The 54713-nt window shown below is 59.2% G+C and carries 50 protein-coding genes, 2 pseudogenes and 1 riboswitch; of the genes and pseudogenes, 24 read left to right on the top strand and 28 right to left on the bottom strand.

The annotated features are described in order from the left end of the window. Nucleotides 1–145: 145 nt before the first annotated feature. Complete coding sequence (locus tag ACIPLA_RS23675; RefSeq protein WP_008072121.1) at nt 146–1186, top strand: NADP(H)-dependent aldo-keto reductase; 1041 nt, start codon at nt 146–148, stop codon at nt 1184–1186. A gap of 133 nt (nt 1187–1319) precedes the next feature. On the opposite strand, the gene ACIPLA_RS23670 is transcribed toward ACIPLA_RS23675, so the two are convergent. Beyond that, nucleotides 1320–2456, bottom strand: coding sequence for an acyl-CoA dehydrogenase family protein (locus tag ACIPLA_RS23670; protein WP_008004989.1), 1137 nt, complete (start codon nt 2454–2456; stop codon nt 1320–1322). Between the two features lie 244 nt (nt 2457–2700). Between ACIPLA_RS23670 and ACIPLA_RS23665 the strand changes: the two genes are divergently transcribed. After that, complete coding sequence (locus ACIPLA_RS23665) at nt 2701–3597, top strand: GlxA family transcriptional regulator (RefSeq protein WP_218399024.1); 897 nt, start codon at nt 2701–2703, stop codon at nt 3595–3597. A gap of 174 nt (nt 3598–3771) precedes the next feature. Here the strand turns inward: ACIPLA_RS23665 and zapE are convergent, their stop codons facing one another. From zapE to ACIPLA_RS23650, 3 genes are all read right to left on the bottom strand, one after another. Then, on the bottom strand, nt 3772–4866 hold the full coding sequence (gene zapE / locus ACIPLA_RS23660; RefSeq protein WP_192345497.1) for a cell division protein ZapE: 1095 nt from the start codon (nt 4864–4866) through the stop codon (nt 3772–3774). 90 nt (nt 4867–4956) lie between these two features. Continuing rightward, nucleotides 4957–6312, bottom strand: a complete 1356-nt coding sequence (locus ACIPLA_RS23655) for a tryptophan--tRNA ligase (RefSeq protein ID WP_192345496.1) — start codon at nt 6310–6312, stop codon at nt 4957–4959. Between the two features lie 24 nt (nt 6313–6336). Beyond that, the gene (locus ACIPLA_RS23650; protein ID WP_218398915.1) at nt 6337–6969 is read right to left on the bottom strand and encodes an alpha/beta hydrolase; all 633 of its coding nucleotides are present in this window, start codon (nt 6967–6969) and stop codon (nt 6337–6339) included. 145 nt (nt 6970–7114) lie between these two features. Between ACIPLA_RS23650 and ACIPLA_RS23645 the strand changes: the two genes are divergently transcribed. After that, complete coding sequence (locus tag ACIPLA_RS23645) at nt 7115–7549, top strand: YhcB family protein (protein WP_192345494.1); 435 nt, start codon at nt 7115–7117, stop codon at nt 7547–7549. 263 nt (nt 7550–7812) lie between these two features. Here ACIPLA_RS23645 and ACIPLA_RS23640 read toward each other — a convergent pair whose 3' ends face one another. The 7 genes from ACIPLA_RS23640 to ACIPLA_RS23610 form a co-directional block, all read right to left on the bottom strand. Then, nucleotides 7813–8538 carry an OmpA family protein gene (locus tag ACIPLA_RS23640; RefSeq protein WP_218398914.1) on the bottom strand — a complete coding sequence of 242 codons (726 nt, stop codon included), beginning with the start codon at nt 8536–8538 and terminating at the stop codon, nt 7813–7815. Between the two features lie 118 nt (nt 8539–8656). Continuing rightward, a complete protein-coding gene (locus tag ACIPLA_RS23635) occupies nt 8657–9298 on the bottom strand; it encodes an MBL fold metallo-hydrolase (protein WP_007905270.1) in 642 nt (213 codons plus the stop codon). Between the two features lie 85 nt (nt 9299–9383). Next, on the bottom strand, nt 9384–12122 hold the full coding sequence (locus ACIPLA_RS23630; RefSeq protein WP_401176407.1) for a LuxR C-terminal-related transcriptional regulator: 2739 nt from the start codon (nt 12120–12122) through the stop codon (nt 9384–9386). Nucleotides 12123–12515: 393 nt separating this feature from the next. After that, nucleotides 12516–13880 carry a DUF1329 domain-containing protein gene (locus ACIPLA_RS23625; protein ID WP_218399368.1) on the bottom strand — a complete coding sequence of 455 codons (1365 nt, stop codon included), beginning with the start codon at nt 13878–13880 and terminating at the stop codon, nt 12516–12518. Nucleotides 13881–13908: 28 nt separating this feature from the next. Then, nucleotides 13909–15798 (bottom strand): DUF1302 domain-containing protein, encoded by a 1890-nt coding sequence (locus ACIPLA_RS23620; protein WP_008072128.1) that lies wholly within the window; start codon nt 15796–15798, stop codon nt 13909–13911. A 334-nt stretch (nt 15799–16132) separates the two neighbouring features. Further along, nucleotides 16133–17815 carry a fatty acid--CoA ligase gene (locus ACIPLA_RS23615; RefSeq protein WP_218399367.1) on the bottom strand — a complete coding sequence of 561 codons (1683 nt, stop codon included), beginning with the start codon at nt 17813–17815 and terminating at the stop codon, nt 16133–16135. A gap of 296 nt (nt 17816–18111) precedes the next feature. Further along, nucleotides 18112–18741: a LysE family translocator gene (locus ACIPLA_RS23610; protein WP_218399366.1), complete on the bottom strand. Its 630-nt coding sequence runs from the start codon at nt 18739–18741 to the stop codon at nt 18112–18114. A gap of 284 nt (nt 18742–19025) precedes the next feature. Here ACIPLA_RS23610 and ACIPLA_RS23605 point away from each other — a divergent pair, with 284 nt between their 5' ends. The 3 genes from ACIPLA_RS23605 to ACIPLA_RS23595 all read left to right on the top strand — a co-directional run bounded on the left by ACIPLA_RS23605 (nt 19026) and on the right by ACIPLA_RS23595 (nt 21969). Further along, the gene (locus tag ACIPLA_RS23605) at nt 19026–19991 is read left to right on the top strand and encodes a 2-hydroxyacid dehydrogenase (protein WP_401176401.1); all 966 of its coding nucleotides are present in this window, start codon (nt 19026–19028) and stop codon (nt 19989–19991) included. Between the two features lie 33 nt (nt 19992–20024). Further along, entirely contained in the window at nt 20025–21023 is a 999-nt protein-coding gene (locus tag ACIPLA_RS23600; protein ID WP_218399364.1) for a class I SAM-dependent methyltransferase, read from the top strand. 146 nt (nt 21024–21169) lie between these two features. Then, nucleotides 21170–21292: riboswitch (yybP-ykoY riboswitch) on the top strand. Between the two features lie 92 nt (nt 21293–21384). Then, entirely contained in the window at nt 21385–21969 is a 585-nt protein-coding gene (locus ACIPLA_RS23595) for a TMEM165/GDT1 family protein (RefSeq protein WP_192345615.1), read from the top strand. Nucleotides 21970–22118: 149 nt separating this feature from the next. Here ACIPLA_RS23595 and ACIPLA_RS23590 read toward each other — a convergent pair whose 3' ends face one another. Beyond that, nucleotides 22119–22937 carry a M48 family metallopeptidase gene (locus ACIPLA_RS23590; protein ID WP_218399363.1) on the bottom strand — a complete coding sequence of 273 codons (819 nt, stop codon included), beginning with the start codon at nt 22935–22937 and terminating at the stop codon, nt 22119–22121. A gap of 274 nt (nt 22938–23211) precedes the next feature. Between ACIPLA_RS23590 and ACIPLA_RS23585 the strand changes: the two are divergent. Continuing rightward, nucleotides 23212–24498 (top strand): annotated as a pseudogene (locus ACIPLA_RS23585) (HAMP domain-containing protein); the annotation flags it as partial. Nucleotides 24499–24510: 12 nt separating this feature from the next. Continuing rightward, the gene (locus ACIPLA_RS23580; protein ID WP_371317181.1) at nt 24511–25353 is read left to right on the top strand and encodes a methyl-accepting chemotaxis protein; all 843 of its coding nucleotides are present in this window, start codon (nt 24511–24513) and stop codon (nt 25351–25353) included. Nucleotides 25354–25450: 97 nt separating this feature from the next. Here the strand turns inward: ACIPLA_RS23580 and ACIPLA_RS23575 are convergent, their stop codons facing one another. From ACIPLA_RS23575 to ACIPLA_RS23565, 3 genes are read right to left on the bottom strand one after another with little or no spacing between them, the layout of a single operon-like run. After that, entirely contained in the window at nt 25451–26074 is a 624-nt protein-coding gene (locus tag ACIPLA_RS23575; protein ID WP_401176397.1) for an SOS response-associated peptidase, read from the bottom strand. Between the two features lie 35 nt (nt 26075–26109). After that, entirely contained in the window at nt 26110–26370 is a 261-nt protein-coding gene (locus ACIPLA_RS23570) for a putative signal transducing protein (protein WP_123501271.1), read from the bottom strand. Between the two features lie 8 nt (nt 26371–26378). After that, on the bottom strand, nt 26379–26561 hold the full coding sequence (locus ACIPLA_RS23565; RefSeq protein WP_401176393.1) for a CPXCG motif-containing cysteine-rich protein: 183 nt from the start codon (nt 26559–26561) through the stop codon (nt 26379–26381). A gap of 139 nt (nt 26562–26700) precedes the next feature. On the opposite strand from ACIPLA_RS23565, the gene ACIPLA_RS23560 reads away from it, so the two are divergent. Beyond that, nucleotides 26701–27867 carry a 1-acyl-sn-glycerol-3-phosphate acyltransferase gene (locus ACIPLA_RS23560; protein ID WP_123501275.1) on the top strand — a complete coding sequence of 389 codons (1167 nt, stop codon included), beginning with the start codon at nt 26701–26703 and terminating at the stop codon, nt 27865–27867. 235 nt (nt 27868–28102) lie between these two features. Here the strand turns inward: ACIPLA_RS23560 and ACIPLA_RS23555 are convergent, their stop codons facing one another. After that, nucleotides 28103–28381 carry a hypothetical protein gene (locus ACIPLA_RS23555; protein WP_401176388.1) on the bottom strand — a complete coding sequence of 93 codons (279 nt, stop codon included), beginning with the start codon at nt 28379–28381 and terminating at the stop codon, nt 28103–28105. Between the two features lie 192 nt (nt 28382–28573). On the opposite strand from ACIPLA_RS23555, the gene ACIPLA_RS23550 reads away from it, so the two are divergent. After that, nucleotides 28574–28780 carry a hypothetical protein gene (locus ACIPLA_RS23550; RefSeq protein ID WP_018929592.1) on the top strand — a complete coding sequence of 69 codons (207 nt, stop codon included), beginning with the start codon at nt 28574–28576 and terminating at the stop codon, nt 28778–28780. A 271-nt stretch (nt 28781–29051) separates the two neighbouring features. Here the strand turns inward: ACIPLA_RS23550 and ACIPLA_RS23545 are convergent, their stop codons facing one another. Further along, entirely contained in the window at nt 29052–29636 is a 585-nt protein-coding gene (locus tag ACIPLA_RS23545) for a YajG family lipoprotein (RefSeq protein WP_007905851.1), read from the bottom strand. Between the two features lie 205 nt (nt 29637–29841). On the opposite strand from ACIPLA_RS23545, the gene ACIPLA_RS23540 reads away from it, so the two are divergent. Both ACIPLA_RS23540 and mqo read left to right on the top strand, forming a co-directional pair. Then, on the top strand, nt 29842–30075 hold the full coding sequence (locus ACIPLA_RS23540) for a hypothetical protein (RefSeq protein ID WP_008012002.1): 234 nt from the start codon (nt 29842–29844) through the stop codon (nt 30073–30075). 741 nt (nt 30076–30816) lie between these two features. Next, nucleotides 30817–32325 (top strand): malate dehydrogenase (quinone), encoded by a 1509-nt coding sequence (gene mqo, locus ACIPLA_RS23535; protein ID WP_218399358.1) that lies wholly within the window; start codon nt 30817–30819, stop codon nt 32323–32325. A 135-nt stretch (nt 32326–32460) separates the two neighbouring features. On the opposite strand, the gene ACIPLA_RS23530 is transcribed toward mqo, so the two are convergent. Together ACIPLA_RS23530 and ACIPLA_RS23525 are read right to left on the bottom strand one after the other, a co-directional pair. After that, on the bottom strand, nt 32461–32748 hold the full coding sequence (locus ACIPLA_RS23530; protein ID WP_218399357.1) for a PA4642 family protein: 288 nt from the start codon (nt 32746–32748) through the stop codon (nt 32461–32463). A gap of 63 nt (nt 32749–32811) precedes the next feature. After that, nucleotides 32812–33297, bottom strand: coding sequence for a hypothetical protein (locus ACIPLA_RS23525; RefSeq protein WP_401176382.1), 486 nt, complete (start codon nt 33295–33297; stop codon nt 32812–32814). A gap of 151 nt (nt 33298–33448) precedes the next feature. Here ACIPLA_RS23525 and dauA point away from each other — a divergent pair, with 151 nt between their 5' ends. Further along, the gene (gene dauA, locus ACIPLA_RS23520) at nt 33449–35170 is read left to right on the top strand and encodes a C4-dicarboxylic acid transporter DauA (protein ID WP_218399355.1); all 1722 of its coding nucleotides are present in this window, start codon (nt 33449–33451) and stop codon (nt 35168–35170) included. A gap of 101 nt (nt 35171–35271) precedes the next feature. On the opposite strand, the gene ACIPLA_RS23515 is transcribed toward dauA, so the two are convergent. Then, nucleotides 35272–35829, bottom strand: coding sequence for a hypoxanthine-guanine phosphoribosyltransferase (locus ACIPLA_RS23515; RefSeq protein ID WP_052965782.1), 558 nt, complete (start codon nt 35827–35829; stop codon nt 35272–35274). A 176-nt stretch (nt 35830–36005) separates the two neighbouring features. On the opposite strand from ACIPLA_RS23515, the gene upp reads away from it, so the two are divergent. Continuing rightward, entirely contained in the window at nt 36006–36644 is a 639-nt protein-coding gene (gene upp / locus ACIPLA_RS23510; RefSeq protein ID WP_218399354.1) for a uracil phosphoribosyltransferase, read from the top strand. 2 nt (nt 36645–36646) lie between these two features. After that, the gene (locus tag ACIPLA_RS23505) at nt 36647–37921 is read left to right on the top strand and encodes a uracil-xanthine permease family protein (RefSeq protein ID WP_218399353.1); all 1275 of its coding nucleotides are present in this window, start codon (nt 36647–36649) and stop codon (nt 37919–37921) included. Nucleotides 37922–38026: 105 nt separating this feature from the next. Here the strand turns inward: ACIPLA_RS23505 and hemH are convergent, their stop codons facing one another. Both hemH and ACIPLA_RS23495 read right to left on the bottom strand, forming a co-directional pair. Then, nucleotides 38027–39052 (bottom strand): ferrochelatase, encoded by a 1026-nt coding sequence (hemH, locus tag ACIPLA_RS23500; protein WP_218399352.1) that lies wholly within the window; start codon nt 39050–39052, stop codon nt 38027–38029. Nucleotides 39053–39060: 8 nt separating this feature from the next. Continuing rightward, on the bottom strand, nt 39061–39969 hold the full coding sequence (locus ACIPLA_RS23495; RefSeq protein WP_218399351.1) for a TIGR01777 family oxidoreductase: 909 nt from the start codon (nt 39967–39969) through the stop codon (nt 39061–39063). A gap of 196 nt (nt 39970–40165) precedes the next feature. On the opposite strand from ACIPLA_RS23495, the gene ACIPLA_RS23490 reads away from it, so the two are divergent. From ACIPLA_RS23490 to ACIPLA_RS23465, 6 genes are all read left to right on the top strand, one after another. Next, nucleotides 40166–41152, top strand: a complete 987-nt coding sequence (locus tag ACIPLA_RS23490; protein WP_218399350.1) for an NAD(P)/FAD-dependent oxidoreductase — start codon at nt 40166–40168, stop codon at nt 41150–41152. A 141-nt stretch (nt 41153–41293) separates the two neighbouring features. Then, the gene (locus ACIPLA_RS23485) at nt 41294–42253 is read left to right on the top strand and encodes a DUF523 and DUF1722 domain-containing protein (protein ID WP_218399349.1); all 960 of its coding nucleotides are present in this window, start codon (nt 41294–41296) and stop codon (nt 42251–42253) included. Further along, complete coding sequence (locus ACIPLA_RS23480) at nt 42253–43194, top strand: MerR family transcriptional regulator (RefSeq protein WP_401176374.1); 942 nt, start codon at nt 42253–42255, stop codon at nt 43192–43194. Before ACIPLA_RS23485 ends, ACIPLA_RS23480 begins: the two co-directional genes overlap by 1 nt. 34 nt (nt 43195–43228) lie before the next feature. Continuing rightward, nucleotides 43229–44677 carry a deoxyribodipyrimidine photo-lyase gene (gene phrB, locus ACIPLA_RS23475; protein ID WP_401176372.1) on the top strand — a complete coding sequence of 483 codons (1449 nt, stop codon included), beginning with the start codon at nt 43229–43231 and terminating at the stop codon, nt 44675–44677. Nucleotides 44678–44732: 55 nt separating this feature from the next. After that, nucleotides 44733–45509, top strand: a complete 777-nt coding sequence (locus tag ACIPLA_RS23470; RefSeq protein WP_401176369.1) for an SDR family NAD(P)-dependent oxidoreductase — start codon at nt 44733–44735, stop codon at nt 45507–45509. Nucleotides 45510–45569: 60 nt separating this feature from the next. Further along, a complete protein-coding gene (locus ACIPLA_RS23465) occupies nt 45570–45875 on the top strand; it encodes a YkgJ family cysteine cluster protein (RefSeq protein WP_063342543.1) in 306 nt (101 codons plus the stop codon). 136 nt (nt 45876–46011) lie between these two features. Here the strand turns inward: ACIPLA_RS23465 and ACIPLA_RS23460 are convergent, their stop codons facing one another. From ACIPLA_RS23460 to hemA, 6 genes are all read right to left on the bottom strand, one after another. Next, nucleotides 46012–46530, bottom strand: a complete 519-nt coding sequence (locus ACIPLA_RS23460) for an acyloxyacyl hydrolase (RefSeq protein ID WP_218399345.1) — start codon at nt 46528–46530, stop codon at nt 46012–46014. Nucleotides 46531–46650: 120 nt separating this feature from the next. Next, on the bottom strand, nt 46651–47442 hold the full coding sequence (gene murI / locus ACIPLA_RS23455; protein ID WP_401176365.1) for a glutamate racemase: 792 nt from the start codon (nt 47440–47442) through the stop codon (nt 46651–46653). Next, the gene (locus ACIPLA_RS23450; RefSeq protein WP_218399343.1) at nt 47435–48190 is read right to left on the bottom strand and encodes a molybdopterin-synthase adenylyltransferase MoeB; all 756 of its coding nucleotides are present in this window, start codon (nt 48188–48190) and stop codon (nt 47435–47437) included. Before ACIPLA_RS23450 ends, murI begins: the two co-directional genes overlap by 8 nt. Then, nucleotides 48184–49014 (bottom strand): peptide chain release factor N(5)-glutamine methyltransferase, encoded by an 831-nt coding sequence (gene prmC, locus ACIPLA_RS23445; RefSeq protein WP_123501314.1) that lies wholly within the window; start codon nt 49012–49014, stop codon nt 48184–48186. The genes ACIPLA_RS23450 and prmC overlap by 7 nt, the downstream gene beginning before the upstream one ends. Continuing rightward, nucleotides 49015–50097, bottom strand: coding sequence for a peptide chain release factor 1 (prfA, locus tag ACIPLA_RS23440; RefSeq protein WP_030129716.1), 1083 nt, complete (start codon nt 50095–50097; stop codon nt 49015–49017). After that, nucleotides 50094–51383 carry a glutamyl-tRNA reductase gene (hemA, locus tag ACIPLA_RS23435; protein ID WP_401176360.1) on the bottom strand — a complete coding sequence of 430 codons (1290 nt, stop codon included), beginning with the start codon at nt 51381–51383 and terminating at the stop codon, nt 50094–50096. The genes prfA and hemA overlap by 4 nt, the downstream gene beginning before the upstream one ends. Nucleotides 51384–51618: 235 nt before the next feature. Here hemA and ACIPLA_RS23430 point away from each other — a divergent pair, with 235 nt between their 5' ends. From ACIPLA_RS23430 to ispE, 3 genes and pseudogenes are all read left to right on the top strand, one after another. Further along, nucleotides 51619–53343 (top strand): tetratricopeptide repeat protein, encoded by a 1725-nt coding sequence (locus ACIPLA_RS23430; protein WP_192345465.1) that lies wholly within the window; start codon nt 51619–51621, stop codon nt 53341–53343. Between the two features lie 4 nt (nt 53344–53347). Next, complete coding sequence (gene lolB, locus ACIPLA_RS23425) at nt 53348–53965, top strand: lipoprotein insertase outer membrane protein LolB (RefSeq protein ID WP_008074188.1); 618 nt, start codon at nt 53348–53350, stop codon at nt 53963–53965. Nucleotides 53966–53967: 2 nt separating this feature from the next. Then, a pseudogene (gene ispE, locus ACIPLA_RS23420) lies at nt 53968–54713 on the top strand (4-(cytidine 5'-diphospho)-2-C-methyl-D-erythritol kinase); the annotation flags it as partial.

The raw sequence follows: 54713 nt of genomic DNA, 5'->3' as shown, positions 1-54713 counted from the left end.
CGTGGCCGTCGGCCTGACCCGGGAAACCCGTGGCAAGTCGTTGCACCTGGTGGATACTTCCACTGCAGAAAGAGGTGCGCAATTATGCAGATTGCGAAAAATATTTCAACCTGCTTTTATGATTGTTTTGCCCAAGGAGCACCCGATGGACTATCGCCAGCTAGGCCGAACCAATCTGAACGTGAGTGCAATCTGCCTCGGCACCATGACCTGGGGCGAGCAAAACAGCGAGGCTGAAGCCTTCGCACAGATCGAACGAGCCAAGAGCGCGGGCATCAATTTCATCGACACCGCCGAAATGTACCCGGTGCCACCCAAGGCCGAAACCTACGCCACCACCGAGCGCTACATCGGCAACTACTTCAAAAGTCGCGGCGATCGCGCCGACTGGATCCTGGCGAGCAAGATCGCCGGCCCCGGCAACACCATCGACTACATCCGCGACAAAAACCTCAAGCACAACCGCGAGAACATCGTCCAGGCCGTGGATGCAAGCCTCAAGCGCTTGCAGACCGACTACATCGATCTCTATCAGCTGCACTGGCCTGAACGCAGTACCAATTTCTTCGGACAACTGGGCTACAAGCACACGAGCGAAGTCAACCTCACCCCGCTGGAAGACACCCTCGAAGCACTGGACGAACAGGTCAAGGCCGGCAAGATCCGCCACATCGGCCTGTCCAACGAAACGCCGTGGGGCACCATGCGTTTCCTCGCCCTCGCCGAAGCCCGTGGCTGGCCGCGCGCCGTATCGATCCAGAACCCCTACAACCTGCTCAATCGCAGCTTCGAAGTCGGCCTGGCGGAAATCGCCATCCGCGAACAGTGCGGCCTGCTCGCCTACTCGCCGCTGGCGTTCGGTTTCCTGTCGGGCAAGTACGAAGGTGGCGCGCGTCCGCCCAAAGGTCGCCTGAGCCTCTACAGCCGCTTCAGCCGCTACTTCAATCCTCAGTCAGAGGCAGCGTGCAGCCGTTATGTGGCATTGGCTCGTGAACACGGTCTGGATCCGGCACAAATGGCACTGGCCTTCGTCACACAGCAACCGTTCGTCACCAGCAACATCATTGGTGCCACCACGCTTGAGCAACTGGACAGCAACATTGCCAGCTTCGAGCTGAAACTTTCCGACGAAGTGTTGGCGGGGATCGAGGCGATTCACCAGGACCATCCGAATCCTGCACCTTGATAGCCAGGTGAAAAGCCTTCGCGAGCAAGCCCGCTCCCACAGTTGATCAGTGTTGATGCACATATTTGTGCATCGACACAGACCCCATGTGGGAGCGGGCTTGCGCGAAGGCGATCTCGAATTCACCACACCATCAAAGCGACCGCGCAATAATCTCCTTCATGATCTCATTGGTCCCGGCATAGATCCGCTGCACCCGCGCATCCGCCCACGCCCGGGCGATCGGGTATTCCCACATGAACCCGTAACCACCATGCAACTGTACGCACTCATCGAGCACCTTGCATTGCAGGTCAGTGCCCCAGTACTTGGCCATCGCCGCCGTCGGCACGTCGAGTTTGCCTTGCAGATGCAGTTCCAGGCAGCGATCGACAAAAACCCGGCCGATCTGGATTTCGGTCGCCATTTCAGCGAGTTTGAAGCGAGTGTTCTGGAAGTCGGCGATGGCCTTGCCGAAAGCCTTGCGCTCACGGGTGTAATCCAGCGTCCATTGCAACGCCGCTTCAGCTGACGCCAAGCCACCTACCGCGACCGTCAGACGCTCCTGCGGCAGTTCCTGCATCAAGTAAGCGAAGCCCATCCCGGCCTGGCCCAGCAGGTTTTCCTTCGGTACCCGAACGTCCTGGAAGAATAGCTCCGAGGTGTCCTGAGCCTTCATGCCGACCTTTTCCAGACGCTTGCCCTTGGCGAAGCCTGGCGTGTTGGCCTCGACCAGAAACAGACTGGTGCCCTTCGCTCCTGCCTTTGGATCGGTCTTGGCCACGACGATCACCAAATCCGCCAGAAAGCCATTGGTGATGAAGGTCTTCGAACCGTTGATCACGTATTCGTCGCCATCCAGCACAGCGGTGGTTTTCACCCCTTGCAGGTCGGAACCGGCACCCGGCTCGGTCATGGCAATCGCGGTGACCATCTCGCCAGACACCAGTTTGGGCAGGTATTTGTGTTTCAGCGCTTCACTGCCGTAATGCAGTATGTAAGGCGCAACAATGTCCGAATGAAGTGAAAAACCGATGCCGGTCAGCCCCAGGCGGCCGACCTCCTCGATCACCACCGCGCTGTAGAGAAAGTCTGCCCCCAGCCCGCCGTATTCTTCCGGCAGATGCGAACAAAGCATCCCCGCCTCCCCTGCCTTGTTCCAGAGTTGGCGGTCTATATAGCCTTGTTTTTCCCATTGCCCATGGAACGGCACGGCCTCTTTTTCGAGGAACGTTCGCACGCTGTCGCGAAAAAGTTCGTGCTCGGAACTGAACAAGGTTCTGGGGATCATGCGGCACCTATGGTTATTGTTAGCCGGAATTGACCTTTAGAGACTAAGCCTCGCTTCCGATACAGGACACTGGACACATCCGACAAAAAATAAGACGATCCAGCCGTCTGGTGACCACTTTCCCCTATAAGAATAAAGTTGAATTATGTCTAACCAAGTCTCCACGCCCTTGCGGCGCGTCAGCATCCTGGCTATCGACCGGGTTTTCGCTTCCACCCTCATGCAAGCCAAGGATTTCTTCCATCTGGCCAGCCTGCGCTATGGCAAACAACTGGGCCACGGCCTGACACCGGCGTTCGAAACCCGGCTGGTCAGCCCCGACGGCAAACCGGTGAACAGCTTCAGCGACGTGATCATGCCGGTGGACGGCGGCCTGGAAAATGCCGACATCATCATCCTTCCCGCGTTCTGGGACGATTTCGACACGCTCTGCAAACGTTATCCACAGGTCCTGCCATGGCTGCGTCAGCAGCATGCACGCGGCGCCGTGTTGTGTGGCGAAGCTACCGGCGTGTTTTGGCTGGCCGAGGCCGGGTTGCTCGATGGCAAGGAAGCGACAACCTACTGGCGCTTCTTCAATGCGTTTGCCGAGCGCTTCCCCCAGGTCCAGCTCAATCAGGACAAACACCTGACCGACGCCGACAACCTGTATTGCGCCGGCGGCACCACCTCGGCCTGCGATCTCTACATTTATTTGATCGAGCGTTTTTGCGGCGCCAACGTGGCCCAGGCCGTGGCCCGTGACATTCTTTACGAAGTGCAGCGCAGCTATGCGCCGGGGCGGATCGGTTTCGGCGGGCAGAAGCTGCACCAGGACGTGATCATCCTGCAGATCCAGCATTGGCTCGAAGAACACTTCGCCGACAAGTTTCGCTTCGAAGACGTGGCCCGCGAACACGGCATGAGCATCCGCAACTTCATGCGTCGTTTCCAGACCGCTACCGGCGACAAACCGCTGCATTACCTGCAGCGACTGCGCATCGAGACGGCCAAGGGTTTGTTGTCCGGCAGCCGCAAGAGCATCAAGACCATCAGTTATGAGGTCGGTTACGATGACGCGAGTTTCTTTGCGCGACTGTTCCGCCAACACACAGAGTTGTCGCCGAACCAGTATCGGCAGCAGTTTCAGCAAGCGGCTTAAGGACTGAACACAAATCCAATGTGGGAGCGGGCTTGCTCGCGAAGGCGGTGGTTCAGTCGACATCAATGTTGAATGTCAGACCGCTTTCGCGAGCAAGCCCGCTCCCACATGGGTTCTTCGGTGCGCACAAAAAAGGGCCTGCATTGCAGGCCCTTTTTTATTTTCCGAACCATCCTACGGCTTATGCGCCCGGGACAGGAATTCGTGTGACTGCATTTCCAGCAGACGGCTAAGCGTGCGCTGGAATTCGAAGTTCAGGCGACCGCCGGTGTAGAGGTCTTTGAGCTCGACTTCGGCAGAAATGATCAGCTTCACGTTACGGTCGTAGAACTCGTCGACCATGTTGATGAAGCGTCGCGCGATGTCGTCGGTGGTGACGCTCATCTGCTCGACATCGCTGAGCAACACGGCGTGGAAGATTTTCCCCAGTTCGATGTAATCGTTCTGGCTGCGTGGGCCGTCACAGAGTTCGCGGAAGTCGAACCAGGCCACGTCATCGCAGGTGCGCACGGCACGGATTTCACGGTTCTCGATCACCAGTACATCGTTCTCGATGGCTGCCGTGCATTCCGGCGTCAAGGCCCGGAAGCTCTTGCGCAGGCTTTCCTGGGCAGCGTCATCCAGTGGAAAGTGGAACAGTTCCGCTTGCTCGAGGTGACGCAGACGGTAATCGACGCCACTGTCGACGTTGACGATCTCGGTGTTCTGCTTGATCAGCGCAATGGCCGGCAGGAAACGCGCACGCTGCAGGCCGTCCTTGTACAGGCCGTCGGGCACGATGTTCGAGGTCGCGACCAGGGTCACGCCGTTCTTGAACAACTCTTCCATCAACGTGCCAAGGATCATTGCGTCGGTGATATCGGAGACGAAAAACTCATCGAAACAGATCACTCGCGACTCGTCGGAGAAACGCTTGGCGATGATGGTCAGCGGGTTCTTCTCGCCGCCCAGGGTCTTCATCTCTTCATGCACACGCTTCATGAAGCGGTGGAAGTGAGTGCGGGTCTTTTCCTTGAACGGCAGCGCTTCGAAGAAAGTGTCGACCAGGTAAGTCTTGCCGCGACCAACGCCGCCCCAGAAGTACAGGCCCTTGACCGGCACCTGGTCTTTCTTGCCAAACAGTTTGCCGAGCAGGCCTGGCTTGTTCTGCGAGGCCGCGACCAGATCGTCGTACAGGCGCTGCAAATGGCGCACGGCAGTTTCCTGCGCGGCGTCATGGAAGAATTCCGGGCGTTTCAGATCAGCTTGATATCGTTCTAGGGGCGTCATAATTCGTTAGCAAGGCAACAAAAACGGGCCGTCACTGTAGCGACGGCCCGTGGGAATGGCAATCGGCCCTTGGTCGGACCGAGCCGTTGATTATTCCTGAACCGGTGTCAGGGCAACGCGCAAAGCACCGATGGCAGCGTCGCGAGCAGCGCTGTCGGCGAAGGCCGGGCTGTCGGCAACGCACTCGCCTTCCAGCCAGACGCTGAAGCTCAGGTCTTCACTGCGCACGTCCAAGGCTTGACCGGATTGCAGTTGCTTGGTCACTTGCCCTGCGGTTTTACCGTCGGCGAAATTGCGCGACAGCAACAGTTGCTCGCCATCGGCCGCCAGCAGACGGAAGCGGAAACTGCCGTCATCTTCACGGAAGCTGACGAAGCGCGCGGCTTTCGCGGCTTTCTTCTTGGTGGTCGCTGCGACTTGGGTCTGAGCGACGAAAGAACGCAGGCCGACCGCTTCACGCAGTTCGTGGAGGAACGGCGTCGCAACCGAGCGGGCCTTTTTGGCGCCGAGCTGCAACATGTCTTCCAGATCCGCCGGGCGTTCGATCAGCTGGTGATAACGCTCGCGGGATTCGCCCAATTCGCTGTCGAGCAGTTGGAACAGACGATTCTTCGCCTCGCCCCAACCCAGGCCCTGGAGCAATTCGCTGCGGAATTCGTCGGATTGTGCCGGCGTAGCGAAAGCCTGGAACAAGGTGAACAGGTGCGAATTGTCCGGATCCTTGGCTTCGCCCGGGGCACGGGAGTCGGTGACAATCCGCGAAATCGCGTCTTTCATCTCTTTGGCGCTGCTGAACAACGGAATGGTGTTGTCGTAGCTCTTCGACATCTTGCGACCGTCGAGGCCCGGCAAGGTGGCGACGCTTTCCTCGATCAGCGCTTCAGGCATGGTGAAGAACTCTTTGCCCTGGCCGAACAAGTGATTGAAGCGCTGGCCGATGTCCCGGGCCATTTCCACGTGCTGGATCTGGTCACGACCGACCGGCACCTTGTGGGCGTTGAACATCAGAATGTCCGCAGCCATCAACACCGGGTAACTGTACAAGCCCATGGTGATGCCGGCATCCGGGTCTTCGCCGGTTTCGACGTTCTTGTCCACCGAGGCCTTGTAGGCATGCGCGCGATTGAGCAGGCCCTTGGCGGCCACGCAGGTCAGCAGCCAGGTCAGTTCTGGGATTTCCGGGATGTCGGACTGGCGATAGAACGTCACGCGGTCCACGTCCAGGCCGCCGGCCAGCCAGGTCGCGGCGATTTCCAGACGCGAGCGCTGGATGCGCAGCGGGTCATCGCATTTGATCAGGGCGTGGTAGTCGGCCAGGAAGTAGAACGAATCGGCATTGCTGTCACGGCTGGCGATGATCGCCGGACGGATAGCGCCAGCGTAGTTGCCCAGGTGCGGCGTGCCGGTGGTGGTGATGCCGGTGAGGATACGGGTACGAGTCGTCATGGGTAATCGCTTGTCAGACTGCAATCAATTCGAAAGACGCGGCAGGATCAGATCCTTGAGATCGGTCAGCTTGCCATGAAAAAAGTGTCCGCATTCTGCCACTTTCAGCAGCTCATGGGGGCGCTCGAGTGCGTCGGACCAGTCGTAAACGAGCTGCGGATCGATGACTTCGTCGGTTTCCGGCTGGATCAGAGTCAATGTACCTTGTTGCGGCAGTTGATCCTGATCGCCCAAGCGCATGACGGCGGGCGCCACCATGAACAAGTGCTTGAGCTGCTCGCCCTTGGCTTCCAGGCGTCCGCCGAGACTTGCTGCAACAAATCCGCCAAAGGAAAAACCGAACAGAGTCAAAGGTATTTCAGGATGCCTGGCCCGCAGCCACTCGGCCGCCGCCTGGGCATCGTCGACTTCGCCAGTGCCCATGTCGTGCATGCCTTCACTGGCACCGACGCCACGGTAATTGAACCGCAAGGTAATCAAACCGGCGTCGCGCGCGGTGCGTTGCAAGGTCGAGACGACTTTGTTGAGCATGGTGCCGCCCTGCACCGGGTTCGGGTGGCAGATCAGCGCCAGGCCACGTGGCTGCTGCTCGCTATCTAAATACAGGGCTTCCAGTTGGCCGACCGGGCCATCAATCACTACAGGGGTTTCGCGCATAAGCAAGGAAGGAACTCCGTGACCTCGAATCGGGTCGACTCGTCTAGCCAATTGTCTGTGCCAATTCTATTGCGAGTGAATCGCGGTATACAGCGCAGGTTTGAGCCGTTAACGTAAAGCAAAGCCGTTTATAGAGGAAGGACTCGTGGAACACTCGCTCTTAGTTTGGTTGTTGCCGACTCTTGCCCTGGTTGTGGGTGTCGCCATTGGATTCCTGATCGCTCGCCTGGTGCCAAATGCCGCGCCTAGCAGCACGCAACGTCAGCTGGATGACATTCAGGAACGTTTTGACAGTTATCAGAACGAAGTGGTCACCCACTTCAACAGCACTGCAAACCTGGTCAAGAAACTGACTGCGAGCTATCAGGAAGTGCAGGATCATCTCGCCGAGGGCGCCAACCGTCTGGCCCTGGACGAGCAGACTCGCCAACGCTTGCTGGCTGCCTTGCACGCCGACGCGGTGCAGTCTCCACGGGAACGCCTGACGCCACCGCGCGATCAGGAACCGCCTCGCGACTACGCCCCCAAAGCCCCGAACGCGCCGGGCATGCTCGATGAGCATTACGGCCTGAAGAAGTAATCAGGTTTCGCGCGACACAAAAAGCCCTCGGACAAGCGATTGTTCGAGGGCTTTTTTGTTTCTGTTGCTATTTTGCGTTGCCTGTCCGGGCCTCTTCGCGAGCAAGCCCGCTCCCACATTTTGACCGCATACCCCTGAGAGAACTCGGTCGAATGTGGGAGCGGGCTTGCTCGCGAAGAGGCCCTAACTGACAAAAACAAAAAACCGCCCGATCTGTAGAGGATCGAGCGTTTTTTTTGTAAGCCTGGGATTCAGTCAGGCTGTTACTGATATTGCTGAACAGGTTGACCCTGCTGCTGATACTCCTGACCAGGAATCGGCTTCAGGTTGACCTCGACGCGACGGTTCTGAGCCCGGCCATTCACATCACCATTGCTGGCAATCGGGTTATCCGGCCCGGCACCGCGTGCTGTCAGGTTGGCACCGCTGACACCCTGGGAGGTCAGGTAAGTCGCCACACTCTGGGCACGACGCTGGGACAAGTCCATGTTGTGCTGACGGCTGCCAGTGCTGTCGGTGTAGCCGACGATCTCGATCTGGTTCTGGTTGAACTCCTTGAGCGAGCCCGCCAGGTTGTTCAGCGGCTGGTAGAAGCCCGACGCGATGTTCGCCGAATCGGTGGCGAATGTGATGTTGCCCGGCATGATCAGCTTGATCTGATCGCCTTGACGCTGCACTTCAACCCCAGTGTTGGCCATGCTGGCCCGCAATTTTTTCTCCTGCTGGTCGGCGTAGTAACCGTAACCGGCGGCAGAAGCCCCCACCACGGCGGCGCCAATCAGCGCGCCCTTGCCACGGTTATCGTGACTGATGGCAGCACCGGCCAGCGCACCGGCCAAGGCACCGAGGCCACCGTATTTGGCGGTTTTGCTCATGCCCGTAGAGCCGCCATCAGCCTGACCCTGGCTGTCATAAGGGTTCTGCGATGCGCAACCGGACAACAAAGCCACGGCAGTAGCGACAATAATCAAACGACGCGAGGTGAACATGGAGAGCTCCTACTTTTTTTTGCATTCTGTGGTGCAGCGGACTTAAGCAATGAACCTTTGCGGGCGTTGGATCATGGCCAACGCCAAAAATTCCGTCGTGCCTTTCACAACTGCATCTTCAGGCTCGTACAAAGGGGTTACCGCGCATTTCATCGCCCAGACACGTGTCCGGACCATGACCGGTCACCACCGTCGCCTCTTCGTCGAGGGTATACAACCGTTGCTTGATCGAACGCACGAGAGTCGCCTGATCGCCTCCCCATAAATCCGTGCGCCCTACCCCTCGCTTGAAAAGCGTATCACCGGCTATCAGCAGCTTAGCCTCTGAAAACCAAAAGCTCATGGAACCTGGCGTATGACCCGGCGTGTGCAACGCCACGCCACACCCGCAAGCCAGCTCCTCATCGTCGGCCAACCAGCGATCTGGCGATGGCACGGGGGTATAAGGCACACCGAACATCTGGCACTGCATCTCCAGGTTGTCCCAGAGGAATTGATCTTCTTTATGCAGGTGCAAAGTCGCGCCGGTTTTCTCCTTGAGCTGCCCGGAAGCAAGGAAGTGATCCAGGTGCGCGTGGGTATGAATGATGCTGACCACCTTCAGGCCCAACGCGTCAAGGCGCGCGAGGATCAGTTCGTGATTGCCGCCCGGGTCGACGACGATGGCTTTTTTGGTGATCGGGTCGCCGATGATTGTGCAGTTGCATTGGAGGGGGCCGACGGGGAAGGTTTCGCGGATGAGGGTGGGTTGCTGGGACATCGGGGCACGCTCGGGAATCAGGATTGGCTAATTTTGGCACAGAATTGCCTTGATCCATTTACCCCATGTGCATCGTAAAAGTGCGTTACCCCAACACCCCCAACTCCTTCGCCCTTGCCACCGCCTGGGTCCTGCGTTCTACCCCCAACTTACTGTTGATATGACTGGCATGGGTTTTCACCGTGTGCAGCGAAATAAACAACTGATCGCTGATTTCCTGGTTCGAACACCCTTGGGCGATCAGTCGCAGAACGGCCAGTTCACGCGTACTGAGCTGTTCGGCAGCTGGCGATGATTCCACCACCGGCCGAGAGGCCATGGCTGGAAGTTTTTCCGAGAGACTTAGCGAAACGGCCGTCGGTGCACAGAGTTGGAGTTGCCCGCGCAGCCAGTCCGAGTGCTCGGCCAGCAATGGATCAAACGGTTGCAGGACGCCTCCGGCGGCCGCTTCCAAAGCCTGGGCCAGCGCCTTGCGCGCCTCGGATTCGCGCCCGCCCGCCAGCAACAGCATGATTTTCTGACTGAGCGCCATCACGCTGAGCATCTGCCGGCCGCTGTGCTGACCGTGTTCATGCAACGCATTCAATCGCCCTTCGGCGAGCATGGGCTGGCCCTTCATCATGTCCAGCACCGCCTGTTGCAGTTCAATGTGCAGCGGCAGTTGCGGATGGAACTCCGGGGGGGCCGCCGGATGCTCGCCGTTGTAAGTCTGACCCAATCGCGTGAGCCAGGCTTCGGCGAGGTCGGTGCGGCCCTGGGCCAGCCAGAGTTCGCATTTGACCAGAGTGATCATCGCCAGGTAGTAAATCGGCGGGACGTCCCAGATGTGCATCAGGCGCTCGGCCTCGGCGAGTTCGGCGAAGGCTTTTGCGAATTGGCCGTTGTGGCCATCCAGCCGTGCGATCACGCAATGGCCGATCAGCACGCTGATGTCGCGACAGGCCCGGGCTTCGCCCAACCCTGCTTGCAAACGTGCCCGCGCAGCCTGGGGTTGCAAGCGCAGAGCCAGCAAAAATCCCTCGTATAAAATCAGCCGCGCGCGCACTGCGTACAGCCGTTGCGGGGATAAGCCTTGCAGGCGTTGCAGCCCCTGGCGGACTTCATCCAGTGAGCGAAGAATCTCCCCACGCGCCTGCAGCACACGGGCGCGGTCGTAATGGGCCAGCGCCTCGAACAATGGATTACCGACTCGTTGTGCCAGTTCAAGGGACTCACGATTCAACCCCCGGGCACGCCAGAGGTCGCTGTCGGCAATGGCCAGGTTCGACAATGTAGAGAGGCACATCAGGCGTTGCCCATAGCGTTTGGCCGGCAGGCTCTCCAGCGCTTCGGTGCAATAGCGCAACGTCAGCTCGCGATTGCCTCGGCCCCGGGCGATGATGCCGCTCAGAGCCAGCCATTGCGCCAGCATGGATTTTTGCGCAGTAGCCGACGGCGCCGGCAAGAAGCGGCTCAAATGGCTGGCCAGCTCCTCGGCGGCGTCCAGCTGGCAGGCCAGCCCCAACGCCCAGCTGTAGAGCACGATGAGCCGTGGTGTGCTGATCAGCAGGCTGTCGGGCAGGTCCATTTTCCAGCGCAACAGCATGCCGACGTTCTGCTCGGCCAGCAGCTGTTCTTCGGAGAGGTTTTGCACCAGATTCGCCGCAACATCCAGATGCCCGGCACGCAACGCCTGCTCCACCGCCTCATCGAGTAACCCTTGAGAGTTGAACCAGCGGCAGGCACGCAGATGCAAGCTGGCCGTCGGCACCATCGCCTGGGCGGTGGGCCGGCTGCGCAGCAGGTCGGAAAACAGGTGGTGATAGCGATACCAGTGACCGTGTTCGTCCAGCGGCACCAGAAACACCTGATGCGCCAGCAGGAAACGCAGGATCTCGGCACTGTCATGGGCTTCGCGCACGGCGTCGCACAACTCGCTGCAAAAGCGCTCTTGAGGCGCGGTCTCGTACAGAAATGACTGCACCTCGGCGGGCAGGCAATCGATGACTTCTTCGAGCAGGTAATCGCGAATCAGCCCTTCCCCACCGTACAGCGATTGGGGCAATGCTCCCTCGCTGCCCGCCTCGGAGGCCGCCAGTAACCAGAAACGCAGCCCGGCCACCCAGCCTTCGCTGCGCTGGATCAAACTCTCCAGCGCCTCGCCACGTAATGAAATGCTGTGCCGATCAAGCAGGCTCAGGGTTTCATCGTGGGTGAGTCGAAGATCCTGTTCATGTAACTCGAGCAGTTGCCTAGACAGTCGCAGGCGTGCCAGATGCCAGTCGGGACGTTGCCGACTGGTGACCATGACCAGCAGACCATCGGGTAAATGATTGAGAAAAAATTGCAGGCAACGATCAAGCACCGGGCCCTGGGCCAGATGATAGTCATCGAGTACCAGTAACAGCGGCGTAGTGGGTGAAAGGTGCACGGCCAGTTCATCGAGCAAACCGTCCAGCCATTCTTCGAAGGCGAACGGCTGATGACGTTGGCGCATTTTCAGCAGCCCCAGCGCCTGGCGGCCCAGTTGCGGAAAATATTCCTGAAGACCTTCGAGCAGGCGCTCAAGAAAACGACCGGGATCGCTGTCCCGAGGACTCAACCCCAGCCACAGGCTTTGCCAGTGACCCGGCAACCCTTGGCAAAACTCCACCGCTAATGAACTCTTGCCAAACCCCGCTGGCGCGCTGACCAGCAATAGCCTGCCACCGAGGCCGGCGCTCAGACGCTCGCACAAACGCGGCCGCAGCACATGGCCGTCGGGCAGCGGAGGCCGGAAAAAGCGCCCGTCCAATGTGGCGACGGCTACGCTTGCAGGGCCCGGAAATGGAGGCAGATCAGTCATGGCCGGCTCTTGTTTGAAAGGCTGATGGCGGCGTTACGGATGTCCGCAGCCTAGCGGTAAACGAAGAGCTATTGAAGGTTATTGCTACAAATGGCTACAAAAAGACTACGAACAAAAGTTGCCAAGCCTGAGGTGCAGTTTTTCCGACAGACCATGTCGCTCCCTTCGCGAGCAAGCCCGCTCCCACACTGGATCTCCATTGCTCACAGATTGTCTGTCCACCGAAGATCCAATGTGGGAGCGGGCTTGCTCGCGAAAGGGCCATCACAGTCACCGACTGTTCCGCGAGCCCCCCCGCGTTAACAAGTGCGCCCTGATACAAAATTCCGATAAAAAAACGCCCCGAACCAGTCGGGGCGTTTTTACGAGGATGCGGCCTCGGGTTACACCGTATTAGCGAACGCCTTCCTGACGCAATGCTGCCGGCGTGAAGTCTGCGGTGCTGGCAGTGAAGCCAAAGTTATATGCCGACTTCTCTTCGTTCTTCATGCCCAGGGCCAGGTAGCGGCCCGATTGCAGGTCGTACAGGGTTTCGAGGGCGTACCACGGCACTTGCTTGTCGTAGTAGTTCTCGGAATGAGCCTCGGCGACACGCCACAGTTGCCCGCGACCGTCGTAGTGGTCGACCACCGCCGCCTGCCAGGTGTCTTCGTCGATGTAGAAGTCACGTTTGGCGTAGATGTGACGCTGACCTTCCTTCAGGGTCGCAACCACATGCCAGACCCTGCGCAGCTCATAGCGAGTCAGGTCCTGGTTGATATGGCCGGCCTTGATGATGTCGGCGTACTTCAATTGCGGCGAGTCGAGCTTGTAGCTGTTGGAGGCGACGTACATCTCTTTCTTGCCTTCGAGCTTCCAGTCATAGCGATCCGGCGCACCGTTGTACATGTCCAGGTTGTCGGAGGTACGCAGGCCATCGGCAGCGGTACCGGGCCCGTCATAGGACACTTGCGGCGCACGACGCACACGGCGTTGCCCGGCGTTGTAGACCCACGCCGAACGCGGTTCTTTAACCTGGTCGAGGGTTTCGTGTACCAGCAGCACACCACCGGCCAGACGCGCCGGCGCGGTCACTTTCTGCTTGAAGTAGAACAGGATGTTGCCCGGATTTTTCGGGTCGTAATCCTTCATCTTGTCGCGGAACACGAACTGGTCCTCGAAGTACACCAGGCTGAACGAGCCATTCGGCTGCGGCGTGGCCTGGGTGATCAGACGGGTCACACTGCCGCCGCGATAACGGGTGATGTGGTTCCAGATGACTTCAACGCCACTTTTCGGAATCGGGAACGGGATCGCGGTTTCGAAGTTTTCCAGACCGTTGCCACCGGACACCAGGTTAGTGTTGGTGGCGTTCTTCTTGATCGAGGCCAACACCTCATCCGGCACGGTGGCACCGCGATGGGACGGGTAGACCGGCATCTTGAAGGTTTCCGGGTAGCGCTTGAACATCGCGTACTGGCCCGGCGCGAGCTTGTCCTTGTACTGGTCAACGTTTTGCGCGGTGATGGTGAACTGCGGTTTTTCACTCGCGAACGGATCAGCCAGGAAACCCTTGCTGTCCACGGCACCGGCGTTTTTCGGCATGGGTTTCCAGGCCGGGATCGAACCGTCGGCGTTACCCGCCATCTCGGCGCCCATCGGGGTCAGGCTCTTGCCCAGCTTGTCCGCTTCGGCTGCCGGGACCGCCGCCATGACGCCGGTTGCCAGCAGCGACAGCCCCAGAACACCAACGTGGAACAGACTCTTTGTTATTTTCATAAATGTGTTCGTCCTGAAAATACAGTGCTTAGAAGTTCACGCCGAAGCTGAGCGCAACGAAGTCGCGATCATCCACGGTGGTGTACTTGCCGTCGAAGAAGTTGGTGTAGGCCAGGCTCGCGGTGTAGGTGTTCTGGTATTCGGCATCGACACCCAGGCTCACCGCTTTACGACCTTCCTCGAAGTTGCCGCCAGGGCCAGGCGAGTAACCGCTCACGTCGTGGGACCAGGCCACGTTCGGCTTGAGGTTCACACCGGCGAATACGTCGTTGTATTCCCAGATGGCGCGACCGCGATAACCCCACGACATCGCCGTGGTGAAGCCCTCGTCTTCGCAATTACGGCTGCGGTTGTTGGTTGCAGTACCCGCGCCGGCACCGTTGATGGTGCTGGTGTTGAGGATCGCCGAGCAGGTGTTGAGGCCGCCGGTAGCCGGCAGTTCACCAGGACCGTAGACCGGGTCACGGCCGTAACGGATTTCGGAGCTGCTTTCCAGGCCGCCAACATGGGTCACGCCCACTTCGCCCACCAGGGTCAGACGGCTGGCGCCCATGACCTGATCGAAAAAGTGCGTCAGCGTGGTCTGGAACTGGGTGATTTCCTTGCGGCGATAGCCGTGCAAATCCTGACCCGGTACACCGGGGAGCAGCGAAGCGTTGGCCAAGGCACCGCCCAATGGGCGTACGCCGGCAAACAGGATGTCGGTGGAGTTGAGCTGCACTGGCGCGTTCGGACGGTAGCTGATCTCACCGCTCCACGCCGTACCGGTAGGCAGCGTGGTGGAGAAGCTCAAACCGTAGAGACGGATGTCTTCCGGGTACTCGACGAAGTACTCGGAATTACCGGCGACCACCAGCGGCCCCAGCGCACGGAACGCCGCCGGTAAAGCTGCCACGCCGTTGTAGATCGATTGCGGAGCACCTGTGGCGCTGAAGATCGGCGCCCGGCTGTGGTAGTTCATGAAGTACGCGCCGAACTCGGTGTCGAGCGGATCGAACATGTACTTCAAGGACGCGCCCCACTGGCCGCTGTCCCGCGCATCGCGGTCAGGACCACGACGCACCAGTACACCTTCTTCGTTGACGTCGACGCCCGCGTTGGCCAATGGGCCCAATGCGATGGCCGGAATGGTCGAGCGCTTGTTCAGCACGCGCAGGTTATTGTCGCAACCGTCGGCAATGATGTCCGGCTGGGAGAAAAAGGTGCCGCAGTTATCGACAACTGTCTGGTCCCATTCCAGCTGATAGAAGGCTTCGGCCGACAGATTGTCGGTCAGGCTCTGGGACACGTAGAACATGTTGACCGGGATCAGGCCTTCCTTGACCTCGGCACCGGGACGACGGAACGCGGACACATCGATCGGGTTGATCGAGTTGATGCCGCCGCCGATGAAAGTACTTTCCCCCCAGCTCACGACCTGCTTGCCCAGACGCACGGAACCCGGCTGATCGGCGATGGCGTAATTGTGGTAGACGAAGGCGTCGAGGATCTGGCCGCCGGAGGACTTGGCACCCTCCTTGCGATTGCTGTCGCTGATGTCTTTGAACTCGCGGCTTTCATCCTTGAGTTCGAAGTCGTACCAGTATTTGCCCCGGACGAAGACGCCGGTGTCGCCGTATTTCAATTCAAGGTCATGGATGCCCTTGAAGATCTTCGAGAAGGTTTCGCCGCTCTTGAAGTTGTTGTGACCGTCATCAGAGGTCTGGGACAGGCCGTGGCCCCCGTTATTGACGCCGATGAGGTTTTTGTTGGGGCTCTGAGTAGACCAACTGGCTCCGATCGACAGGGATGAGTCGAATTGACCCTCGATCTCACCGACGTTGAAACTGACGCCGAATGCAGGCCCGGCGAGCGAAGAGGCAAGACTGACCGCCAGGGGCAGTTTCGCCCGGCGCCAGAACTGGTTTACTGATGTCATCGACGCTACTCCATGTGCATTATTGTTATGGCTGAGTACTTTTAAAAACGTTGTGGGTGACCGCAAGCCAAGTGGTTCCGACGTCACGCCAAAGTTGCATCGCCCCGTTTTGTGCGCGCTCCGTTCTTAAAAATTCCTTGAGCGGACTATAGCCAGCAGGTAGTAGTGCTTGATCCCTCTAAAGTGTGATTTGCAGCTGCCGGCCACTCTGGAACAGTCCTTTCGCCAGTCCGACACCTGTCGGCACGGCAAGGATGGCTGAAAATTCGGATTTCACAAGCCAAGCGCTTGCTTGGTGGGTCTGGCGCGCCGTTTTCGGCGCGCCAGATGACGCTTAAAGCGTCGAGAGGAAGGTACTGTTGTTAGCCTGCCATTCGGTGATGTCGACGCGGATGCGCTTCTTGTCGAGTTTGCCGACACTGGTCTTGGGAATTTCAGTAACAATGGCGATCTGGCTCGGGATGGCCCACTTGCTCAAGTGCCCCTGCTCAACGAACGGCTTGAGGTGTTCCTTGAGTTCCTTGGCCCCGATCTCATGCCCTTCCCTGACAACCAACAGCGCAAACGGCCGCTCGCCCCACTGCGGATCGGCGATGCCCACCACTGCTACTTCGCGTACCGCAGGGTGGCGGCTGATCAGGTCTTCCAGGTCCAGGGAGGAGATCCACTCGCCGCCGGTCTTGATCACGTCCTTGATCCGGTCGCGAATGTCGATCACACCCATGCTGTCCAGGGTCGCCACGTCGCCGGTGTGCAACCAGCCTCCGGCCCAGAGCTCTGCGCCTTTCTGCGGCTCGTTGAAATAGCCCTCGGTGAGCCACGGTGCTCGCAGCACCAGTTCGCCCTGGGTCTCGCCATCGGCAGGCAGGAAGTTGCCGTCGGTGTCGACGATCGCCGCCTCGACCAATGGGCCCGGCACACCGGCCTTGATCCGGTAGGTAGTGCGTTCGTCTTCGGTGCCGGCCATCAGCTCATCGTTGAGGTGCGCGCACGATACCAATGGCCCGGTTTCCGACATGCCGTAAGCGGCGGTCAACTGAATGCCTTTGGCTTTGGCCGCTTCATACAGCGCACGGTTGAGCGCACTGCCGCCGATGACGATTTTCCAGCCGCCGAAATCGGTGTTCTGCGCCGCTTTGGCATTGAGGAGCATTTGCAGGATGGTCGGCACGCAGTGGGAAAAGGTCACCTTCTCCTTGCGCCACAACTCCACCAGATACTCGGGATCGTAACGGCCGGGGTAGACCTGCTTGAGCCCGAGCATGGTCGCTACATACGGCAAGCCCCAAGCGTGCACATGGAACATCGGGGTGATCGGCATGTACACATCGTTGGTGCCCAGCAGGCGCACGCTGTCGATGGAACCCATGATGGTCGACACCCCCATGGTGTGCAGCACCAGTTGCCGGTGGGTGAAATACACACCTTTGGGGTTACCCGTGGTGCCGGTGGTGTAGAACGTGGTGGCAACCGAGTTTTCGTCGAAGTCTTCAAAGTCGTATTGCGTGCTGGCGGCAGCCAGCAATTGCTCGTATTCGCCAATCAGGTTCGGCAGGTCGGCGGTTTTTTCCGGCAGGTCGGTCAGCAGCAGGGTTTTCTCCACGGTGGTCAGGTGCCCGGCAATCGCCTTGTACAACCCGACGAACTCGCTGTTGACCAGCACGAAGCGGTCCTCGGCGTGGTTCATGGTGTAGAGAATCTGTTCCGGCGACAGGCGTACGTTGATGGTATGGATCACCGCACCGATCATCGGGATGGCAAACATGCATTCCAGATAGCGATGGCTGTCCCAGTCCATCACTGCCACGGTATCCCCGGCCTTCACGCCAGCGGCCGTCAGCACATTGGCCAGCCGCGCGACCCGCTCGATGAGGGTCGGATAGCTGTAGCGCAATTGATCGCGGTAGATGATCTCGCGGGTTTTTTCGTAACGGGCACCGGACATCAGCAGCCGTTTAATCAACAACGGATACTGGTAAGCGCCCTCGGCTGGGGGGATAACGCGAGTCTGCAACATAAGAGTCCCTTTTCTGACTGCACGGTCTTGGTTTCTAAAGCTAAGCACTCTAGAGCCCTTGAACGCCAGCCAAATCAGCCAAAGGGATGATTTGCACAGCCGTATAAATGCTAGCTTTACGCCAGCATTTGCAGGGATTCGTTTGTATATCTGATGCGCAGCTGAATCAGGCGTAGGAGCTGCCGAAGGCTGCGATCTTTTGGCCCTGAGCGATTTCGATATCGCTGAAGATCAAAAGATCGCAGCCTTCGGCAGCTCCTACAAGGGACCGCGCAGTTCGGCAGAGTAGTGTTTGATCAATGCATCTCGGTGAAGGCGAGTTTCACGCCGATGGCAATCAGCACCGCGCCCATGGTCCGGTCGAACCAGTGGCCCATGCGGGCGAAACCGGCGCGCACGCGTTGCTGGCTGAACAGCATCGCCACCAGGCAGAACCAGACTGCCGTCGCCGCTGCCAGATAAATCCCGTAACCGGCCTGTACCGCCAATGGTGTGTGCGGGTTGATCACCACGGTGAACAGCGACAGGAAAAACAGCGTGGCTTTCGGGTTCAAGCCATTGGTCACGAAGCCCGAGGTGAAAGCGCCCCGCGCGGTGCGTTCGCCAGCCTCCTGATGCAGATCATCAACCACCCGTTTGGCCGGTTGCGCGCGCAAGGCCTTGAAGCCGATGTACAGCAGATACGCGGCGGCGGCCCATTTCAAGGCGTTGAACAGCACGATCGACTGAGACACGATCAGCCCGATACCCAACAGCGAATAACCAACGTGCAGGAAAATCGCCGAGCCGACGCCCAGCGCCGTCCAGGTTCCGGCACGGCGCCCGTGGGTCACGCTCTCACGCACCACCACGGCGAAGTCCGGGCCGGGGCTGGCAACGGCCAGCAGGTGAATCAGGGCAACGGTCAAGAACTCTGTCCAGTACATGAGGACTCCCTTTGGGCAGGCTGATCAATTGAAATTTCCTGGGTGGACGTCACACCCTATGGCATCTGTGAAACCTGTGGCCACCGCCAACCGTAATGCAATCTGTAGGAGCGAGGCTTGCCCGCGAAGAACGAAAACGTGGTGCATCAGATACACCGCGGTGCTTGCTTCGCGGGCAAGCCTCGCTCCTACAGCGAACGCAGCCTTCGGCAGCATGACCCATTGTTTCATCTGGTAGGCTCGGCAGATTACGCCTTCAGTTCAATGCACAAAAGGTACAGTTGATGACGAACTCTCGCCGCGCCGTTTTCCTCGACCATCCGTCCCTGGACCTCGGCGATCTCGATCTCAGTCCGTTGCGTGATTGCTTCAGCGAATTGCAGCTGTTCGCGCAAACCACGCCTGATCAGGTGGTCGAACGCCTCAAGGGCGCCACTGTCGCCATCAGCAACAAAATCCTGATCGATGCGGCGGCCATGGCGGCCAGCCCGGAATTGAAGCTGATCCTGATCACCGCCACCGGCACCAACAACGTCGACCTCGCCGCCGCCCGCGCCCACGGGATCACCGTTTGCAACTGCCAGGGTTACGGCACGCCGTCTGTGGCTCAGCACACGATCATGTTGTTGCTGAATCTGGCGACGCGCCTGGCCGACTATCAAAAGGCGGTCGCCGAAGGTCGCTGGCAACAGGCGAAACAGTTCTGTCTGCTGGATTACCCGATCGTCGAACTCGAAGGCAAAACCCTCGGCCTGCTTGGCCATGGCGAACTGGGCAGTGCCGTGGCGCGGTTGGCCGAGGCGTTCGGCATGCGCGTGTTGCTGGGGCAGATTCCGGGGCGCCCTGCCCGGCCGGATCGTTTGCCGCTGAACGAACTACTGCCGCAAATCGACGCCCTGACCCTGCACTGCCCACTCAACGAACACACTCGCCACTTTATCGGCGCCCGTGAACTGGCCTCGATGAAACCCGGGGCCTTCGTGGTCAACACCGCGCGCGGTGGTTTGATTGACGAGCAAGCATTGGCCGATGCCCTGCGCAACGGTCATCTGGGCGGCGCGGCCACCGACGTGTTGAGCGTCGAACCACCCACTGCGGGCAATCCGCTGCTGGCCCAGGATATTCCACGGCTGATCGTCACCCCGCACAACGCCTGGGGCAGTCGCGAGGCGCGGCAAAGAATCGTTGGCCAGTTGACCGAAAACGCCCAAGGCTACTTCAGCGGTCAAGCGCTGCGGGTCGTCAGTTGATAAACTGCGGCACTTTTTTTCCAGGAGCAGAGTATGGATCCGCGCAGTGAAGTACTGCTTCGTCAGACCGAGTTATTCCAGGGTTCGGTGCTGCTGGCCGGTTTACCCGCCGATGATTTGCTGGGCCGCTTGCCCGATGCCCATGGTTGGTGCTGGCACGCCGGCGATCAAGCAGCGCTGGACGCCCGTTTCGCCGAGCGCAGCCATTTTGGTGTGAATGCGCCGGAGCGCGAGTTCGACAGCGCTGTGGTGTTTCTGCCCAAGTCCAAAGACCTGACCGATTACATCCTCAACGCCCTCGCCTCTCGTTTGGCTGGCCGTGAGTTGTACCTGGTGGGCGAAAAACGCAGTGGTATCGAAGGCGCGGCCAAGCAGTTGAACCCCTTCGGCAAACCCCGCAAGCTCGACAGCGCACGGCATTGCCAGCTCTGGCAAGTCACCGTGGCCAATGCACCAGAAGCCAAGTCACTGGAAAGCCTGGCCCAGGAATATGAACTGCCACTGGCCGAAGGCCCATTGAAAGTCATCAGCCTGCCGGGCGTGTTCAGCCATGGTCGACTGGATCGCGGCAGCGCCCTGTTGCTGGAACATCTGGACAAACTGCCCAGCGGCCACTTGCTGGACTTCGGTTGCGGCGCGGGTGTGTTGGGGGCGGCGGTCAAGCGGCGTTATCCGCACAACCAGGTCACCCTGCTCGATGTGGATGCGTTTGCTGCCGCCAGCAGTCGCCTGACCCTGGCCGCCAACGGCCTGGACGCGGAGGTGCTGACCGGTGACGGCATCGATGCTGCCCCCATGGGTTTGAGCGCGATTCTGAGCAACCCACCGTTCCATGTCGGCGTACACACCGATTACTTCGCCACCGAGAACTTGCTGCGAAAAGCGGCTAAACATCTGAAAAACGGCGGCGAACTTCGGCTGGTAGCGAACAGCTTCCTGAAGTATCAACCGCTGATCGAAGAACATTTGGGCGTGTGTGCAATCAAGGCTGAAGGACAAGGTTTCCGAATCTACCGGGCCAAGCGCGGCTGAAGAGCAAATTTGACATGTAGGAGCCAGCGGTGCGGCGATCCGACTTGCCGGCGAAGGCGTCCTCAAGAGAGCCTTCGCCGGCAAGCCTGGCTCCTACGAAAAGCGCCATTTGGGGCTTGCCCAATCGGATTTGCCTAGGCAGAATCCGCTCCGTCCTAGGGGAGTAGTCTCCCACGAGCGCCATGCTCGTCCGGCATACGTCAACATACTTGGTCAAAAGACCATGGCGTATGCGACCCAAGCGTCCGCATCAGACGGATCGCAGGGTTTGACAAGACCTATGACACGAACACCTTACCCGGGGCGGGAAGGCTGTACGTGTCATAGCCGTGTCGACCCGCCCCTTAGGAAAACCCTGATGATGCTGGACTCTCTACTCGTTCCCACCGCAATCGTTGCCTTGGCCGAAATCGGCGACAAGACGCAACTGCTCGCGCTCATTCTCGCTGCCCGCTTTCGCAAACCCTGGCCGATCATCGCCGGCATCGTCGCCGCGACCCTGGCCAACCATGCGGCAGCCGGTGCGGTAGGCGCCTGGTTCGGCAGTTTCTTCTCGAATGCGACGTTGCACTGGATCCTCGCCGCGAGCTTTACCGCCACGGCCCTGTGGACGCTGGTGCCGGACAAGATGGACGAAGACGAAGCCAGCACCGCCCGCAAATTCGGGCCGTTCCTGACCACGCTGATTGCGTTCTTCCTCGCGGAAATGGGCGACAAGACCCAAGTCGCAACCGTGATGCTCGCGGCGCAATACCCGGACCTGTGGCTGGTGATCATCGGCACAACCGCCGGGATGTTGATTGCTAACGTGCCGGTGGTACTGGCAGGTAACTTTGCGGCAGACAAACTGCCCTTGACCCTGATCCGTCGCCTGGCGGCGTCGGCATTCCTGGTGTTGGCAATTGTTGCGGTGTACAAGGCGATGCAGAGCAGTGGGTGGGTTTGACGCGGTAGGTCGTTAGACCGCGTTATCGTTCTTCGCGGGCAAGCCTCGCTCCTACAGGTTTTCGGTCGATTACATAATGTGTGTACGACCCAAAACCTGTAGGAGCGAGGCTTGCCCGCGAAGGCGTCAGCGGCATCAATACATATCTATCAGGATTTCGATGCTTTCTCATACAACGGCATCACCTTCGGAATCGCCGCCTGCAAGGCAGCAATCCGACTGGCCGACGCCGGGTGAGTGCTCAAGAACTCTGGCGGCGCGCCATTCGAGGCTTTGCTCATTTTGTTCCACAGGGTAATCGCCGCGTTCGGGTTGTACCCCGCGCGAGCGGCCAATTCGAGGCCGATCAAGTCTGCCTCGTTTTCATTGCCGCGACTGTTGGGCAAGGTCATGCCATATTTCGCCACGGTGTCCGCCAGAGCCAGGCCGCCCTCGCCCAGGCCGAACAACGCACCAGCACCCTGCTTGGCCATTTCGATACCGTAAGCCTTGGACATCGCTTCACGACCGTGCTCGCGCAAGGCGTGAGCGATTTCATGGCCGATGATGGCGGCGATTTCGTCGTCGGTGAGTTGCAGGGTGTCGATCAGCCCGGAGTAGAAAATAATCTTGCCGCCAGGCCCGCAAGAGGCATTCAGCTCGTCGCTCTTGATCAGGTTCACTTCCCATTGCCACTGGGCCGAATCCGGACGGAACACCGGCGCCTGGGCAATCAGGCGATTGGAGATCGCCTGAACGCGCTTGGCATTGTTACTGGTTTTGTCCAGCACGCCCTTGCTGTTCGCCTCCCCGACGGTCTTTTGATAAGACTGGGCGTACATCTGGTTGACCTCAGAGGTCGATAACATGCTGAACATGTATTGCTTGCGCTCAACGCCCACGGCCCCACCGCTAGTGGTGTTGACCGACTGACAACCGGCGAGCAGCAGACCTGCGCTCAGTGCACACAAAACCAATGTCTTATTCATCAAGAAGCTCCCTGGAAACATGCCGCGTATCCTAGGTGGGGATTTGTATCGGCGCCAGATACAACGGACGTGTAGCACGTACATTTCAGACAAAGCCCTTATCACCGTAGGAAAAATTTCACATAACAGTGCCCGCCACGGCCGCTCACGGCCAGCAGTGATTCATTTACGACATCCAGCACTCCAAAACAGCCAATTCGTCATGCGTCGTTCATGACCTTCCAGCTTCCTGCCGATACAGCACCGCAGACGTCCTCTTGCGTGCGGAGCACCCATGAAATTCAAGTCGATCCAGTTTTCCGTTGCCGCCCTGGCCGGCGCCATTGTGCTCAGCGTCGTTGCAGCCCTGGTGCTGTATGCGCTGTTTTCCGGCGCCCGGACCCAAGACATGGTCCAGCAACGGACTCAGGCGCAGTTCGAACAAGTCATCGAACAACGCCTGACCTCGCTGGCGCAAACCCAGGTCAGCCAGATCCAGCGCGAACTCGAAGCACCGCTGCTGATTGCCGGCGGGCTGGTTCGCGTCAACGCATTGATCGGTACCCCGGGCGCCGATGGTCAGCCACAGTTGAGCCTGAGCCGTGAGCAACTGATCAGCCTGATCAAGGAAAACGTCGCCCGCAACCCGAAAATTCTCGGCACCTACATCGGTTGGGAAAAAAACGCACTCGACCACAACGATGCGGCCTACCTCGACACTCCAGTAGTCGGCATCGATGCCAGCAACGGCCGTTTCCTGCCGTGGTGGTTCCGCAATGAAGACGGCAGCCTGGGCCTGGACAAACTGGTGGACGTCGACGACCAGAAAACCCTGTCCACCGGCGTGCGCGCCAGCGAGTACTACCTGTGCTCCAAGGAAACCAAAAAATCTTGCGTGATCGATCCGGCGCCCTACAAGGTCGGCGACAAGATCGTCATGCTCGCCTCCTTCATTGAACCGATCATGCTCAATGGCGCGTTCCAGGGCATCGTCGGCGCCGACCTGTCGGTGAACTTCATCCAGGAAATGCTCCTGGGGGCGAATCAGAAACTGTACAGCGGCGCCGGTGAAATGGCCCTGATCGGCGGTAACGGCCGGATCGTCGCCTACACCAAAGACCCGAGCAAATTCGGCGAAAAGGTCAGTGACATTCTCGACAGCAAGCAGATTGCCAACATGGCCAATCTCAAGCGCGGCGAAGTGACTTACACCGTCGACAAAGCCCAAGGCCGGATCGAGTTGTACCTGCCCTTCGGCATCGGCCAGACCGACGCCCGCTGGACCTTGATGCTGCAGCTGCCACTGAATGCGGTGATGGCGGACCTGCAAAAGCTTCAGGGTGATCTGGACGCACAGCGCAAATCCGACACCTTTGGCATGGCCATGGTCGGCCTGTTGATCGCGAGTATCGGTTTGCTGGTGATCTGGCTGGTGGGCCATGGCATTGCTCGCCCGCTCAAGCAAATGGTGGCGATGCTCGACGACATTGCCCAGGGTGAAGGCGACCTGACCCGTCGCCTGACCAGTGACCGCGCCGACGAATTGGGCTCGATCGCCAAAGGCTTCAACACCTTCCTCGCCAAGTTGCAGGCGATGATCACGCAAGTGGTGACGTCGGTGCAGAGCGTCAGTGATTCCTCGGAACACACCGCCGACATCGCCATTCGCACCAACATCGGCGTGCATAAACAAATGGCCGAGATCGATCAGGTCGCGACCGCCGTGCATGAAATGACCGCCACCGCCCAGGATGTCGCGCGCAATGCGACCCAGGCCGCGCAAGCCGCCAGCCATGCGGATCAGGCAGCGGCGCAAGGCATGCAAATCGTCCGGGATACGTCGAATTCAATTGGCGTTTTGGCGGTGGAAATCGGCAAGGCCGTCGGCGTGGTGCAGACCCTGGCCAAGGACAGCGAAAACATCAACGCGATCCTGACGGCCATTCGCGGCATTGCCGAGCAGACCAACCTGTTGGCCTTGAACGCGGCCATCGAAGCCGCCCGTGCCGGTGAGCAGGGCCGTGGGTTTGCAGTGGTGGCCGATGAAGTGCGCAACCTGGCGCAGAAAACCCAAAAGGCCACTGAAGAAATCCAGACCATGATCCAGCACCTGCAACAAGGCACCCGGGATGTGGTGCGGGTCATGGAAGACAGCCAGAACCGCACCGACGAAAGTGTGCAGCACGCGGTGAAAGCGGCCGAGGCGCTGGAAACCATTACCCAGGCGGTGTCGGTGATCAACGATATGAACACCCAGATCGCCAGCGCCGCCGAGGAACAGAGCGCGGTGGCGGACGATATCAACCGTAACGTGATCAACATCGGGCAAGTGGCCAATGAAGTGGCCGGCGGAGCGGATGAATCGAGCGCGGCCAGTGCGGATTTGACCAAGTTGGCGGAGCAGCAGCGGCGGTTGATCAATCAGTTCAAGGTTTGATCAAAGGGCCTATTCGCGGGCAAGCCTCGCTCCTACAGGGAATCACCTACCCGTAGGAGCGAGGCTTGCCCGCGAAGGCGTCAGCACAGACAACTCATCAACCCGGAGTCAAACACTCCGGCCCATTAAGCTTCGGATCATTCACCAGATTCGCCAGCACCCGCTCGCGCAACGCCGCGGGCTCACTGGCCAGCAAGGCCTGCAAGGCATGCAACGGCGTTTCGGGGTCGAGCCAGGCTTGCTGCCCCGCCGCATCGAGAATCAACGGTCGACGCTGGCTCGAAGCCGGCTGGGTGATCACCGCCGTACTCAACCAAACCTGCTCCTGCACCGGATACGCCTCCCAGATTGCCGCAAAGAACAGCGCCGAACCTTCCCCCGGGGTCAGCCAGTACGGACGTTTGCGGGTGGTGCCGCGCCATTCATAGAAACCATTGGCCGGTAGCAGGCAACGACGCAAGCGCAAGGCTTCGCGAAACATCGGCTGTTCGGTAACGGTTTCGGCGCGGGCATGGGCCGGGGTGCGGGACAAGTCGGTCAGCCACGGCGGCGTCAGGCCCCAGCGGGCGCGGGCCAACTCACGTTGCCCGTCTGCGCCGGCACGCAGCATCAACACCGAATCGTTGGGGGAGATATTCCACTGGGCCTGCTGATCGGCGGGGAATCCGGGCAGGGCCGCGAAGGCGGGGTTCCAGCGAAACAGGGCATAACGTCCACACATGGGGCAATACGACTCTTGATCAAACGAACGTCAGCCTAACAGACCAGCGTGCCGGGAAAACTCTCCGGTTCATCGCCGGACAGCGGCAGCGCGGCATTGTACGCGGTGATCAGCTCCCGGGCGTATTCGGCCTGATCGTTATCGACCGATAAGCCCAGCAGGCCGAATATCGGCAATTCCCCGGTGCCGCCGATCAAATCCCGGCCCACCAGATGCGCCTCGATACCCTCGCTGGCGAGCATGCTTTGAAGCAGTTCGCCTTCCATCAGGTTTTCCGGCTCGTAGATTCGCTGCATAGACGCCCCTACTCGTTTTCGCTGAACACTTCGAGATGCCATTCCTCTCCGTCAACCTGTAACACAAACGTTATTGGCCGACAGCACACCTGACAGTCCTCGATATAGGTCTGATCGCCCCCGGAAATATCCACAGACGTCTCAACCTCTTCACCACAATACGGACATACATACTGCGCAGTTTCCAGCATCGCGGTCTCCCAAGTGACTTGTGCGTATAATCGCCGGTCTATTTGCAGGGCTATTTTCGTCTGGCTAACTTTTCAGACCGTGCCCCGTTGGTTTTCGATCAAAACCTTTACTTACCCTAGCCGTTTCTAACAAGAGAGCATGATGGGCGAATTCGATGCCATCCGACCTTACGACGACAGCGAAGTCCCGGCAGTGCTGAACCGGCTGCTCGGCGACAAGGCGTTTCTAGATATCCTCATCCACTTCCGCTTCCCGCGCTATGCCGGTGCCTTTGGCTGGATGCTCAAACCTCTTATAGCGCATCGGCTGCGCCGTGAGTTCGCCGGCATCACGTCGGTGGCCACCTTGCAGGACAAAGTCGAGTTTTACGTTGACCACACCATCGAGCGCGCCACGGACGGGGTGACCTACACCGGCGTGGAGCAATTCAAATCCGGCAGCGCCTACCTGTTCATCGCCAACCACCGCGACATCGTGATGGACCCGGCCTTCGTCAACTACGCCGTGTACCACGCCGGCCTGCCGACCCCACGCATCGCCATTGGCGACAACCTGCTGCAAAAGCCTTTTGTCAGCGATTTGATGCGCCTGAACAAGAGCTTCATCGTGCACCGTTCGATCACTGGTCGCCGGGAAAAAATGGCGGCGTATCAGCTGTTGTCGGCGTACATCAACCACTCGATCCGCAACGACTGCGCCTCGATCTGGATCGCCCAGGCTGAAGGCCGGGCCAAGGACGGCGACGACCGCACCGAGTCGGCGATCCTCAAGATGTTCCACATGAGCCGCAAGGACGAGCCGTTCGGCGAAGTCATCCGCTCGCTGAACCTCACCCCGGTGTCGATCAGCTACGAATATGACCCGTGCGACCAGGCCAAGGCGCGCGAGCTGTACATCCGCGCCACCACCGGCAGCTACACCAAGGTGCCGGGCGAGGATGACGTGAGCATCGCCAAAGGTATCACCGGTTACAAAGGCCGGGTTCACGTGAACTTCGCCGCGCCGATCACCGAATTGTTCGAAGATACCAAGCAATTGGCGATCGAAATGGACAAGCAAATTCTCAGCGGTTATCGGTTGTTCCCGGTGCACTACCTGGCGTATGCGCAGTGGAAAGACGCTGACCCGCAACTACAGGTGCCGAAAGCGGCCGAGGTGTTTGCGGCAGACGAACTGGCCAAGGCTCAGGAAGAATGGCAGCGCCGGCTGGAGGCTTGCCCTGAGGAGCATCGTCCGTTTCTGGTGTTGCAATATGCGACACCGGTGCGCAATCAGTATCGGGTCAAGGCCGGGTTGCCGCTTTAAGCGATTTTGGCTGGATACGACAACGGCGCCTTCGGGCGCCGTTTTTGTTTGTCTTGATGCGACAGGACAGTCAGGCACTGTACTTGTGGCGAGGGAGCTTGCTCCCGCCCGGCTGCGCAGCAGTCGTAAAGTCAGCGCTCGCGGTGCATCTGACACTACCAGGGTGACTGGTTTGGGGCCGCTTCGCAGCCCAGCGGGAGCAAGCTCCCTCGCCACAGGGTCTTGTGTCAGAACTTCAGACGCGAGTACTGATCCACGACACCAGCAACGCCATCCCGAGGCAGGCGAAACCGAAGCGGTAGAAAAACCGGTTCATGCGCAGGGTCGCCCAATCCAGTGTTGGCTCTTCGCTGGGACGACTTTGGCGCTGCGCCTCGATACTGGCCAGTGCGCGCTGTTCGCGGCGACGGGTGGCGTGCAGTAACCAGCTGCCCGGGAAGGCGAACAGCAAGGCCAGCAAATTGATCAATTTGGCGGGATGAGCAGTAAGAAGCGAAATCAATTGCAGCGACATCACAAACCTCAGGCAAACCGGTGTAGCAGACGCCGGACCGACGACCACGGCGCGGATTCTACCGAAACTGCCCCAACCTGCCCCGGCTTTCCGACAAATAACGAAACCATTTAGCCGATTGCTGTCCTGCGTCATGGCACCGTCATTTGAATCCGCCAGTCTGTCGCCCTCGAAACCGACACGGACTCCGTCATGCTCCACGCCGAAAACCAGGACCGCCTCTACCTCATTGCCCAAAGCGACGAACAACAAACCTTAGTCGGCAGCCTCGCCTTCAACGTACAGGACCGGCATTGGCTGGTGTATTGCGCGCTGGGTGGGCATCAACATGCGGATTTGCCGGAAACGGATTTGCTGACGGGGGTGAGTGTTCTGGATTTTTATTCGCAGGCGGCTTGAGCGTCGCGCCCTGTAGGAGCGAGGCTTGCCCGCGAAGGCTTTCTCACATTCAACGTGGATGCTGCCTGACACACCGCCATCGCGAGCAGGCTCGCTCCCACAATTGAATGTGTGCATCTGCGAGAGATTGGTTGGCTGTCAGGCCGTCTTCGCGGGCAGCCTCGCTCCTACAGGTGAAATCACGAGCAGGTTCGCTCCCACGATGAATCTGCAGGCACAAAAAACCCGGCGCCATCACTGACACCGGGTTCTTTAAACAAGCCGCGAATCGTTACTCGGCAAGCACCTGACCAATCGTCGGGTCCTTGAACAAGCGGGTCAACGCATCACTCAACACATCACTGACCAGCTTGGTATTGGTTTCCTGATTCGGCGCCATGCCAAAACGCTGATCGAGCGACGCACCGTAGCGACCGCTGTAACGACGGTTGGCATTCTGCACATCCGAACGGAACGTCGCGCCAATCGTTGCCTCAGTCACATACAGGCCTTCCTTGGGCGACTGATACTTCAGCTCAGCCAGGGTCACCGTCAATTGCGGTGCATTCAGCGCATTGGCCGTCGGGGTAAAGCCCAGCAAGCGCACGGCCGCTTCAGCCTGAGCCTGCAACTTCGGCAGAATCTGCGCGCCCTGCACGGTGATTGCACTGGTCTCCGGATACAGGCCACCACGAGTTCCCAAGGTTGGCGATGGACGACCATCCACCACACGCACCACCACCGGCTGACCACGGCCGACCGGCGCCAGCTGAGCCGTCAGCTTGGGTTCCGGGTTCAGTTGTTGCGGGCTGTGGGCGCAGCCGACGAGGGTCAAACTGGTCACAGTGATCAAACCGAACAACAGGCGTTGCAACATGCTCTTCTCTCCAGAATCAGGCACAAACAGACCCGCAGTATAGCGGTGCGCCACTGCGGCGAACTAGCTTCGCACAACGATTACTGAAATCTCTGACAAACCCGGCCCAGCGCGGTTCCTGTCACACATCTGTCACCGACCTTACACATGCACGTCATCGCTCACTGGCAACCTTCATAGCAGTCACCCCACAAGGTACTTTGCCATGCGTTTTCTCATCTCAATGTTCGCGCCACGCCCACTGCATCGCTGCTTTGCCCTGCTCGACCGCGATGGTCGCTGCCAGGCGTTCAAACAGTGCAGCCTGCAGCCCATGGGCGATGGCTGGGTCGAAATCGAAGAAATCCGCCTCAACTGGCTGCACCATCCCCTGCCCGCCAGCGCCCGTGTCAGCCAGCGCCAGCCACGTGCGCGTGCGCAACAACTGTTGACCACCTGACCGGACGCCTAATAAAAGTCATTAAACACGACCATTTCCCTGCGTTTCTTAGATACAATCTCCCCCCGATTATAAGGACGTCTCCTGATCGGGCCTCGCAGCATCGTCAATGCCTCGGTATTGACACCCCCGCACCGCCCACAGAGAGCCGCCCACACAGATCGAGTGAAGCTGGCGCGCTTGCTGTTCCCTAAGCAAAAACACCACTTTTCGCGAATCTGCAGAGCTGTCATTACGCTCGGTTACTGAGCTGTTTGCCCGTTTTGCTTGTCATGTATCCCATGGCGGCAATCCATCCGGGCACGGTGCCCGGCTGGGACAGCCCTTTTTTGAGGTTCACGTCTTCAAAAGAGCGTGAAAAAAACGGGTTTTCACAACTTCACAAGAGTGTGGCGAGCAAATGAATAGTTTTGCGTCTGAACATGCACCATTAGCGTCTACAACAGCCCAACGACACAGGACCGAGTATTCCTCGAACACCGGAGCCTGAAGCCTGTCCGCTACGGATTTGGTTGCACAAACGGATGTCTCGACCATAAGTCGAATTGCCAGCCGCGTGCCGAAATGAGTTCATGTGACTCTTGAAGCCAGGCCGCATGCATCCGTCGAAGTTGCAAAAAATTGCGAAGATTCGGACATGGCGATCCTGGCCATGGGTACCTGGGGCATCACTGACATCGCCCCGGAACGCCTGGCAGCTATGCCGACAATTTGGTGCTGCAGATTTTGGAGACGCGTTAAATGGCGCATAACGAAGCAGTCGACGTAGTACTGGTTGGGGCCGGCATCATGAGTGCCACCCTTGCGGTACTGCTCAAAGAGCTCGACCCCGCGATCAAGCTGGAAGTCGTCGAGCTGATGGATTCCGGTGCTGCGGAGAGTTCCAATCCGTGGAACAACGCCGGTACCGGTCACGCCGGGCTGTGTGAGCTGAACTACACGCCGCAGGCCGCCGACGGCACCGTCGACATCAAGAAAGCCGTGCATATCAACACCCAGTTCGAGGTGTCGAAGCAGTTCTGGTCCTACCTGACCAAGAAAGGCACATTCGGCTCGTGCAAGTCGTTCATCAGCCCGGTACCGCACCTGAGCTTCGTGCAGGGCGACGACGGCGTCTCCTTCCTCAAGGAACGTTTCAAGACGCTGAGCAAACATCACGCCTTCTCGGACATGGAATACACCGAAGACAAGGCCAAAATGGCCGAGTGGATGCCGTTGATGATGCCGGGCCGCGCGCCTGACGAAGTCCTCGCCGCCACCCGCGTGATGAACGGTACCGACGTCAACTTCGGCGCCTTGACCAACCAATTGCTCACGCACCTGACCAGCGCACCCGATGCCCAGGTCAAGTACTGCAAGCGTGTCACCGACCTGAAGCGCAATAACGGCGGCTGGACTGTCAGCATCAAGGACGTCAATACCGGCAACAGCCGTGAAGTCGACGCCAAGTTCGTGTTCCTCGGCGCTGGCGGTGCGGCATTGCCCCTGTTGCAAGCCTCGGGCATCGAAGAAAGCAAAGGCTTCGGCGGCTTCCCGATCAGCGGCCAATGGCTGCGTTGCGACAACCCGGAAGTGGTCAAGCACCACCAGGCCAAGGTCTACAGCCAGGCCGCCGTTGGTTCGCCACCGATGTCCGTGCCGCACTTGGACACCCGTGTGGTCGATGGCAAGAAGTCCCTGCTGTTCGGACCTTACGCCGGTTTCACCACCAAGTTCCTCAAGCACGGTTCGTTCATGGACCTGCCGATGTCGGTCCGCGCCGGCAACATCGGCCCGATGCTGGCCGTGGCCAAAAACAACATGGACCTGACCAAGTACCTGGTCAGCGAAGTGATGCAGTCGATGGAACAGCGCCTGGAATCCCTGCGTCGTTTCTACCCTGAAGCGAAAGCCGAAGACTGGCGCCTGGAAGTGGCTGGCCAACGGGTGCAGATCATCAAGAAAGACCCGAAGAAAGGCGGCGTTCTGCAGTTCGGTACCGAACTGGTCGCAGCCAAGGACGGTTCGCTTGCAGCCCTGCTCGGCGCCTCGCCAGGCGCTTCGGTGACTGTTTCGATCATGCTTGAGCTGATCGAAAAATGCTTCCCGAACAAAGCCTCCGGTGAATGGGCTGCCAAGCTGGCGGAAATCTTCCCGGCTCGGGAAAAAGTCCTGGAAACCGACGCTGCGCTGTATCGCAAGATCAATGCGCACAACAACGTCGCGCTGGAACTGGTTGAAGCCAGTAACGAGACCGAAAGCTACGCTTGATTCGGCCGCATAAAAAACGCCCCGTCCTCATTGAGGGTGGGGCGTTTTTTTGTGCCGTCTGTAGGAGCCAGGCTTGCCGGCGAAGGCATCCTTGAGATCGCTTTCGCCGGCAAGCCGTGCTCCTACAGGTATGGGTTAGCCGCGAGCTTTGTCGATCAACTCGATGTACTCGGCCGCGTTGCGTTGATCCTGAATCAGGGCAACGAAGTCATTGCCGTGCACATCCTTGCCATCCAGATCCAGACCAGCTTCAACAAAGAACGTCAGAAAACGCTCGAAGTCATCGATACGCAGGCCACGGTAGGCCTTGATCAGTTTGTGCAGCGACGGTGAAGTGGCGTCGACCGGCTCAAAATCGAGGAACAGCTTGATCTGTGCATCGCCGATCTCGTCACCAATCACTTGCTTCTTATCTTTACGCATTGCCGACTCCAGCTCGCAGACATTTCACGGGGCGGGCAGTTTACCCCTGCCCGGGCGTAAGGCTCAACGCGGACGAACGCTGCCAGTGTGCAGATCGGCCCAGATATGGCCGTTGGCGTAGCTGAGGAACTGGCAATACACCGTGTCGTTGCGCAACAAGTCGATCACCACCCGGTATTGGGCGAGCGGGTAATAGAGGGTCAAGGTTTTGCTTTTTTCGTCGTAGATAGGCTTCTTCAGGCTTTTGCTTTCGCCATCGAAGTTGACCAGCACCTGGCTGATGGTCGCGCCCTTGTTCAAGGATTTGCCCTTGAGGCGGATCAGCAATGGCGATGTGACCGGGATCGGCTGCTGGTTGGACTGGCGCTGGCTGCCGATCACCACCGAATAGTCGGTGACCTGCAACAGTTGCTGCTGCTCGGGCTCGGCGTCGCGCAGGGTCAAGTCGTCCGGAGGCAAAAACTGCGAATGCATTGGCGACGGGGCTGCGGCCAGGGGCAGGCTGAGGGTCAGCAACAGGACGACGCAGCTGCGGATCAAAAGGCTCATGACAGGCTCCGGAGGCGGGGCCGAGCACTCTAGCACGATGATCAATCAGGCAAATAACCGATCCAGATCAAAACTCTGGAACACAAGGCCGGGCATACTGAAAGAGCTTTCAGCCCTATTTCGACGGTGCGCCGTCTACTGTGGAGTCCCCATGTCATTCTCCATGCCCCCATTATTCGCCGCCTGGCGTCAGACCTGGCGCGCAGGTTATAGCCTCAGACGTTTGCGCGGCGATATCAGCGCCGGGGTGACGGTCGGGATTATCGCCATCCCTCTGGCCATGGCCCTGGCGATTGCGGTGGGGGTAGCGCCCCAGCAAGGTCTGTATACAGTGCTGATCGCCGCCCCCCTGATCGCCCTGACGGGAGGCTCGCGCTTCAACGTCAGCGGGCCGACAGCCGCGTTCGTGGTGATATTGCTGCCGATCACCCAACAATATGGTCTGGGTGGCCTGCTGCTTTGCACCATGCTTGCCGGGGTAATCCTGATTGCCTTGGGGCTGATTCGGGCCGGACGGCTGATTCAGTACATCCCTTACCCAGTGACCCTGGGCTTTACCGCGGGGATCGGCATTGTCATCGCCACCCTCCAATTGAAGGATTTGCTGGGCCTGACTACCGCCGGGCATGCCGAACATTACATCGAGCAACTAGGTGCGCTGCTCCAGGCGTTACCCAGCGCCCGCCTGGGGGACGGGATCATCGGTGCTATGTGCCTGGGAGTCCTGATCGTCTGGCCGCGCTTTGTGCCGAGGATTCCGGGGCATCTGGTGGCACTGGCCGTCGGCGCATTGCTGGGGGTGGCACTGGAAAGCGGCGGGTTACCGGTTGCGACGCTGGGGGAGCGCTTCAGCTATATCGTCGATGGCGTCAGCCATCCCGGCATACCGCCGTTTCTGCCGGGCTTCGACTGGCCGTGGAATCTGCCGGGGCCCAATGGTCAGCCGCTGCATTTGTCTTATGACCTGATTCACCAATTAATGGCGCCAGCGTTCGCCATCGCCATGCTCGGCGCCATCGAATCGTTGTTGTGCGCGGTGGTGGCCGATGGCATGACGGGTAGCAAACACGACCCCAACGCCGAACTTCTGGGTCAAGGCCTGGGCAATCTGGTCGCACCGTTGTTCGGGGGCATCACCGCCACTGCCGCGATTGCCCGTAGCGCCACCAACGTGCGCAGCGGGGCGTTTTCGCCATTGGCGGCAATTATCCACAGTGCTGTGGTGCTGCTGGCGATACTCGTCCTCGCCCCGCTGTTCAGCTATTTGCCCATGGCAGCGCTGGCGGCATTGCTGGTGATGGTGGCGTGGAACATGAGCGAAGCCCGGCACGTCATGCACACCTTGCGCATCGCACCGCGCAGCGATGTGCTGGTCTTGCTGACCTGCCTGAGCCTGACGGTGCTGTTCGACATGGTGCTGGCCGTCGCCGTCGGCCTGCTGCTGGCCGCCGGGTTGTTCATCAAACGCATGAGCGATCTCACGGACACCGCCGAGCTGCCTCGCGAGTTCCATCAAGCCTTACAGGATATGCCGGAGCATGTTCGTTGCTATGCGATACGCGGGCCGCTGTTTTTCGGCGCTGCGGAAAAAGCCTTGGGCGTGCTACGTAAATTCAGCCCGGAGGTCAAAGTAGTGATCGTCGAGATGAGTGCCGTGCCCATGCTGGACATGACAGCACTGGCTGCCTTCGACAATATCCTCAGGGATTACCGCACCGACGGTATCGGCCTGATTCTGGTCGGGACCGCTCCACGGGTGCGCCTGAAACTCAGGCGCGCGGGCATCCATCGGGAACAGCGACAGTTGGCCTACGTGAATAATCTGGAACAGGCTCAACGCAAAAGCGAACAATGGCTCGCCGGGCAGGATTGAGCGCGCAGTTCGAGCGAATTGCGCACGCATCCAGGTATGAGGCCTTGCATTCGAGCTTCAACGTGCCTGGCGGCCAATCGCCCCCCAGACAGTCACCCCGCTTACATGCCTTTAACGGCAAAAATCCCGTTGGCGTTACGCCAGTAGCCTTTGTAGTCCATGCCGTAACCGAAGATGTAACGATCGATGCACGGCAGGCCGACGAAATCGGCTTTCAGGTCCGGGCGAGCCTTACGGTCGTGGTCCTTGTCGATCAGCACGGCAGTGTGCACGGCGCGGGCGCCAGCGTGTTTGCAGAAGTCGATGATCGCGCCCAGGGTGTGACCTTCGTCGAGGATGTCGTCGATGATCAGCACGTCTCGGTCGATGAACGAAACTTCCGGCTTGGCTTTCCAGAACAGGTCGCCGCCGCTGGTTTCGTTGCGATAACGGGTGGCGTGCAGGTAGGACGCTTCCAGCGGGAAGTTCAGATGCGTCAGCAGCTTGCCGGAGAAAATCAGCCCGCCGTTCATCACGCAGAACACCACCGGGTTACGTTCAGCCAGCTGATCGTTGATTTGTGCACCGACGCGGGCGATGGCCGCCTCGACTTCAGCTTCGGTGTACAGGCAGTCAGCCTCTCGCATGATTTGACGGATATGCTCGAGATCAGCGGACATGGCGCTCTCCAAGGGGGTTTTAGGGGGAGGGACGGATTCGGAAAAGCGGGCAAAGGTACGCATCAAGCGAGGCCAGATCAAGCGTTTGTGGACTAACGTTCTGGATGTCTATAGGACAACACCCTCGGATAGATTAATCTAGGCCGGTTTTTTTGCCCGCCGCCGGAGCCTTTCCCATGCCCATCCTCGAGATCCGCCATCCGCTGATCCGTCATAAACTTGGCCTTATGCGCCGCGCCGACATTAGCACGAAGAATTTCCGTGAGCTCGCTCAGGAAGTCGGTGCCCTGCTGACCTATGAAGCCACCAAAGACTTGCCGCTGGAAAGCTACGACATCGAAGGCTGGTGCGGCACGGTGTCGGTCGAGAAAATCGCCGGCAAGAAGATTACCGTGGTACCGATCCTGCGCGCCGGTATCGGCATGCTCGAAGGCGTGCTGAGCCTGATCCCGGGCGCCAAAGTCAGCGCCGTGGGCGTGGCCCGCAACGAGAAAACCCTCGAAGCCCACACCTACCTTGAGAAACTGGTGCCGGAAATCGACGAGCGTCTGGCGATGATCATCGACCCGATGCTCGCCACTGGTGGCTCGATGGTCGCCACTATCGACCTGCTGAAAAAGGCCGGTTGCAAGGACATCCGCGCGATGGTCCTGGTGGCTGCCCCTGAAGGCATCGCCGCGGTGGAGAAGGCTCACCCGGACGTGACCATCTACACCGCCTCCATTGACCAGAAACTGAACGAACACGGTTACATCATCCCAGGCCTGGGCGATGCCGGTGACAAGATCTTCGGCACCAAGCAGAAGGACGCTTGAGCATGCAGCAAGAGTTCAACGATCCGCTCTGGCGCACGGTGCTGTCTGGCGCGCAGATGCTGTTCGTGGCCTTCGGCGCGCTGGTGTTGATGCCGTTGATTACCGGCCTCGACCCGAACGTGGCGCTGTTCACCGCAGGCCTTGGGACGATTCTGTTCCAGATCGTCACCGGGCGTCAGGTGCCGGTGTTTCTGGCGTCGAGCTTCGCCTTCATCACGCCGATCATTCTCGCCAAGGGCCAGTTTGGCCTGGCGGCGACCATGGGCGGTGTGATGGCGGCCGGTTTCGTCTACACCTTCCTCGGTCTTGCCGTGAAGATCAAAGGCACCGGGTTCATCGATCGCCTGTTGCCACCGGTGGTGATTGGCCCGGTAATCATCTCCATCGGCCTGGCCATGGCGCCGATCGCCGCCAACATGGCGATGGGCAAGGCCGGTGACGGCACCGAGCTGATTCCTTACCAGACGGCGATGTTGATCTCGATGCCGGCACTGCTGACCACCCTGATCGTCGCGGTGTTCGGCAAAGGCATTTTCCGCCTGGTGCCGATCATCTCCGGCGTATTGGTGGGTTTTGCCATGGCGTTCTATTTCGGCGTGGTCGACACCGCAAAGATTGCTGCAGCACCGTGGTTTGCGATTCCACAGTTTACGGCGCCGGAATTCAACTGGCAGGCGATTCTGTTCATCGTTCCGGTAGCCCTGGCCCCGGCCATTGAGCACATCGGCGGCGTGATTGCCGTGGGTAGCGTGACCGGTCGCGATTATTTGAAGAAGCCCGGCCTGCACCGCACGTTGCTCGGCGATGGCATTGCCACCACCGCGGCCGGTCTGTTCGGCGGCCCGCCCAACACCACCTATGCCGAAGTGACTGGCGCGGTGATGCTGACCAAAAACTACAACCCGAAAATCATGACCTGGGCCGCAATCTTTGCGATCAGCCTGGCGTTCATCGGCAAGTTCGGCGCCCTGCTGCAAAGCATCCCGGTGCCGGTGATGGGCGGGATTCTCTGCCTGTTGTTCGGTTCGATTGCTGCGGTGGGGATGAACACCATGATTCGCCACAAAATCGACCTGGGCGAAGCACGCAATCTGGTGATTGTCTCGGTGACGCTGGTGTTCGGGATTGGCGGCGTACTGGTCGGCACCGGTACCGGCCCGGACGATTTCGGCCTCAAAGGCATCGCGCTGTGCGCGGTGGTGGCGATTGCGTTGAACCTGTTGCTGCCGGGCCATGACAGCTGGAAGCACAAGAAGATGGAAGAGCCGTTGTTGTAAGCCAGCCTTAAGAAGGCCTTCGCGGGCAAGCCTCGCTCCTACAGGATTTGTGTCGACTCTTAAAACGACGCAATCCTGTAGGAGCGAGGCTTGCCCGCGATGCTTTTAAAGCGCCAACGGCGCCCGCTCACACAATGCGTTCAACGCCTTGGCCCACTGCGGATCATCATTGAGGCACGGCACCAGCACCAACTCCTCCCCTCCCGCTTCGCGGAACTGCTCCTTCCCGCGATCACCGATCTCTTCCAGTGTTTCGATGCAATCGGCAACGAACGCCGGGCACATCACCAGGACTTTTTTCACGCCGCTTTTGGCCAACTCATCAAGGCGTGCTTCGGTGTAGGGTTCGATCCACTTGGCCCGGCCCAGACGCGACTGGAACGACACCGACCACTTGCCATCCGGCAGGCCCATGCGCTTGGCAAACTCGGAAGCGGTGCGCAGGCATTGGGCGCGGTAGCAGGTGGCTAATACTTCCGGCGAAGCCTTCTGACAGCAATTATCGCTTTTAAAGCAATGATGACCGGTGGGGTCGATCTTGGTCAGGTGCCGTTCCGGCAAACCATGAAAGCTCAGCAGCAGGTGATCGTAGTCCTGTTGCACATAAGGCTTGGCACTGGCCACCAACGCATCGAGGTATTCCGGCTGATCGTAGAACGGCTGGAGAATCGAGAACTGCACGTCGAGTTTCTTCTCCCGAACCACCCGCTTGGCTTCTTCGATCACTGTGGTCACGGTGCTATCGGCGAACTGCGGATAGAGCGGCGCCAAGGTGATTTTTTTGTGCCCCTGAGTCGCCAGACGAACCAGCATCGACTCAATGGATGGCTCGCCGTAGCGCATCGCCAGCTCTACAGGCCCGTGAGTCCACTGCGCGGTCATGGCCCGTTGCAGACGACGGCTGAGCACCACCAGTGGCGAGCCGTCCGCCCACCAGATCGACGCATAAGCGTGGGCCGATTGCTCCGGGCGTTTGATCAGAATCAACGACACCAGCAAACGCCGCACCGGCCATGGCAGGTCGATCACATACGGGTCCATCAGAAATTGATTGAGGTAGCTGCGCACATCCGCCACCGAGGTGGAAGCGGGTGAACCCAGGTTGACCAGAAGCAACGCGTGATCGGTCATGCAACGTCCTATTTCTTAAGGCGGCTGGACACATCGTCCAACGCCGCGCGCAAATCAGTGAACTGGAAAGTGAAGCCCGCTTCCAGCAAGCGAGCCGGCATGGCCTTCTGGCCACCCAGCAGCAACAATGACAACTCGCCCAGGCCCACCTTCAACACGAGGGTTGGCATCGGCATGAACGCCGGACGATGCAACACGCTACCCAACGTTTGGGCGAATTCGCGATTGCGCACCGGCTTGGGCGCGCAGGCATTATATGGACCGCTGGCCTCATTGCGGTGCAGAAGAAAATCAATCAGGGCGATTTGATCCTTGATATGAATCCACGACATCCACTGCCGACCACTGCCCAGAGGCCCGCCCAGCCCCAGTTTGAACGGCAACAACAGCCGCGACAAAAAGCCGCCCTCTGCGGACAGCACCAACCCGGTACGAATGAGGATCACGCGAATGCCCAAGGCTTCGGCGCGTTGCGCGGTTTCCTCCCAGGCGACGCACAACTGGCTGGCGAAATCATCAATGACCGGTGGAGATTCTTCAGTCAACTCCCGCTCACCACCGTCGCCGTACCAACCGATCGCGGAGCCAGAAATCAATACCTGCGGTTTCTGCTCGCGGCTTTCGAGCCAAGCCAGCAGGGTTTCGGTCAGGGTGATCCGGCTGCTCCACAACAACGCCTTGCGTTTGTGCGTCCAGAGCCGATCGGCAATCGGTGCGCCCGCGAGGTTGATAACTGCATCCACCGGTTCTTGACCCAGGTCCTCAAGCCGTGCGATTCCACGTACCTGAGTGCCACAGACTTTGGCGACTTTTGCAGGCGTGCGACTCCAGACTGTCAGGCGATGTCCCTGGCTCAACCAGTGTTGGCAGAGTTGACGTCCTATCAAACCAGTACCGCCGGTCAGCAATATGTGCATGACATCTTCCTCGCGTGGCGTTTTACCCTGATCACTAGTCTATTTTTATAAGCAGGGATCTTTGGTATTGGGCAGGCTCTGTGCTTAACAATAGGCCAAGCTGTCAGAACGAGGACGCTAAAAGTTATACCAAAAAACAATATTGTACAGGTTTGAACCACGGCGTAGTCTGTACAGACAGGTAAACGAGGCCCCTATGACTGTACCTATCGCAATCATCGGCACCGGCATCGCCGGACTCTCAGCCGCCCAGGCCCTGACGGAGGCCGGGCATGTCGTTCAGCTTTTCGATAAAAGCCGCGGCAGTGGCGGACGCATGTCGAGCAAGCGCAGCGATGCGGGTGCTCTGGACATGGGCGCGCAATATTTCACTGCTCGCGATCGCCGCTTCGTCACTGAAGTCCAGCGCTGGCAAACCAATGGCTGGGTCGCCGTATGGACGCCGCAGCTCTATACCTTTCACGGCGGCCAGCTCAGACCTTCGCCGGATGAACAGACGCGTTGGGTCGGCACGCCCCGCATGAGCGCGATCACGCGCGGCCTGCTCGGTGATCTGGAAGTGCATTTCGCTTGCCGCATCACCGAGGTCTATCGCGGTGAAGAACATTGGCATCTGCAAGACGCCGAGGGCTTCACTCACGGCCCGTTCAGCCATGTCGTCATCGCCACGCCAGCCCCTCAGGCAACCGCGCTGCTGGCGGCCGCACCGAAACTCGCCGGCGCCGCCGCCGGGGTAAAAATGGAACCCACCTGGGCCGTCGCCCTGGCGTTCGACACACCACTGGAAACCGCCATCGAAGGTTGCTTCGTGCAGGACAGCCCACTGGACTGGCTGGCGCGCAACCGCAGCAAACCGGGACGCGACACCACCCTCGATACGTGGGTGCTGCATGCCACCAGTGCCTGGAGCCGGCAGCATATCGACCTGCCCAAGGATGCCGTGATCGAGCAATTGCACGGTGCCTTTGCCGAATTGCTGAACGACGCCATGCCTGCTCCGACCTTCAGCCTCGCTCACCGCTGGCTGTACGCCCGGCCGGCCAGCAGCCATGAATGGGGCGCGTTGGCCGATGCCGATCTGGGCTTGTATGTGTGCGGTGACTGGTGCCTGTCTGGCCGTGTCGAAGGTGCCTGGCTCAGTGGTCAGGAAGCAGCCCGCCGGCTGCACGAACACCTGCAATGAATTTAATCGCTGCTGTCGACATGGACAGCAGCCTTGCAAAAACTTATACAAAAATTTTGACTTGTACACCTTTGAATCTATGATGAAGTACATGTTGTACAGATCCAATAATCTGTACAGGTCTGGATTCGAGGCGCTCCCATGTCCCCTACAGCCATGAAACCCAAAATCGCCATCAGCGCTTGCCTGATGGGGGCCGAGGTGCGTTACAACGGTGGGCACAAGGCGTCGCCTCTGTGCAGCCGCATCCTCTCTGAGTATTTCGATTTCGTCCCGCTGTGCCCGGAAGTCGCCATTGGCCTGGGTATCCCTCGCGAACCGATCCGCCTGGTCGGCAACCCCGAGCACCCGGAGGCTGTCGGCACCGTCCACCCAGAGATCAACGTCACTCGACCTCTGGCCGAATACGGTCAAAAAATGGCGCTGGAGCTGGATGGCATCTGCGGCTATATCTTCATGCAGAAATCCCCTTCGTGCGGGCTGGAGCGGGTCAAGGTCTACCACGCCAACGGCGCGCCAGTGGACGGCGGTAGCCGTGGTATCTACGCCCAGGCCTTCTGTGCATTGCATCCTGATTTACCGGTGGAAGAAGACGGCCGCCTCAACGACCCGGTGCTGCGGGAAAACTTCCTCACCCGCGTGTTCGCCTACAGCGCCTGGCAGCAATTGCTGCAAACAGGCCTGACCCGGCGCGGCCTCATTGACTTTCACTCGCGCTACAAATACCTGCTGATGGCCCACAACCCGGTGCAATACAAAACCCTGGGCAACTTGTTGGGCAACATGGGGCAAACCGATCCGCAAGTGTTCGGCCCACGCTATTTCAGCGAGCTGATGGCGGCCCTGAAAAAGTGCGCCACACGCCGCACCCACACCAACGTGCTGCAGCACCTCAGCGGTTATCTCAAACAGGCCATCAGCCCTGAAGACAAACAGGAAGTGCAGCACGTCATCGGCCAATACCGCCGGGGCATCGTGCCGCTGGTGGTGCCATTGATGTTGCTCAAACACTACTTTCGCCAACACCCGGATCCGTACATTGCGCAACAGGTTTACCTGCAACCGCACCCGGAAAACCTCAGCCTGCGAAACGCGATTTAATGAAAAATCCACCGGATACCAGCGCCAGCGAAGACCTTGGCAGTGACTTCAAGAAGGCCCTGGACGTTGGTTGGCTGCCCATTCGGGAAGTGGCCCGGCAGACCGGGGTCAATGCCGTCACCTTACGCGCCTGGGAACGGCGCTATGGGTTGATCGTGCCTCAGCGCACGCCCAAGGGGCATCGGTTGTTCTGTGCCGAACACGTTCAACGGATCCTGACGATCCTTACCTGGCTCAATCGCGGCGTGGCTGTCAGCCAGGTCAAACAACTGCTCGACACGCCTCAGGGGCTTACCGACTCCGTCGGGAACGATTGGCTGGTGCTGCGCCAGACGCTGCTGCAAGCGGTCACTCAGCTGGCCGAACGCACCCTCGATGACACGGTGAATCAGGCGATGGCGCTGTATCCGCCACGCACCTTGTGTGAAAAATTGTTGATGCCGTTGCTGGCGGATCTGGAGCAGCGCTGGCAAGGCCAGTTCGGCGCGCAAATGGAGCGGGTGTTTGTTTATTCCTGGTTGCGCAGCAAATTCGGCGCGAGGATCTACCATAACAACCGTCAGTTGCGCACCGCGCCACTGTTGCTGATCAATTACTCGGACCTGCCGCTGGAGCCTTATCTGTGGCTCACCGCCTGGCTGATCAGCAGCGTCGATTGTCCGGTGGAAGTCTTCGACTGGCCGCTCCCCGCTGGCGAACTTGCGCTGGCGGTTGATCACCTGCAAGCCCGCGGCGTACTGCTGTATTCCAGCAAAGCCATGAATCTTGCGCATCTGACGAAACTTTTGAATGGCGTCAGCTGCCCAAAAATGATTGCCGGGGCAACGGTGTGCATTCACCACACCGAGTTATCCGCAAGAACCGCCGCCATTGCTGACTTGTCCCTGGCCGAAGACCCATTATCGGCTCATCTGGGCCTGATTCAGCGCGGGCTCATTTAATGGCGTATTTTTCAATGATTGTGCGGATATCACCATGCAATTGATCTGGCTGCGCAGCGACTTGCGTCTACACGACAACACCGCCCTCTCGGCCGCTGCAGCCCGCGGCCCGAGTGTGGCGGTGTATTTGCTGAGTCCGCAGCAATGGTTGGCGCATGACGACGCGCCGTGCAAAGTGGATTTCTGGCTGCGCAACCTGAGCGAGTTACGTCATGCGCTGGGCGCCCTGAACATCCCGCTGCTGATTCGCAAGGCGTCCCGCTGGGATGAAGCACCAAAGGTCCTGCTCGAGTTGTGCCAGCAATTGAAGATCGACGCAGTGCACGTCAACGAGGAATACGGCATTCATGAAACCCGTCGTGATGCCGCGGTGGCCCAAATCCTGAAAGCCCAAGGTATCGACTTTTACCGCTACCTCGATCAACTGCTGTTCAAGCCTGGCACAGTGCTGACCAGAACCGGCACCTATTTCCAGGTCTTCAGCCAGTTCCGCAAGGTCTGCTACGAACGCTTGCATGCATCATTGCCGAGATTGGTTACCGCCCCCGCCATCCAGGCGCCGCTGGGTATCGCCAGCGACGAACCGCCCTCTCGTGTCGAGGGTTTCGACACGCCCAGCGACAGTTTGCGTGCTCTCTGGCCGGCCGGCGAAACCGAGGCCCGACGCCGTCTCGAGACCTTTGTCGACGCACAGATCGACTATTACCACAGCGAGCGTGATTTCCCGGCAAAACCCGGCACCAGTCAGCTCTCGACCTATCTCACCGCCGGGGTCATCTCCCCTCGCCAGTGTCTGCACGCCGCGTTGCAAAGCAATCAGGGGGAATTCGAAAGCGGCAAGGTCGGTGCTGTCACCTGGATCAACGAGTTGCTGTGGCGCGAATTCTACAAACACATTCTGGTGGGCTACCCACGGGTTTCCCGGCACCGCGCCTTTCGCCCGGAAACCGAAGCCCTGGCCTGGCGTGATGCCCCGGAAGATCTCCAGGCCTGGCAGCAAGGCCGTACCGGCCTGCCGATCATTGATGCCGCCATGCGCCAATTGCTGGAAACCGGCTGGATGCACAACCGTCTGCGCATGGTCGTGGCAATGTTCCTGACCAAAAACCTGCTGATCGACTGGCGTGAAGGCGAGCGATTCTTCATGCAGCATCTGATTGACGGCGATCTGGCGGCGAACAACGGTGGCTGGCAGTGGAGTTCGTCCACTGGCACCGATTCGGTGCCCTACTTCCGCATTTTCAACCCCCTGAGCCAATCGGAAAAATTCGACGCCGAAGGGGTTTTCATCAAGCATTGGTTGCCGCAGATCAACGAAATGAATAAAAAAGACCTGCACAATCGCGCGAGACTCGACGGATTATTCGGTGTGACGGATTATCCATCGCCGATTGTCAACCTGAGCACTTCCCGCGAACGGGCCTTGGCCGCGTTCAAAAACCTGCCGTCGCGACAGGGTTTATCACCACCGGAATCACTTTGATAGCGCAGTTTTACGTATGAACACGGAATTGAATCGGGAAGATAAGGAGATTGGGATGAGTCGTACTCCTGCAAGGCGATACTGGTTGACTGGCGCCAGCAACGGTATTGGGACCGCGCTGGCCGAAGAAATACTGAAAACCGGTGCCCACCTGGCTGTCAGCTCCCGCTCATTGGCGCCATTGAAAGCCTTGTCTCAGCGTTATCCCGGCCAAGTGTTGGTGGCTGCCGGTGATTTGACCAACAGCCAACGGGTGCGCGAAATCGGCGAGCAGATTGCCAAGGAATGGGGCTCTCTGGATACCATGATCCTCAACGCGGGAACCTGCGAATACGTCGACGTCAATCAGTTCGACTCATCAATCATCGAGCACATCGTGCGCACCAACCTGCTTGCCAGCAGCTATTGCATCGAAGCCGCCCGCCCCCTGCTGCGAGCGGGCACTGCGCCGCATCTGGTGGCCCTGGCCAGTTCAGTGACCTACCTGCCCCTGCCACGGGCCGAAGCCTATGGCGATTCAAAGCCCGGATTGCGTCACCTTTTCGAATCCTTGCGCATCGACATGGCGCCGGAAAACATCGAAATGACTATAGTCAGCCCAGGACTTATCGATACCCCTCTGAGCAACGAGGTTTCACAACACCTCGATTGGTCGGCGGACAAAGCTGCGCGCTACCTCTTCGACCTGCTCAAGCATCGGCCACTGGAGCTCCCTTTACCGGAACTGCTCATGCCTGTCCTTTGGCCTCTGCCGCAAAAGCCCGGCCAGAGGAGACTGGAAATCGGCAAGCGCATGGAGCGAAACAATCCGCCAACCGAAGATCTGCCATGAAGTCTGAGCGTCTGTCAGACCTTTCACACAGCGTAGGCCCACTGGCTTACACTGCGCGCCATGAAAACTATTCCCCATACGCAAATCGCCGAACCGGCGGTCACCTGCTCGACCTGCGCAGCCTGCTGCTGCCAGCTTGAAGTCATGTTGATCACCGACACCGGCGTGCCCGAGCGTTTTATCGATACCGACGATTGGGGCGGGGAAGTCATGCTGCGGCTGGATGACGGCTGGTGCGCCGCGCTGGATCGCGACAGCATGATGTGCACCATCTACGAAAAACGTCCGCTGATTTGCCGGGAGTTCGAAATGGGCGCACCGGAATGCATCACCGAACGCCAGGGGATTGCGACGGCGTATCGGTGAGCGAATACAGCAGGCCATGAAGATCCAATGTGGGAGCGGGCTTGCTCGCGAAAGCGGATTGTCAGTCAACATCAATGTTGAATGTTAAATCGCATTCGCGAGCAAGCCCGCTCCCACATTAAAAGTGCAGTAATGCTTACAACGGCATCGTGTAATGCAGCGAGTAACTCTCTACGCCATCATTCGGGCTGCTGATCCCGCCATTGGAATAGTGCGTGGCGCGAATCCCGACTTCATGTCCGCCGGTAAAGCGCAGACCAAACCCGAAACGATCTTCGAACTGAAAGGCCCCGCCAAGTTTGTTGTCTTCGACTTCAGTGTTGGCAAACACCGCGATACCGATACCCGCTTCAACGTAGGGTTTGATCGTCTCACCGGCAAACTCATACACCAGTACCGGCGAGAACGACACACTGTGATTGCTCGACGTTTCATCGCCCTCCCAGTAGGTGTAAGCGCCGCTCCAGTAGCCGGTCAAGCGACCGATGTCACTCTGCAGCCAACTCTTGTCCCAGTCGAATTGCATGCCCAGTCGGTAAGTCATGGTCGAATCGCTGGTCTGGCCGACCCCGAATTCCACCCCTGCTGCCTGCGCGGTAAAACTGTGCCCCATCAATGCGGTCGCAATCGCGGCCAAGCAGAATAGTCGCTTCATTAGAAACATCCTTTTCCGAACAATTTCGTATGGTTTTTATGCTGTCCAACTGACAAAGCTATAGAAGTTGAAGCTTGATCAGAAGTTCAGCTCAATTATTCGTGTCATCTCTTTTTTTATCTACAAGTCGAAGCTTTGCACAACACCCGTCGAATACCACAAAACCGGCAAGATATTTCTGAAATGTTCCGGATCCGCACTCGTCCAGAACCGGGCAGCGCGAGCAGGCCCCTCGGCCAGCAACTCACGCTCTGCCAACAATCGTTGAAGCTGCCGAGCCACAGCGGCACCGGTATCGATCAGGCTGATGTTCTGGGGGAGCAACTGCTTAAGCAGAGGCTTTAGGAAAGGATAATGCGTGCAGCCAAGAATGATTGTGTCTGCACCTTCAGCTAGCAGCGGATCGACATACCCTTGCAGCAACTGACGCAATGCCTCGCTGTGCAAATCGCCATTTTCAATCAGCTCCACCAGCCCTGGGCATGGCTGGGTGATGACTCGCACATCGGCGGCGAAACGGTCGAGCAAGGCGGCGAACTTCGCACTCTGTAAAGTGCCGGTGGTGGCGAGTACGCCAACCACACCGCTGCGCGTCGCCGCAGCCGCCGGTTTGACCGCAGGCTCCATGCCGACGATGGGCCACTCGGGGAAATCGCGCCGCAAGTCCGCAACACCCGCAACGGTTGCGGTATTGCAAGCGAGCACCAGCGCCTTGGCGCCCTGCTGTTGAAAGAACTGCGCCATGACACTGCAACGCTGACGGATGAATGCCGGGGATTTCTCACCGTAGGGAATATTCCCGCAATCGCCGAGGTACAACAGAGATTCATTGGGCAGCAACTGCTGGATCTCGGCCAGCACGGAGAGGCCACCGACGCCGGAATCGAATACAGCAATCGGCGCTTCACGCATGGCTTGACCCGCAGACGCTACAGCCTGGATCACGCTTGACCCGCAATTCACGGAAGCGCGTGCCCAAGGCATCGATCAATAACAGGCGTCCCACCAGCGGTTCGCCGAAACCCACCAGCAATTTCAACGCTTCGAGGGCTTGCAGGCTACCGACCAGGCCCACCAGCGGACCGAGTACGCCGGCCTCGCTGCAAGTCAACTCGGCTTCGCTGCCGTGCCCGTATAAACAGTGGTAGCACGGGCTTTCCGGACGACGGGAGTCGAAGACCGACAATTGCCCTTCCAGCCGAATCGCCGCACCGCTGACCAGCGGTTTGCGCGCAGCCACACACGCAGCGTTGACCGTTTCGCGGGTGGAAAAATTATCGGAACAGTCCAGCACCAGATCCACCGCCGCCACTGCCGCCGCCAGGGAATCTTCATCGAGTGCGGTGCGATGGGCGATCAGTTGAATCTGGGGATTGATCGCAGTCAGGCGACGGATCGCCGAATCGACTTTGCTCAAGCCGACGCTGTCGGTGTCATGAACGATCTGACGTTGCAGATTGGTCAGGTCGACCGTGTCGAAATCCGCCAGATGCAACTCACCGACACCGGCCGCCGCCAGGTACAGCGCCACCGGTGAGCCGAGACCGCCGAGACCGACAATCAGCACACGGCTTTCCTTTAGCCGTAACTGGCCGTCGATGTCGACGTGTTGCAGCAGAATCTGCCGGCTATAGCGCAGTAATTCCTGATCATTCAGCACGGCAAGCGCCCCAGACTGATGCGTTCGTGACCGCCCAGATCGGTGCGGCTGTGGACCTCTTCAAAGCCGCGGGTCAGCAGCAAATCGCGCACGGCCTCGGCTTGATCGTAACCATGTTCGAGCATCAACCAGCCACCTGCCTCAAGATGATCCGGCGCCTGATCGACGATCAGACGTAAATCGTCGAGCCCATCGACGCCAGCCACCAGAGCACTGGCCGGTTCGAAGCGCACGTCACCCTCCGCCAGATGCGGATCGGTCGAAGCAATGTAGGGCGGATTGCTGATGATCAATTGAAAGCGCTGGCCTTCCAAAGCGCTGAACCAATGACTGCTCAGCACCGTGGCGTTGTTCAGGTGCAGCCGCTGGCGATTGCGCTCAGCCAGGGCCACGGCCTCCAGCACGCGATCCACGGCGGTGACTTTCCAGGCCGGACGCTCGCTGGCCAGCGCCAGGGCAATGGCGCCGCTGCCGGTGCCCAGATCAAGAACCCTGGCCGGGGTCGCCGGCAACAGCTCCAACGCGGTTTCTACCAGCAGTTCGGTGTCGGGACGCGGAATCAGCGTGTGGGGCGCGACTTCCAGGTCAAGTTTCCAGAAGCCCTGCTGCCCCAGAATGTAAGCCACCGGCTCACCGCTACGGCGGCGTTGCAAGTACTCGGCAAATTTCAGTGCCGCTTCGCTCGGGACGATACGTTCAGGCCAGGTGTGCAGAAAACTGCGGGATTTACCCAAGGCAGCCGCCAGCAGCAATTCGGCATCCAGACGCGCGGTGGGCGAGTCGGGCAAATCAGCGGCGCGCAGCAAACTGGCAATGATCGTCATTTACTCACCTATCGCTGCCAATTGGTCGGCCTGATATTCGGCCAGCAACGGTTCGATGACCGCATCCACGCCACCGGCGAGAATTTCGTCGAGCGAATACAGCGTCAGGTTGACCCGATGGTCGGTGACCCGGCCCTGGGCAAAGTTATAGGTGCGAATACGCTCGGAACGGTCACCGGAACCTACCAGTAATTTACGCTCGCTCGCGATAGCGTTCGCGGCGGCGCTGGTCTGCTGGTCGTTGAGCTTGGCCGACAGCCAGGACATCGCACGGGCGCGGTTCTTGTGCTGGGAACGTTCTTCCTGGCACTCGACGACAATACCGGACGGCAAGTGCGTGATACGGATTGCCGAATCGGTCTTGTTGACGTGCTGACCACCGGCACCGGAGGAGCGATAGGTGTCGACCCGCAGGTCTGCCGGGTTGATCTCGATCGCTTCCTGCTCGTCCGGCTCGGGCAACACGGCCACGGTGCAGGCCGAGGTGTGGATGCGGCCTTGGGATTCAGTGGCCGGAACCCGCTGTACGCGATGCGCGCCGGATTCGAACTTCAGCTTGCCGTAAACGTTCTCGCCTTCGACCCGGGCAATGACTTCTTTATAGCCGCCGTGTTCACCTTCGTTCTCCGAGAGAATTTCCACCCGCCAGCCACGTCGCTCGGCGTAACGCGAATACATGCGGAACAGATCGCCGGAGAAAATCGCCGCTTCGTCACCGCCGGTGCCGGCACGGATTTCGAGGAATACGTTGCGTCCGTCGTTCGGATCCTTGGGCAGCAGCATGCGTTGCAGGCTGGCTTCTATTTCGATCAGTTGCTCTTTGGCTTCGCGGACTTCTTCCACGGCCATTTCGCGCATGTCCGGATCGCTGTCCTTGAGCAGCGCCTGAGCCCCTTCGAGGTCACCCTGCACTTTAAGCAGCTGTTTATAGGTGCCAACGATCGGCTCGACTTCCGCGTATTCCTTGGAATAGGTACGGAACTTGTTTTGATCGGAAATGACCTCGCCGTCGCCAAGCAGGGCGGTCAATTCCTCGAAACGGTCCTGGAGGATGTCCAGCTTATTGAGCAGTGACGCTTTCATTGCGGTTTCTTATCCGAAAAGCTATCCGATGAGCCCTCACCGAGGGCAAAGAGTTCCTGGGCCATGGCCAGCGCATCGAGGCGGCCTTCGGCAGAGAGCTTTTTCAACTGCACGCTCGGTGCATGCAAGAGTTTATTGGTCAGGCTGCGGGCCAGTTGCACCAGCACGTCTTCGGCGCTGCTGCCATTGGCCAGCATGCGCTGAGCTTTAAGCAATTCTTCGTCGCGCATGCGCTCGCTTTGTTGACGATAGGCCTTGAGCACATCCACCGCCGCCAGTTCGCGCAGGCGAACCATGAAATCTTCGGCACCGACCGACACCATCTCTTCGGCGGCCTGGGCTGCGCCCTGACGGCTCTTGAGGTTTTCGGCGACCACTTCGTGGAGATCGTCGACGCTATATAGGTAAACGTCGTCCAACTCGCCGACTTCCGGCTCGATATCCCGAGGGACAGCGATATCCACCATGAAAATCGGCTTGTGCTTGCGCAATTTCAAGGCACTTTCCACCGCGCCTTTACCGAGAATCGGCAACTGGCTGGCGGTGGAACTGATGACGATGTCGCTGCGCACCAGTTCTGCCGGGATGTCCGAGAGCAGCACTGCGTGGGCGCCGAACTGTTCGGCCAGAATGCTCGCGCGCTCCAGGGTGCGGTTGGCAACCACGATTCGCTTGACCCCCAGCTCATGCAGATGGCGGGCGACCAGGGTGATGGTCTCACCGGCGCCAATCAACAAAGCCTGGCTGCGTTGCAAATCACTGAAAATCTGTTTCGCCAGGCTGACCGCGGCAAACGCTACGGATACCGGGTTTTCGCCGATGGCGGTGTCGGTCCGCACCTGTTTGGCCGCATTGAATGTGGCCTGGAACAGCCGCCCAAGCAGCGGACCGATGGTGCCAGCCTCGCGAGCGACAGCGTAGGCCGATTTCATCTGACCGAGAATCTGCGGTTCGCCCAACACCAGCGAGTCGAGCCCGGAGGCAACCCGCATCATGTGACGAACTGCCGCATCATCTTCATGCACATAAGCGCTCGCGCGCAGCTCATCGAGGCTCAAATGATGATAATCGGCCAGCCAGCGCAATATGATGTCAGCCGAAAGGTGATCCTGTTCTATATACAGTTCACTGCGATTGCAGGTGGAGAGGATCGCAGCTTCGCGGCTTTCGGTGAGTCGGCAGAGCTGCTGCAAGGCCTCAACCAGCTGCTCAGGGGTAAAGGCCACGCGCTCGCGGACGTCTACTGAAGCAGTCTTGTGGTTAATACCGAGTGCAAGGAAGGCCATTCAAGGTCGCTGATGGTGACGTGAAGCCGACAATTGTCCTACTTCGACAGAGCCAGAACAACCACTCGATATCTATCGCGCCCGCAAGAGCTGCCGAAGGCTGCGATCCGTTCTCGTTTACAAGGGCGCCGGGCCTGCGGGGATTGCCCGCGCGGGTAAATTGGCCGGGCGGTTATGTTTGGCTCAAGGCTTGTGTCATGATGATCCGACCGCAGGTTAGTCGTCCTTTTCCTATATGAATAGATCTTCCGCGTTGCTCCTCGCTTTAGTCTTCCTCAGCGGCTGCCAGGCCTTGGCGCCCGTTTCATCGGACGGTACGCCGCCGGTCGAAGACAGCACTCCGGCCCCTGAAAAGCCCAAGGTTTACAGCTCGTTCAGCGAAGAAACCATCTTCAGCTTGTTGAGCGCCGAACTGGCTGGCCAGCGCAATCGTTACGACATTGCCCTGGACAACTACGTGACCCAGGCCATCAATACCCAGGATCCGGGCATCTCCGAGCGGGCATTTCGCATTGCCGAGTATCTGGGTGCCGATCAGGCTGCCCTCGACACCGCACTGGTCTGGGCAAGGAACGCCCCGGACGATCTCGAAGCGCAACGGGCGGCTGCCGTGCAACTCGCCCGCGCCGGTCGTTACGACGACTCCATGGTCTATATGGAGAAAGTCCTGCAAGGCAAGGGCGACACGCATTTCGATTTTCTCGCCCTGTCCGCAGCCGATACCGACCAGGAAACTCGCAACGGTCTGATGAAAGGTTTTGACCGCTTGCTGCAGCGCCATCCGCACAACAACCAGCTGATTTTTGGCAAGGCCTTGTTGCTGCAACAGGACGGCGATGCCAAGGGCGCCCTGACCCTGCTCGAAGACAATCCGCCGGACGAAGGCGAAATAGCGCCTATCTTGCTGCGCGCGCGCCTGCTGCAAGGGCTCAACCGTGGCGATGAAGCCTTGCCGCTGCTGCAAAAAAGCATCAAGAAGTACCCGGACGACAAACGCCTGCGCCTGACTTACGCGCGCATGCTGGTTGAACAGGACCGCATGGACGACGCCAAGGTCGAGTTCTCGAGCCTGGTGCAGCAATACCCCGAAGACGACGAATTGCGTTATTCCCTGGCACTGGTCTGCCTGGAAGCCAAAGCCTGGGACGAAGCCAAAGGCTACCTGGAAGATTTGATCGCCCGGGAAAGCCATGTCGACTCGGCACACTTGAACCTGGGGCGCATTGCCGAAGAGCGTAACGACCCGCAGGGCGCATTGATTGAATACGCCCAGGTCGGGCCGGGCAACGATTACCTGCCGGCGCAATTGCGTCTTGCCGATATTCTGATGAACAACGGCAAGACCGCCGAAGCTCAAAGCCGTCTGGCAGCGGAGCGCGGCGAGCAACCTGATTACGCGATCCAGTTGTATCTGATCGAAGCCGAAACCTTGTCCGCCAACAAACAGGGCGACAAGGCCTGGAAAGTCTTGCAGCAAGCCCTGCAGCAATACCCGGACGATCTGAATCTGCTGTATACCCGGGCCATGCTGGCAGAAAAACGCAATGACCTGGCGCAGATGGAAAAAGATCTGCGACTGATCATCAAGCGCGATCCGAACAACGCGATGGCGTTGAACGCCCTCGGCTACACCCTGTCCGACCGCACCACACGCTACGCCGAAGCCAAGGCCTTGATCGAACAGGCGCACCAGATCACCCCTGAAGACCCGGCCGTCCTGGACAGCCTCGGATGGGTCAATTTCCGCCTGGGCAACCTCGATGAAGCCGAGCGCTATTTGCGCCAGGCGCTGGAGCGTTTCCCCGATCAGGAAGTTGCCGCGCACCTGGGCGAAGTCCTGTGGGCCAACGGCAAACAACGCGAAGCCAAGCAAATCTGGAGCAAGTTCCTCAAGGAACAACCCGACAGCCCTACCCTGCGTGGCACCATCAAACGCCTGACCGGATCAGAGACTCTTTAAAATTATGTTTTTGCGCCACCTCATTATTTTCAGCTTCATCGCCCTGCTCGCCGGTTGCGCGGGCTTCGTTGCCCGCGAATCGGTCCAGGGTCAAGGCAACAAGGCCCAATGGCGCGAGCACAAACAGCAACTGACCGGCCTTGATGGATGGCAGATCAACGGCAAAATCGGCATCCGCGCGCCAAAAGATTCGGGCAGCGGCACGTTGTTCTGGCTGCAACGCCAGGATTACTACGACATCCGCCTTTCCGGTCCTCTGGGTCGGGGCGCGGCCCGTTTGACGGGTCGTCCGGGCAAAGTCTCGCTGGAAGTGGCCAATCAGGGCCGCTATGACGCGCCGACCCCGGAAGCCCTGGTTGAAGAACAACTGGGCTGGAAATTGCCGGTATCCCATCTGGCATGGTGGGTTCGCGGGCTCCCGGCCCCGGACAGCAAAAGTCGCCTGACCCTCGACGTCGACAGCCGTCTGGCCAATCTCGAACAGGATGGCTGGCAGGTCGAGTACCTCAGTTATGCCGAGCAAAACGGCTACTGGCTGCCCGAGCGGATCAAACTGCATGGCACCGACCTTGATGTCACGCTGGTGATCAAGGAATGGCAACCACGCAAACTGGGGCAGTGAACATGACTGCGCCACGCCTGACATTGCCCTCGCCCGCCAAGCTCAACTTGATGCTGCACATCCTCGGTCGTCGCGAAGACGGTTACCACGAGTTGCAGACGATTTTTCAGTTCCTCGATTACGGCGATGAAATCACCTTCGCCGTTCGCGACGATGGCGTGATTCGGTTGCACACCGAATTCGCCGACGTCCCTCACGACAGCAACCTGATCGTCAAAGCCGCAAAAAAACTTCAGGCGCAATCCGGATGTTCGCTGGGCGTCGACATCTGGATCGAAAAAATCCTGCCCATGGGCGGTGGAATCGGTGGCGGCAGTTCGAATGCGGCAACCACGTTGCTGGGCCTCAATCATCTTTGGCAACTGGGTTGGGATGAGGATCGACTGGCCGCGCTGGGCCTTACGCTTGGCGCCGACGTCCCGGTTTTCGTGCGTGGCCACGCGGCTTTCGCCGAGGGCGTGGGGGAAAAACTCACCCCTGTAGAGCCCGAAGAACCGTGGTATCTCGTACTGGTGCCGCAAGTATCTGTAAGTACAGCAGAAATTTTTTCAGATCCACTGTTGACACGTAACACTCCTCCCATTAAAGTGCGCCCCGTTCCCAAGGGAAACAGTCGAAATGACTGCTTGCCGGTGGTAGCAAGGCGTTCCAGATGTACGTAACGCGTTGAATTTGTTAGGTAAATTTACCGAAGCAAAACTCACCGGAACTGGAAGTTGTGTGTTTGGGGGCTTCCCAAGCAAAGCTG

Source organism: Pseudomonas sp. NPDC086112, assembly GCF_044746425.1.
Classification (GTDB): domain Bacteria; phylum Pseudomonadota; class Gammaproteobacteria; order Pseudomonadales; family Pseudomonadaceae; genus Aquipseudomonas.
Note: the sequence above shows the minus strand (reverse complement) of the source record. Positions and strands in the feature narration are given on the sequence as shown.

Excerpts from the sequence above, each read along its gene's own strand:
- ACIPLA_RS23525 (WP_401176382.1), bottom strand. The coding sequence starts at position 33,297 with ATGAGCCTTTTGATCCGCAGCTGCGTCGTCCTGTTGCTGACCCTCAGC.
- ACIPLA_RS23590 (WP_218399363.1), bottom strand. The coding sequence starts at position 22,937 with ATGAATAAGACATTGGTTTTGTGTGCACTGAGCGCAGGTCTGCTGCTC.
- ACIPLA_RS23580 (WP_371317181.1), top strand. The coding sequence starts at position 24,511 with ATGATCACGCAAGTGGTGACGTCGGTGCAGAGCGTCAGTGATTCCTCG.
- ACIPLA_RS23470 (WP_401176369.1), top strand. The coding sequence starts at position 44,733 with ATGAGTCGTACTCCTGCAAGGCGATACTGGTTGACTGGCGCCAGCAAC.
- ACIPLA_RS23480 (WP_401176374.1), top strand. The coding sequence starts at position 42,253 with ATGAAAAATCCACCGGATACCAGCGCCAGCGAAGACCTTGGCAGTGAC.
- ACIPLA_RS23635 (WP_007905270.1), bottom strand. The coding sequence starts at position 9,298 with ATGTCCCAGCAACCCACCCTCATCCGCGAAACCTTCCCCGTCGGCCCC.
- ACIPLA_RS23570 (WP_123501271.1), bottom strand. The coding sequence starts at position 26,370 with ATGCAGCGAATCTACGAGCCGGAAAACCTGATGGAAGGCGAACTGCTT.
- ACIPLA_RS23640 (WP_218398914.1), bottom strand. The coding sequence starts at position 8,538 with ATGTTCACCTCGCGTCGTTTGATTATTGTCGCTACTGCCGTGGCTTTG.
- ACIPLA_RS23650 (WP_218398915.1), bottom strand. The coding sequence starts at position 6,969 with ATGCGCGAAACCCCTGTAGTGATTGATGGCCCGGTCGGCCAACTGGAA.
- phrB (WP_401176372.1), top strand. The coding sequence starts at position 43,229 with ATGCAATTGATCTGGCTGCGCAGCGACTTGCGTCTACACGACAACACC.
- ACIPLA_RS23555 (WP_401176388.1), bottom strand. The coding sequence starts at position 28,381 with ATGTCGCTGCAATTGATTTCGCTTCTTACTGCTCATCCCGCCAAATTG.
- ACIPLA_RS23565 (WP_401176393.1), bottom strand. The coding sequence starts at position 26,561 with ATGCTGGAAACTGCGCAGTATGTATGTCCGTATTGTGGTGAAGAGGTT.
- hemH (WP_218399352.1), bottom strand. The coding sequence starts at position 39,052 with ATGACCGATCACGCGTTGCTTCTGGTCAACCTGGGTTCACCCGCTTCC.
- ACIPLA_RS23465 (WP_063342543.1), top strand. The coding sequence starts at position 45,570 with ATGAAAACTATTCCCCATACGCAAATCGCCGAACCGGCGGTCACCTGC.
- ACIPLA_RS23430 (WP_192345465.1), top strand. The coding sequence starts at position 51,619 with ATGAATAGATCTTCCGCGTTGCTCCTCGCTTTAGTCTTCCTCAGCGGC.
- ACIPLA_RS23490 (WP_218399350.1), top strand. The coding sequence starts at position 40,166 with ATGACTGTACCTATCGCAATCATCGGCACCGGCATCGCCGGACTCTCA.
- ACIPLA_RS23545 (WP_007905851.1), bottom strand. The coding sequence starts at position 29,636 with ATGTTGCAACGCCTGTTGTTCGGTTTGATCACTGTGACCAGTTTGACC.
- dauA (WP_218399355.1), top strand. The coding sequence starts at position 33,449 with ATGTCATTCTCCATGCCCCCATTATTCGCCGCCTGGCGTCAGACCTGG.
- ACIPLA_RS23595 (WP_192345615.1), top strand. The coding sequence starts at position 21,385 with ATGCTGGACTCTCTACTCGTTCCCACCGCAATCGTTGCCTTGGCCGAA.
- ACIPLA_RS23615 (WP_218399367.1), bottom strand. The coding sequence starts at position 17,815 with ATGTTGCAGACTCGCGTTATCCCCCCAGCCGAGGGCGCTTACCAGTAT.
- prmC (WP_123501314.1), bottom strand. The coding sequence starts at position 49,014 with ATGACGATCATTGCCAGTTTGCTGCGCGCCGCTGATTTGCCCGACTCG.
- ACIPLA_RS23630 (WP_401176407.1), bottom strand. The coding sequence starts at position 12,122 with ATGACTGATCTGCCTCCATTTCCGGGCCCTGCAAGCGTAGCCGTCGCC.
- mqo (WP_218399358.1), top strand. The coding sequence starts at position 30,817 with ATGGCGCATAACGAAGCAGTCGACGTAGTACTGGTTGGGGCCGGCATC.
- hemA (WP_401176360.1), bottom strand. The coding sequence starts at position 51,383 with ATGGCCTTCCTTGCACTCGGTATTAACCACAAGACTGCTTCAGTAGAC.
- zapE (WP_192345497.1), bottom strand. The coding sequence starts at position 4,866 with ATGACGCCCCTAGAACGATATCAAGCTGATCTGAAACGCCCGGAATTC.
- ACIPLA_RS23560 (WP_123501275.1), top strand. The coding sequence starts at position 26,701 with ATGATGGGCGAATTCGATGCCATCCGACCTTACGACGACAGCGAAGTC.
- prfA (WP_030129716.1), bottom strand. The coding sequence starts at position 50,097 with ATGAAAGCGTCACTGCTCAATAAGCTGGACATCCTCCAGGACCGTTTC.
- ACIPLA_RS23610 (WP_218399366.1), bottom strand. The coding sequence starts at position 18,741 with ATGTACTGGACAGAGTTCTTGACCGTTGCCCTGATTCACCTGCTGGCC.
- ACIPLA_RS23655 (WP_192345496.1), bottom strand. The coding sequence starts at position 6,312 with ATGACGACTCGTACCCGTATCCTCACCGGCATCACCACCACCGGCACG.
- ACIPLA_RS23620 (WP_008072128.1), bottom strand. The coding sequence starts at position 15,798 with ATGACATCAGTAAACCAGTTCTGGCGCCGGGCGAAACTGCCCCTGGCG.
- lolB (WP_008074188.1), top strand. The coding sequence starts at position 53,348 with ATGTTTTTGCGCCACCTCATTATTTTCAGCTTCATCGCCCTGCTCGCC.
- ACIPLA_RS23495 (WP_218399351.1), bottom strand. The coding sequence starts at position 39,969 with ATGCACATATTGCTGACCGGCGGTACTGGTTTGATAGGACGTCAACTC.
- ACIPLA_RS23485 (WP_218399349.1), top strand. The coding sequence starts at position 41,294 with ATGTCCCCTACAGCCATGAAACCCAAAATCGCCATCAGCGCTTGCCTG.
- ACIPLA_RS23575 (WP_401176397.1), bottom strand. The coding sequence starts at position 26,074 with ATGTGTGGACGTTATGCCCTGTTTCGCTGGAACCCCGCCTTCGCGGCC.
- murI (WP_401176365.1), bottom strand. The coding sequence starts at position 47,442 with ATGCGTGAAGCGCCGATTGCTGTATTCGATTCCGGCGTCGGTGGCCTC.
- ACIPLA_RS23675 (WP_008072121.1), top strand. The coding sequence starts at position 146 with ATGGACTATCGCCAGCTAGGCCGAACCAATCTGAACGTGAGTGCAATC.
- ACIPLA_RS23540 (WP_008012002.1), top strand. The coding sequence starts at position 29,842 with ATGCGTTTTCTCATCTCAATGTTCGCGCCACGCCCACTGCATCGCTGC.
- ACIPLA_RS23550 (WP_018929592.1), top strand. The coding sequence starts at position 28,574 with ATGCTCCACGCCGAAAACCAGGACCGCCTCTACCTCATTGCCCAAAGC.
- ACIPLA_RS23530 (WP_218399357.1), bottom strand. The coding sequence starts at position 32,748 with ATGCGTAAAGATAAGAAGCAAGTGATTGGTGACGAGATCGGCGATGCA.
- ACIPLA_RS23505 (WP_218399353.1), top strand. The coding sequence starts at position 36,647 with ATGCAGCAAGAGTTCAACGATCCGCTCTGGCGCACGGTGCTGTCTGGC.
- ACIPLA_RS23515 (WP_052965782.1), bottom strand. The coding sequence starts at position 35,829 with ATGTCCGCTGATCTCGAGCATATCCGTCAAATCATGCGAGAGGCTGAC.
- ACIPLA_RS23605 (WP_401176401.1), top strand. The coding sequence starts at position 19,026 with ATGACGAACTCTCGCCGCGCCGTTTTCCTCGACCATCCGTCCCTGGAC.
- upp (WP_218399354.1), top strand. The coding sequence starts at position 36,006 with ATGCCCATCCTCGAGATCCGCCATCCGCTGATCCGTCATAAACTTGGC.
- ACIPLA_RS23460 (WP_218399345.1), bottom strand. The coding sequence starts at position 46,530 with ATGAAGCGACTATTCTGCTTGGCCGCGATTGCGACCGCATTGATGGGG.
- ACIPLA_RS23625 (WP_218399368.1), bottom strand. The coding sequence starts at position 13,880 with ATGAAAATAACAAAGAGTCTGTTCCACGTTGGTGTTCTGGGGCTGTCG.
- ACIPLA_RS23670 (WP_008004989.1), bottom strand. The coding sequence starts at position 2,456 with ATGATCCCCAGAACCTTGTTCAGTTCCGAGCACGAACTTTTTCGCGAC.
- ACIPLA_RS23600 (WP_218399364.1), top strand. The coding sequence starts at position 20,025 with ATGGATCCGCGCAGTGAAGTACTGCTTCGTCAGACCGAGTTATTCCAG.